The sequence below is a fragment of the Gottfriedia acidiceleris genome, from assembly GCF_002128425.1.
Lineage (GTDB): Bacteria > Bacillota > Bacilli > Bacillales > Bacillaceae_G > Gottfriedia > Gottfriedia acidiceleris.
Genome location: NZ_NESS01000014.1, coordinates 1 through 57,671 on the forward strand (window position 1 = coordinate 1; position 57,671 = coordinate 57,671).

Here is a 57,671-nt window from a genome sequence, read left to right on the forward strand (position 1 = left end):
TGTACTTGCATTTATCCCATTTGGAATTTATATCAGTATGCTCAAACCAAATTGGTCTTTCTTGAAAAAGATTGCAGTAATAGCAGGAGTTAGTTTGTTATTTGAAGTATTGCAATTTATCTTTGCTATAGGAGCTAGCGATATAACTGACCTTTTGGGAAATACATTAGGTGGAATTATTGGAATTGGAGTTTATATTGTATTTTGTAGGCTGTTTAGTACAAAAGCAAATAAAATCCTTAATGTTTTAACTTCAATCGGAGTGATATTCCTTGTTGCATTAGTTTTAGTATTAATTAGTGGTGTTATTAGGTTTAAATAGTAATTGAAGATATCAAAAGCCATCTATTTTAGGGTGGCTTTTTTGCTGCTTGTTCAACTAACGCATGCGTTAGTCATAATGAACGAAACGGCTCCTTTTGCTTAGCGTAGGTTGCACTTGGCAATAATGGGAGTAAATTAAGAGCCTACCCAATCCAAATGTAGAGCTACAAACAAAAAGGAGCCGTTTATATTATGAAGGATAGTCAAAAATTTATTGGTTTAGACGTTTCAAAAGATATTATTTCTGTTGGTATTGCTGAAGAAGGACGTGGAGAACCACGATTCCACGGTAATATTTAAAACACACCTGAAAGCATTCGTAAACTTTTCAAGAAGTTAGGCGATCCAGAAAAGCTACTAGTTTGTTATGAAGCAGGTTCATGCGGGTATTGTATTTACCGTCAGCTTTTATCAATGGATATAGAATGTATTGTAGTTGCACCTACTCTAATTCCAAAAAGAGCTGGTGATCGAGTAAAAACAGATCGTCGTGATGCACTAAGATTAGCTCAACTTCTTCGAGCTGGAGAGCTAACTTCTGTTTGGGTACCTGATGAAAACCATGAAGCTTTAAGAGATTTAATTCGTGCTCGATTTGATACTCGTGAAGATTTACAAAGAGTACGTCAAAGACTTGTTCACTTCTTACTACGTCATGAAATTCGCCCACCTCAAGGTGTTAAAAATTGGACAGTCAAATATCGTACTTGGTTGAATTCACTCACTTTTGAGAAACAATCATTAAGAATTGTTTTCCAAGAATATTTTCATTCTATTTATGAAGTAGAAGAAAGAATGAAGCGTATTGAAACTCAGATTCACGAAGAAGCAATTGGAAGCGAACATGCGCCTGTCATTCAAGCACTTCAGACATTAAGAGGAATAGCTGAGATTACGGCTGTAACACTAGTCGCTGAAGTTGGGCAATTTTCACGTTTCTCAAATCCAGGGCAACTAATGTCTTATGCAGGACTTGTTCCGAAAGAATATTCCAGTGGATCAAATCGTTGGCAAGGTTCTATTACCAAAGTTGGAAATTCACATATCCGACGTTCTTTAGTGGAAGTTTCTTGGTCTTATCGCCATCGTCCATCACTAAAAGGTGAATTAAAAAAGAAACAAATTGGTCAACCACTCGAAGCACAAAAAATTGCCTGGAAAGCTCAACACCGTCTTAATTTAAAAATACAATCGAATCACTGCTAGAGGGAAAACAGGTAAATTCGCAGTAGTCGCAGTCGCTCGAGAATTAATTGGATTTATATGGGCAATTGGTTGTAGTATCGAAGGTACACAATTATCCCAAACAAAAGTTGCTTAAAAGTAAAACCACACCAATCTTTAAATATTAAATTAATAGAGTCTAATAAATATTGAAATCTTGGCTCGGAGGCAAATTCGGTAAGGAGAACCCTCTTGTGCAACTATGCATTAGGTTTAATAACTGAACATGCGCCGTTAGATCGAGGCAGCTCCCGTAACGGATATAATGAAATGTGGTAACCAACCCACGCATATCAGACTGTAAATCACCGTTAAATTATTTGCCTTCGTGCCAAGCTTTTAAGACATTATCTTTTCTTTAAAAACAAAAAAATCTACTATTATAGATTATAGAGTTGTCATTCACAGACTTAGAAAATCTAATTTTTAAATTCTAGGTTGGTAGTCTTAATTTAAGTCTGTCTAAAAAATGAAAAATCCCTAAATTAAAACCTTTTTGGTTTGGTGGTTTGACAGTTTCGTTCATATCAGTTGTATATCAAAGCTGCTTAATTGCAAGTTTTTTATTTGTAAATGACAGAATAGTTATAGGAAGTGTTGTAAATTCTAAAATGTGATAAAGTTAATTTGTTCATTTAATTTAGAATTTACTAATATTAAAAGGAGATAGATTATGCAAAATAAAGGACAATTAGAAGTAATTAACCTACAAAAATTGACACAAGATCAAATGGAATATACAAATTTTATTGTAAGCGAAGTAAATGACCACGCACTAAGAATAGCTGTAATAAATGGTGATTTTCACTGGCATAAACACGAGGATTGCGATGAATTATTTTATGTATTAGAAGGCGAACTTTTTATTGACTTAGAAAACGATGAAACCATTACTTTAAAACCAGGCGAAATCTTTACAATTCCAGCTAACACAATGCATCGAACTCGCTCAAATGTACGTACAGTTAACATTTGTTTTGAAAAGAAAAGTAATGATATAGAAGGTACAAAAACAATAGAATGATATTCAACTAATAGACTTTTTTGTTTTAGTAATTAGATATTTTTACCAACAACATTAAAAAGTATTTATTTAAAATGAGGTGGAATCATTGATTTTAGTGAGTTCTTGTTTAGCTGGGTTAGAGGTAAGATATAACGGTTCCCATAGTTTAGATAATAGGATTCAAAAATTGTTACAAGAAAATAGAGCTATTACTGTATGCCCTGAATTACTTGGAGGTTTTTTAACACCGAGAGAGCCTGCAGAAATAGTAGGTGGTGACGGAGAAGATGTTCTTGATGGGAAAGCAAAAGTAGTCGAGAAATCGGGTAGAGACGTAACAGAACTATACATAAAAGGGGCTTACGATACATTAAGGAAAGCTCAAGAAGTTAATGCAACTATAATTGTTCTTAAGGAGTACAGTCCATCTTGTGGAAGTGCCATGATCTATAATGGTGATTTTAAAGCTAAGAAAGTTGTTGGAAATGGTGTCACAACAGCATTACTTAAAAGAAACGGTTTAAGAGTAATTTCAGAAGAAAAACTTACAGATATTCTTGATGAAATAATATAATGCTTATTCAACTACTATGAAAATAAACTTCTTTAATCTACTATGAAAATAAACTACTTTAATCTCGAAAAAAGGCAATACTAAATTAGACGCAGCTCATTCGTTTTTTTTAAAATTAGAGGAGCGCCTGGGATCATTGGTGTTTATGGACTGATTAATAGATTAGGAGGCTTCTGGTATTGTTACTGTATAACCTAAGTTTTCTAGTCTTCGAACTGAATGGCGAACAATAGATACTTGTCTTTGTTTATCAAAATAATCTTCGCCTAGGTCAACATATATTTCTTTTCGAGTTAGAAGGTAATATGCGATTCTCAACATCGCATGTGCGACCACGATTGCAGCCTTTTTCTTTCCTTTTCGTCCAGCTGTACGCCTATATAGCGCACCTAGATAGTTTTGGGACCCTCTTATTGAATGAGCTGCTTCTGTTAATCCCGATTTTAAATATTTATTTCCTTTTTTAGACTTGCTAGATTTCCTTTTACCTGCACTTTCATTGTGTCCAGGAACTAAGGACGCCCACGAACATAGACGTGGTGCGGAAGAGAATTGTTTTCCAACATCTGTGCCGATTTCAGCTAGGATTTGTTCAGCCGTTCTTTTAGCGATTCCAGGAATTGAATCGAGTCGCTCTATATCATCTTGATAAGAGCTTGTTCGCTGAGCTACTTCCTGATCTAACATTTCAATTTGTTCAGTTAGGAAGTCAATATGCTTTAAAATCGTTTTTAACATTAAGCGTTGGTGTGGATGTATATGACCTTGAAGTGCCATTTTAAGCTCTTCTTTTTTCTTCTTCAATGTACCACGAGCGAAGTTTGCTAGTTTTTCAGGATCATCTTCACCCTCTGCAATTGCACGAAGCATGTCTGTTGATGAAACACCGTCAATTTCAGATACAACGGACCCTAGTTTAATGTTGGCTCCTTCTAAAACCTTTTGAATCCGATTAAATAGTCTGCGCGTTCTTCGATAATACTACGGCGATAACGTACAAGTTCTCGCAACTCTCGTTGATTTCGATCTGGAATGAAACTTGCTTTAAGGAGTCCATGGCGCAGAAGTAGGGCAATCCATTCCGCATCTTTAACATCGGTTTTACGACCAGGTAGTGCTTTCATATGTTGTGCATTCACTACTAAAAACTCAATTCCTTCAGATTCTAGTAAGTTAACAATCGGTTTCCAATAAACACTAGTACTTTCCATTGCTACATGAGTCAAAAAAGCCTGTATCTTATAATTCAAATCTAAGATACAGACTATACTTATAGGTAACTAATTGTACTTATACATATTTTTATCGGAGCTTTTTTTCACGAAGATCCCAAAAATTAACTGAATGAGACCAATGAGAAATATTAATGGATACAATACCCACATCAACATCGCTGCCCAGCCATTTCCTTCGATAATAGCGTACGTTATTCCAATGGCAAATGACAAAAATGGCCCAATGGCAACTATATTCGCGATACCCCAAATGATGTATTTTCGTTTTCTAGACTGCCCTTTAGTAAAAATGTGAGCAAGAGCTGCGCCAATTAAGGCTATCAAAATTGCAATAAAAATGGCCAATCAAGTCACTCCTCACTTAGGTAAACCAACATAATTTTGATAGCAATATGATAATGCTATATTGTGTAGTCTAGTTAGTAGACTGATCCTGCGGAATTTTATCAATTAAACTAGTATATGAATCTTGAATTCTTTTTGTTATTTCTCCACGTTTGCCTAAACCGATAGAATAGGATTTTTCATGAATTAAAACTGAAGTTACAGGTAGAATGTCAGAAACCGATGCTGTTGTAAAAGCTTCATCTGCGTTTAAAAGTTCATCAATTGAGAATGGAATTTCTTTTACTTCGAGTCTCTCTTTTTTTGCAATTTCAAGTACGACTTTTCGGGTAATGCCATTTAGAATTAAGTGGTTGGCAGGATGAGTGTATAGTGTAGAGTTTTTTACGATAAAGACATTAGTTGCTGAACCTTCCGTAATGATTCCATCTCTATGCAAAATTGCTTCTTTTGCACCTTTAGCATAAGCCTCATTTTTTACTAAAACACTTCCTAATAAATTTAAACTTTTTATATCACAGCGAAGCCATCTAATATCATTCGTTACATATGCAGTAATCCCTTTTTCCATTTGCTGTAATGGTCTATGATCTTCTCTTACTGTATAAGCAATCAGCTGAGGCTTTAAATTAGATTCTTCTTGGTAAATATGATTTCGGTTCATTACACCTCTACTAATCTGGATATAAACATATCCGTTATCATAATCGCAAGTATTCATTAAATAAACTAAATCACTTTCAAGTTTTTTGAGATGCATTTTAAAAGGTATTAATATTTTTTCACAGCTTTCCTTCAAGCGAATTAAATGTGCATCGAGTTCAAAATAAGACTTATTGAAAAAACGAATGACCTCATAAACGCCATCTCCAAATTGATAACCTCGATCTAAAATATTTACATTTGCAGATTTTAAATCGACAATACGGTTGTTTAAAAGAACTTTTGTTTTCATATGATCCCCACTCCTTGTTATAAGTTTAAGTTTGTCTGACAAAAGTTTTCGGATAGTCTGTAAGTTAAACTTAAGACCTTTGTATACACACTGTTAATTATGATACATTCAATATATCACAAGTTTATTAAATATTTTGTAAAAAGGAGAGAGACAATGAAATTATTAATTTTAGGTGCTAGCGGACTAGTTGGGAAGGCTTTAATAAAAGAATTTTCTCCCGATTATGACGTTTATGGAACATTTAATCAATCAAAATTAGAGTTGAAAAATGATCATCAATTACAATGGGATATTAATGATTCAGAGAAAATTTTGACTTGGATTGATCGTATTTCCCCAGATGTGATTGTTTCTTGTTTACGTGGTGATTTTAATGTTCAATTTGAGGCTCATTCTAGGATTATAGAAAAAATAAAATCTACTTCGACGAAATTCCTATTTTGTTCAACAACAAATGTTTTTGATGGAGAAGTATCAAAGCATCACGCTGAGAACGATCTTCCTGTTGCCGAATCAGATTATGGACAATTTAAAATAAAATGTGAAGAATTAATTAAAAATGAGATTGGTGAAAATGCGATTGTATTAAGATTACCAATGGTTTGGGGAAAACAATCACCAAGACTAAATGAAATAAAGGATAAAATAGAAAAGGGTCAAGAAATTGATGCGTATGATAATATTTTTTTAAATCATGCAATTGATACAGGTATTGCTAAGCAAGTAAGACAAATTGTTGAAAATGATTTAAAAGGAACTTTTCATCTTGCAACAACTGATATCGACTCGCAATACTCATTTATTTTTAAGCTTGTAAAAAGAATATCAAATGAAGGGAAAGTCAAATCGCTCACTTTAGAAAACTTTGATGAATATCATTTTGGATTATTGACTAATCGCTTAGATCTGACACCTAATTTTTATTATGATAACGATGAAGTAATTGATCAATTACTTCATTAAATTCTCAAATAATATCGAAATCCACTAGTGATTAAATATTCTTAATATTTTGATTGTATAGCTGAAATTTGTAACATATACTAATTTTAGTATGAACATACTTTTAAAATACTGGTGGTGAATGGTATGGAGGAACTAAGAGTAAAGCCTTGGGTGAGTCAGTATCCAGAGCAAATACCAACTACATTAGATGAAAATTTTGATTTATTACCAACTTATTTAAAGCAGACAGCTTCAAAATATCCAGCCAAGAAAGCGCTTAATTTCCTTGGGAAATCGATGACCTTTAATGAAATTTATATTCAGTCTTTAAGATTTGCCAATTTTTTAAGGAATTTAGGAATTAAGAAAGGTGATCGAGTTGCAATTATGCTTCCTAATTGCCCTCAAGCAGTGATTGCCTATTATGGGATTCTTTTTGCAGAAGCAATTATCGTTCAAACAAATCCGCTTTACACTGAACGTGAGCTTGAATATCAAATGAATGATAGTGGTGCAACAGCTATTATTTGTTTAGATTTATTGATTAATAGAGTGTACAAAGTAAAAGAATCTACTAATCTTCAACATATTTTTGTTACTGCGATTAAGGACTATTTACCATTTTTTAAAAGGTTGTTATATCCTTATTCAAAACAGCCAAAGGCACCGGAGATTCCTAAAGATCATTCGATTCATCAATTTAGTTTTATTATGCAAATATCTGCACCAATCGAACAGGATCTCTCAAGTAGCAGTGTAGAAGATGTAGCGATACTTCAGTATACTGGAGGAACTACTGGTTTTCCTAAAGGTGTAATGCTTACACATAAAAATTTAGCATCAAATACGTTAATGGCAGAAAAATGGTTATATAAAAGTAAAAAGGGTCAAGAAAAGATTTTAACAGTATTACCATTTTTTCATGTATATGGAATGACGACATGTATGAATTTATCAATCATGTGTGCGTATGAAATGATTATCGTTCCGAGATTTGATGCAACTCAAATGCTTGAGGCCATAAATAAATATCGGCCTACATTGTTTCCAGGTGCACCAACAATGTATATTGCATTATTAAATCATCCTGATTTAAAAAATAAAGATATCTCAAGTATTCATGCTTGCTTAAGTGGTTCGGCAGCATTGCCTGTAGAGGTACAAGAGCAATTTGAAAAGGTGACAGGTGGAAAATTAGTAGAGGGATATGGTTTATCAGAAGCTTCTCCAGTTACACATAGTAATTTCCTTTGGGATAAGCGAATAACTGGCAGCATTGGTGTTCCTTGGCCAAGTACTGATGCTAAAATAGTTTCTCTAGAGACTGGAGAAGAATTACCTTATCGTGAAATCGGTGAATTAATCGTTTCAGGACCACAAGTAATGAAGGGGTATTGGAATCGTCCGGAGGAAACTTTAGCCACATTAAAAGACGGATGGTTATATACAGGTGATTTAGGCTATATGGATGAAGAAGGCTTCTTTTATATTGTTGACCGTAAGAAAGATATGATCAATGCAGGAGGATTTAACGTTTACCCTAGAGATATTGAGGAAGTATTATATGAACACGAAGCAATTAAAGAAGCAGTTATAGTTGGTATTCCTGATGCATATCGCGGAGAAACAGTTAAAGCTTACATTGTATTAAAAGAAGGAAAATCTGTGACTGAAGCTGAACTTGATGATTTTTGTCGGAAATATTTAGCAGCATATAAAGTTCCGAGATTTTATGAATTTAGGAATGAATTACCAAAGACAATGATCGGTAAAATATTAAGAAGAACATTACTTGAAGAAGAAAAACAAAAGAATACAAAACCTGAGGATACTGATGAAAATTTAATATAATAATATATGGGGGATGATGACATAAGCATCCCCTTTTAGTTTACGAACTGATATTAAATACTAATTCGAAAATAAACCTGATAAAATTTAATGAAACTACAAAGATTAAAAAGAATTTTAAAAGCTTTTTTAAAGAAACTTTATACATAAAAATAATATTAGGGACAATTGACAATTTTCTGATAAGTTTGTATTATAAGAATATGAATGATTATTCATTCACTGTAAGAAGGGGTAAATAAAAATGAAAAGAGATAAACCAAAATATAAACAAATAATTGATGCTGCAGTCGTTGTAATCGCTGAAAATGGTTACCATCAGGCGCAAGTTTCTAAAATTGCAAAACAGGCTGGTGTAGCTGACGGAACAATCTATTTGTATTTTAAAAATAAAGAATCCATCTTAATTTCATTGTTTGAAGAGAAGATGGGAAATTTTACTGAAAAAATTCGTGAAAAAATTGAAGGTAAATCCGACGCGATATCGAAATTATTAATGTTGGTGAAAACTCATTTTTATGAAATGTCTAAAGATTCGCATTTAGCAATCGTTATGCAATTGGAAGTAAGACAAACAAATATTGACCTTAGACTTCGAATAAATGAGGTATTGAAAGAGTATCTACATATCATTGATTCAATTTTAAATGAAGGAATCAATAATGGTTTGTTCGACAAACAATTGGATATTCGTACAGCTAGACAAATGATCTTCGGGACGATTGATGAAGTGATGACCCATTGGGTAATGACAGGTCAAAATCAAGATTTAGAGTCGAAAGCCGATAAAGTTCACCAATTATTAATTAGAGGATGCGGGTACCAAAATTAACGTTCTAGTACATTTGAAAAATAGGGAGGAATAGTTGTGAGTTTAATTCAATGTAAAATATCAGATGGTATTGCATTATTAACAATTCAAAACCCACCAGCAAATGCAATGTCTTCGGTTGTATTTGCTGATTTAGTTAAGCGTTTAGATGAATTAGAAAGTAATGATGATGTAAGCGTTTTAGTTGTTCATGGAGAAGGAAGATTTTTCTCTGCAGGTGCAGACATAAAAGAGTTTCTTTCTTTTAAAAATGCTGAAGATGCAGCAGCAGTTGCTAGAAGAGGCCAACTTGTATTTGACCGTGTTGAAAATTACTCTAAGCCGATTATCGCGGCAATTCACGGAGCAGCGTTAGGTGGCGGTCTTGAATTTGCAATGAGCTGTCATATTCGAGTTGTTGCAGAAAACGCAAAACTTGGTTTACCTGAATTAAACTTAGGAATTATTCCTGGATTTGCTGGGACACAACGATTACCACGTTATGTAGGTAGAGACAAAGCGTTAGTTATGCTTGCGACTTCTGAACCAATTTCTGGTGTTGAAGCTGGTAAAATTGGATTAGCTACAATTGTAGTGCCAGAAGAAACTTTATTAGATGAAGCAAAAGCATTAGCAGCTAAAATTGCTAATAAAAGTATGCAATCAATTCAATATATTCTACAACTTCTATCTTCTACTAGAACGACTTCATATCATGAAGCGGTGGAAGAAGAGTCAAAATTATTTGGAGAAATTTTTACAACTGAAAATGCAAAAGAGGGTATTTCGGCATTTTTAGAAAAAAGAAAACCAGTGTTTAATAAATAAGTAGTTTAATATTTTAAAAAAATAGATGTAGTTAAATTTCCTGGGAGGGTATAACAATGAACATTTATGTACTATTAAAAAGAACATTTGACACTGAAGAGAAAATTACAATTTCAAATGGTGCAATCCAAGAGGATGGTGCTGAATTTATTATAAATCCATACGATGAGTATGCAGTTGAAGAAGCGATTCAAATTCGTGATACTCACGGTGGCGAAGTAACTGTAATAACGATTGGTAACGAAGATAGTGAAAAAGAACTTCGTACAGCACTAGCTATGGGTGCTGATAAGGCTGTATTAATTAACGTTGAAGATGACGTTACAAATGCTGACCAATATACAACTTCTAAACTTATTGCTAAATATTTAGAAGATAAAGATCCTTCAATTATTTTAGCAGGTAATGTTGCAATTGATGGAGGTACTGGTCAAGTAGGTCCACGCGTTGCTGAATTACTAAATATTCCTTACGTGACAACAATTACAAAAATTGACATTAATGGTACTACAGCTACAATCGAACGTGATGTAGAAGGTGATACAGAAATCATCGAAACATCTTTACCATTATTAATCACTGCTCAACAAGGCTTAAATGAACCAAGATACCCATCTTTACCAGGTATTATGAAAGCTAAGAAAAAGCCTTTAGATGAGTTAGAATTAGATGATCTAGATTTAGAAGAAGATGAAGTGCAAGCAAAAACTAAAACAATTGAAATTTACCTTCCTGCGAAGAAAGAAGCGGGCAAAGTTTTAGCTGGTGAATTAAAAGATCAAGTAAAAGAATTAGTTTCGTTACTACGTTCTGAAGCAAAAGTAATCTAATTTTATTGAATATTAGGACAGAATAATAGATTAATAGCGTAATAGAAAATTTTGGAGGGAAATAACATGTCACGTAAAGTATTAGTATTAGGCGAAGTTCGTGAAGGATCATTACGAAATGTTTCATTTGAGGCAGTAAGTACGGCTAAAACAGTTGCTGAGGGCGGAGAAGTAGTTGCTGTATTAGTAGGTAAATCAGTTAGTTCATTAGCTACTGAAATGATTCAATACGGTGCAGACCGTGCAATCGTTGTTGAAGATGAAAAATTAGCAACATATACTTCAGATGGATATTCTCAAGCACTTTTAGCAGTTATTGACCAAGAAAAACCAGAAGGTCTAGTATTCGGTCATACAGCTTTAGGGAAAGATTTATCTCCGAAACTTGCTGCGCGTATGCAAAGTGGTCTAATTTCAGATGTTACAGCAATCGAAGTAGCTGGTGGAAATATCGTATTCATTCGTCCTATTTACTCAGGTAAAGCATTCGAGAAAAAAGTTATGGTAGACCCATTTATTTTTGCGACAATCCGTCCAAATAATATCGCTCCTTTAGAAAAAGATGCTACTCGTACTGGTGATGTAGCAACTATTTCAGTTGAAATTAAAGACTTACGCTCAATCGTAAAAGATGTTGTGCGTAAAGCGAGTGAAGGGGTAGACCTTTCAGAAGCGAAAGTTATCGTTGCTGGTGGCCGTGGAGTTAAGAGTGAAGAAGGCTTTAATCCATTAAAAGAATTAGCTACAGTATTAGGTGCTGCTGTAGGTGCATCTCGTGGTGCATGTGATGCTAACTATTGTGACTACTCTTTACAAATTGGTCAAACTGGTAAAGTTGTAACACCTGATTTATATATTGCATGTGGTATTTCAGGAGCGATTCAACATTTAGCTGGTATGTCAAACTCTAAAGTAATCGTTGCAATTAACAAAGATCCAGAAGCTAATATCTTCAAAGTAGCTGACTATGGAATCGTTGGTGATTTATTCGAAGTATTACCTTTATTAACAGAAGAATTTAAAGCTGTATTAGTTAATTCTTAATTTAGAAGCGATAAAAAATAGCCCACAGGAGTATCTTGTGGGTTTTTTAGTGTTTTTTCATGAGCTTGTCCAAATGACTTAATTTATACAAAAAAAAGAAGGTTTCAAAAGTACTTTAACTTTTGTGGCACCTCCTTTTATAGTTCTTTAATTATTTTATGAGCCATTGTCATTACATCCTAACAATGACTGATCCACCGCCACTTGTTACAACTTGATTTTGTTTTTGTTCAAGTTGTCTAAGTAATTCATTATTTGCTTCGATTGCTTTCACAAGATTTGTAATTTGATTTTCAAGATTCATGAACATCTGCATGATCGATTGATGATCAGTTTGGACATGACCCTGTACACCGTTTCTTATAGGATGATGTGGATGAGAATTCCAAAATGGATGATGCATACTTTTACCTCCAATTTCTAGACCAATGTACTATATAGTACGTCTATTTTATTGTAAGAGTTCGCCTATTTTAGTTGGTTCAGGAATTATTACGAACTAATATATAGGAAAGGAGTATGCTGATCTCCACTACAGGTGCAAATCTTTTAAAAACCCACAAAAAAAAGTAATCCTTCTATAGGATTACTTAATAATCTATGATATAGCTTTGTTTAGTTTGTTTTTTTCAGATAATAATTCGTGGCGCTTTTCAATTTTGCTTTCAATTTTCTCGATTTCTTCTTTGTTACGTAATAAAGATTGTTTATTCTCAATAACTAATTGATTAAACGATTTACGTAAAGCTTTTCTCATAAATGCCACTCCTATCGTGTTAAATTTTTTGAATATTATTATTATATTCAACAATATATTAACATAAAAATCTGACATTAATTCGAGTAAGATTTTACGAATTTGTGACAAAAGTAGTGAATTGAATAGTTACTCATGGACTAGATCAATAATCTTGCTGTCCCCGGTAGCGAGACAATCAGTAATTTAACATTTAAATTTGATAATATTATGAATAAATCTTTTCGAAAACTTCTACTTCAATTCCATCCGCGTTCGTTTTATTTTCAATATATTTAAATCCTTGAGATTTCCAAAAAGATCTTGCTTGTTGGTTATTAATTAGAACACCTAATCGTAAACCGTGAATATTTCTTTTAGTAAGTAGCTCTTCAAATAAAACAAATGCGTTTGTTCCAAATCCATAGCCATGGTAATCATTATGAATCATTAATAGACCTAGCCATGGGAAACCATCTTTAGGATTTAATGCTAAAAAATCAATTAATCCTATATAGGTATCATCTAATTTAATAAAATAAGTTTCCGTTTCGTGTGAGGATACAAAATATTCCTTCATTAGTTCTTCTCTTGTACGAGTTAAACGACCATTCTCCATTAAATTGTAATTTTGATTCGAATTTGTAATTTCTTCAATCACTTCTATTAATTCAGGTGTAATGCTTTCGAATGTTATCATTTTTTTAGCCCTTTCATTGGTATATCAGTAATTTGTTTGGAAATAGTAAGTTTGAGCAAATAAATAGAAAATGCTAATTCTCATATGGTATACTTTCTTTAAAATTATAACAAATTATGTCAATCTACATATTTTACTTATGTAGTGAGGCGATAGGAGGAAATATAAATGGCAATTGTTAATGCAACAAACGCAACGTTCGCAGAGGAAACAAAAGAAGGTGTAGTATTAGTTGATTTTTGGGCAACTTGGTGTGGTCCTTGTAAAATGATTGCTCCAGTATTAGAAGAATTAGCTTCTGAATATGGAGAAAAAGTTAAAATTGTTAAAGTTGATGTTGATGAAAACCAAGAAACAGCAGCTAAATTTGAAGTTATGAGCATTCCATCATTATTCGTTCTTAAAGACGGCGAAGTAGTTGAAAAAACTTTAGGTTTCAAACCTAAAGAAGCTTTAGAAGAATTAATTACTCCACATATTGGTTAATAATAATTTGTAAGAAATGCACTCATAATATGAGTGCATTTCTTTTTTTTGTTTTTTAACGATTAAAAGAGTTCGTGAAACAAAATTTATAAAACCAACACCTTAAGCTGATGTAAAGGTTTTCATTAAAAATAACTTTTTTCTTAGTTCAAAAAATGTTAAAAATTTCTAATGTAAATAGGATTGACTATTTTTCTGTCACGTTTTATATTTAATAAGCATTAATATTTAACACGCATTAAATATTTACTTGGATTAATTGTTAAAGGAGGTTAATTTTCTTGGGAAAAAAAAATGAGTACATTGAACGGATCCAGATTTCACTTCATAGTGCTATTCATAAGATGCAACCAAAAGTGACAGATAGTATGAATAGTCATGGTGTAACAGCTACTCAATTTTTTGTTTTAATGTACTTAAAAAAAAATGAAAGCTGTAAAATATCTGAAATCGCAGAAATGATGGGTGTAAAACCAAGTGCGGTATCATTTATGATTGATCGACTTGAGCATAATAACTTTGTTTATAGAGAACATGATAAAAAAGACCGTCGGGTTGTAAATATACTGTTAACTGAGGAAGGCATTAAAAAATTAAATGCAGTAATAAAAGATCGAAAAGAAATTTTTGAAAGCTTCTTATATACTCTTACTGACGAAGAGCTTATACAATTTGCAAATATTGCTGAAAAGCTTGCAAATGCTGCAGCTGATTTATAGAAATTTTTACAAGATACTTTTTTGTATTAGTAATTATAAAAAGAAAAAAGATATGGAAGAGAAGGGAGAAATATATTTTGAGTAAAAGTGCAAATACAGTTATTCAAAAAGAAGGTAATCGTAAACTATTGCTAATAGGACTGATTATAGCAATGTTCTTCTCAGCATTAGATGGTACTATTGTTGGTACTGCAATGCCTAAAATTGTTGGGGATCTTGGCGGCTTAAGTATGATGACTTGGCTTACAACAGCATACTTATTAACTTCAACTACTGTTGTTCCAATCGCCGGTAAATTAGCTGACCTTTTAGGTCGTAGAAGTGTATATATTGCTGGTTTAGTTATATTTATGGCAGCATCTGCATTATGTGGTATCGCTCATAATATGACAGAATTAATTATCTATCGTGGTATTCAAGGTATCGGTGGCGGTGTCATGATGCCGATGGCTATGATTGTAATTGGGGATATGTTTACTGGTAAAGAACGTGCGAAATTCCAAGGGGTTTTCGGTGGTATTTACGGTTTAGCTTCAGTAATCGGACCACAAATTGGTGGATGGATTGTTGACTCATTAAACTGGAAATGGGTATTCTACATTAACCTTCCTGTAGGTATTATCGCAACTATTTTTATCGCATTAGGTTTAAAAGGAAGAAAAAATACTGGACCAATTAATTTCGATATCGCTGGTATGGTTACTATGATTGTTGGTGTAGTAAGCTTACTCCTTGCTTTAAGTTTAGGTGGAGTTGAATATGATTGGAATTCTTGGCAAATCATTGGTTTATTTGCTTTAGCAGTGGTGGGAATCGTTAGCTTCGTAATCGTTGAAAATAAAGCTGAAGAGCCAATTCTACCAATGCATTTATTCAAAAATAGAACTTTCGTTACATTAAATTTAATTGGGTTCTTTATGACAATTGCGATGTTTGGCGCAATTATGTTTGTACCGTTCTTCATGCAAGGTATTGTTGGTGTAAGTGCAACAGAATCTGGTACAATCATGACTCCAATGATGATTACAATGATCATTGCAAGTATTATCGGTGGTCAGCTTGTGTTCAAAGTAGGTATTAAACCTCAAATTATTACAGGGATGTTCGTAATCGCATTAGGCTTATTCTTCTTAACAACTTTAGATATGGATTCAAGTAAAACAATTGCAACGATCTATATGGGAGTAATGGGGCTTGGTATTGGTTTAGTAATGCCGACAATTACATTAGCTCTTCAAGAAGTATTTGATAAGAAAGAATTAGGGATTGTTACATCTTCTAGCCAATTCTTCCGTTCAATCGGAGGTACATTTGGTGCAACTGTTTTAGGTGCGGTAATGAATGGTAAATCAGGAACACTTCTAAATCATGATTTAGTTCCATTCTTAAATAAATTACCAGCACAAGCTGCACCATTAGTAGACAAATTTAAAGACATGATTAATACAACTCCTCAATCTGTATTTACAATGTTATTTAATGAAGATGCTAAGAAGTTAATTCCTAAACCGATTTTAGAAGGAATGTTACCAATCATTAAAACATCTTTAATGGATTCTTTACACCAAGTATTCTTTGTTGGATTAGGATTCATTCTTGTAGGTGCTGTTGTAACATTATTCCTAAAGCCAATTAAATTAACAAATAGAAAAGCTGGGGATAATGAAGGAAAAGAGCAAGAACAAGTGGAAGTAGAAACTGCTACTTCATAATTTCTCAAGCCAAAATAAAAGAACCATCTAGATTTTATCTGGATGGTCTTATTTTTTATATTAAAGACAAAAAAACCCCTTTTAGTAAAGGGGAAATCATTTCATATTAAATTGCCATAGATACTTTTTCTTTTTTCTTTTTCATTTTGCGTTTATTACTAAACAAAATCCAAGATAAAGCTAATCCTGTTCCTGTAAGTATAAATAGACCGATCCCACTAATTAAACCAATTATGCCGGTATGTAAGCTTTTCACTGAAAATGCAGACTGCTCAGGTCTTTTTTCTAAATTTTGAAATGGAGTTTGAGTATTATCTCCACTTTGTCCATTTTGAAGGGTTGTGTTTTGATCGCTGTTTTGATTTTGTTGGTTTCCATTAAATTGTCCACCTGATGGAAACTGACCTTGCATTGAAAATCTTCCTCTTTCTTCGCCACCTTTATTAAAATACAGGATAATTCCTGTAGCTGATTCGATTAGTAGGAAAACCGAAACAATAACACCAATCCAAAAATGAATGACTCTTACTTTTTTCATCTTTACATCTCCTTTTCTTCTTTTAGTGAAATTAAAGTTACAATAGAAAGCTTAATTTTTACTTAATAACATTAAAGTATTTTCAGTTTTTAAATGTGGGGATTATAATATTAAGTGTACAATTGCACGAAAGAGGTGAGAGGGAATGGACAATCACTTAAAAGAAAAATTAGCGCTTTTACCGGATCAGCCTGGTTGCTATTTAATGAAAGATATTCAAGGGACTATTATTTACGTGGGAAAAGCTAAAGTGTTAAAAAACAGAGTTAGGTCTTATTTTACGGGATCCCATGATGGTAAGACATATCGATTAGTTCAAGAGATAACAGATTTTGAATATATTGTTACTTCTTCAAATATGGAAGCATTAATTCTTGAGATGAATTTAATTAAGAAATATGATCCGAAATATAACATCATGTTAAAGGATGATAAATCATACCCCTTTATTAAAATAACTGCTGAAAAACATCCGCGTCTATTGATTACGCGAAATGTAAAGAAAGATAAGGGTAAATATTTTGGACCTTTTCCTAATGCTACTGCCGCTAATGAAACAAAAAAATTATTAGATCGTTTATATCCATTACGAAAATGTTCTTCATTACCAGATAAAGTTTGTTTATATTATCATATTGGTCAGTGTCTTGCGCCTTGCGTAAAAGAAGTAACTGACGATCAAAATCAAGAAATAGTTAATGAAATTGTCCGTTTTCTAAACGGTGGGGAAGACCAAATACGAAAAGAGTTAGAAGCAAAAATGCTTGCTGCATCTGAACAATTAGATTTCGAGCGCGCGAAAGAGTATCGAGACCAAATTGTATCAATTGAAGCGACTATGGAAAAGCAGAAAATGATGAGTAGTGATTTAGTTGATCGAGATGTATTTGGTTATGCGGTTGATAAGGGATGGATGTGTGTTCAAGTATTCTTTGTTCGAAGAGGAAAATTAATTGAGCGAGATGTTTCATATTTTCCGATTTACGATGAAGCAGAGGAAGAATTCCTATCATTTATTGGGCAATTTTATGCAAAACCCCATAATATAAAACCAAAAGAAATTTTTGTACCAGATAAAGTTGATACTGAAATTTTAAAAGATTTACTAAAAATTCCTGTATTCCAACCAAAAAGAGGTCAAAAAAAGGAACTTGTTGTATTAGCAAATAAAAATGCCAAAATTGGACTTGGTGAAAAATTTAAATTAATCGAGCGAGATGAAGAAAGAACAGTTAAAGCAATAGAAAAACTAGGGGATATTTTAAATATTGAAATTCCGTATCGAATTGAAGCATTTGATAATTCAAATATTCAAGGAACAAATCCTGTTTCAGCTATGGTTGTCTTTATAGACGGAAAGCCTTCAAAAAAAGATTACCGCAAATATAAAATTAAAACTGTAGTTGGACCTGATGATTATGATTCAATGCGTGAGGTAGTACGGAGAAGATATTCAAGAGCATTAAAAGAGAATTTACCCTTACCAAACTTAATAATTGTGGATGGCGGGAAAGGACATCTAGCTGCAGTCGAAGATGTACTTCAAAATGAGTTAGGTTTATTTATCCCAACAGCGGGACTTGTAAAAGATGAAAAACACCGCACATCAGAGTTATTAATCGGACAACCTCCTCAAATTGTCCAACTAGGTAGACAAAGCCAGGAATTTTTTTTATTACAAAGGATTCAAGACGAGGTACACAGATTTGCTATAGAATTCTATCGTCAGCTTCATAGTAAATCAATGGTTCAATCTGCTTTAGATGGCATAGCAGGTGTAGGTGGTACAAGAAAGAAAGCCCTGCTTAAACATTTTGGATCAGTCAAAAAAATAAAAGAGGCATCAATTGATGAGTTAGTAGCAGCTAAAATGCCAAAAAATGTGGCAGAAGAAATTTATCAGCATTTCCATAAAGAGTGACAAACTTACAAAAGATTTATCTTGACACTATTTTCAAAATAATTTATATTTTAGTTAAAATTAAATGATTTTCTCTCGTAATAGAGGTGCAAAACTTAGGAGTATGCTGTCATAGACGTGTGGCGTTGTGATGGACAGTTGAAAGGAAGTTTTGCCGAAATAAAATGAATCCACAATTCATTTTGTTGGGACTGCATTTAAGAAATGTAGTACTGTCGCATAATAATTATGCGGGGAGCTATTGAAGAGATGTTGATGATTTGTCTATTTTATTTTATTTGTAAATTAGGCGCGTGAACATTGCTTCACGCGCTTTTTTGTATTCTTTTTTAAGTAAACAAGTGAGGATGAGAAAAATGGGAATTATTGTTCAGAAATTCGGTGGTACTTCAGTAGGCTCAATTGAACGAATTCAGCATGTTGCTGAAACAGTAACCAAATCATATAAACAAGGGAACCAAGTAGTTACAGTTGTATCTGCGATGGGCCATCATACAGACGAACTAGTTAGTTTAGCAGCTCAAATTAGTCCACAAAACAGTAAACGTGAATTAGATATGTTACTTACTACAGGGGAACAAGTTTCTATTTCCTTACTTGCAATGGCAATCCAAGCAAAAGGTTTTAAAGCTATTTCTCTAACAGGTTGGCAAGCTGGAATTCAAACTGAATCTGTCCATGGAAATGCGCGTATAGAAACAATTCATACTGAAAGAATTCAACAATTACTTGATGAAGGATATATCGTTATTGTTGCAGGTTTTCAAGGTTTAAGTGACAACAATGAAATTACGACATTAGGTCGTGGTGGTTCAGATACAACAGCAGTAGCATTAGCTGCAAGCTTAAATGCAGAACGCTGTGATATATATACGGACGTATTAGGAGTTTATACTACGGATCCAAGAGTTGAACCAAGTGCATCTAAATTAAGCCATGTCTCTTATGATGAAATGTTAGAGCTTGCAGCTTTAGGAGCAGCAGTTTTGCATCCAAGAGCAGTCGAATTCGCAAAAAATTATAATTTAGTTATTCAAGTTCGCTCAAGTCAACATGATGAAATCGGTACATTTATTGGGGAGGAAAAACAAATGGAACAACAATCAGTCGTAAGAGGAATCGCATTCGAATCTAATGTAACAAGGATGACTTTAAATGGTTTAAATAACCATGTAGATTTATTACCTAAGATCTTTACTTTACTAGCAAGTGAAGGTATTGATGTTGATATTATTATCCAAAGCGTAACATCAGATAACTTAGTAAATCTGTCATTCTCAATCAAATCTGAAAATATGATGGAAGCAATTACAGTTCTAGAATCAAAGAAAGAATATTTAGGTTACCGTTCATTTGATTTTGAAAGTGAACTTGCTAAAGTTTCAATTGTAGGTAGCGGAATGGTTTCTAATCCAGGTGTAGCTGCAAAAATGTTTAAATTTTTAGCTGAAAGTGAAATTCCTGTAAAAATGGTAAGTACTTCTGAAATTAAAGTTTCAACAGTGGTACCAAAATCAAAATTACAAGAAGCAGTTCATGCTCTTCATAAAGGATATGAATTAGATCGTATTAATGAGGAAGTAGTAGTAGAAAACTAAATATTAATAAACCCTTTTAGCATACAAATTCTTATATATAGGCTTTAATCTATTGATTTTTTCAATATTCATCACGTTCAGATTTACAAAGCCGTATAGTATAGAGATGGAGCATAAAAGGGTTTTTTTATTCGTTAAGAGAATAAGTTATATAAATATTCTGTAAATTTAATATGAGTAAGGCGAACGGCTAAATGGTAAATAAAAGAAGGAGGTATTAATAATGAGGCATAGTTTACTTTCGTACGGATATGGAGAAATTGTGCTACAGTTCGTTCTATTATTACTCGCCATTTTGTTTTTTGTTTTTATTTGTTTATTCTTATTAAATTCTGTAATTAAAGGAGTTAAAAGAAATAAGAATTTTGAAGGAATTAGAAGGCAGGATCAAAGTAAGGATAGGAAAGAGAAGGGGTAAGGAATTATTTGTAAAAACTCAGTTAATAAAATTATGTATCTGTATTTGAACTCATATATAAATATATTAATGAAAATCATTAAATGAAAAACCACAAGGACCTATATTCCTTGTGGTTATTTTCAATTTATCTTTTTGTAATTGGATCCTTTAAATCCCATTTGACTAGGAACTTTACTTTATCGCCTCTTTTACTTTGCTCTTCATACGTTTCAGCTATAACATCGATTTGCTGTTGAATTTGCATTGCTAGAAATCCAGCTTCTAATTGGTAAGATACGTTCTTTTTTTGTTGATTTCTGTATGTAATTAATTCAGAAGATAATGTTAAATGAACTTCCTGCTTCTTTTCTTCTTCAACAGTAAGATTACCCCAACCAGCTTGATCAAAAAATTCTATAATTTCTTCAAAGGTTGCTAAAGGATATTTTCTGGCAATCATTTTACCCGCCCAATATAAAATATCATTTTGTTCTTTTCCTAATAAATCATTCAATAAATCATTACGTATTAGCTCATAGCCAAAACCAGATATATTTCCCGGAATATTTAAATTTTCAATGCCGTTCGTCATGGTCGGATAACTCTCCCTTTCCTAAAAAACATGTTTTTATTATATACAATATTTAATAGTAAAAACAATAATTCGACACTTGTAGATTACAAGAGCTACCAATCTAAATGAGAAGTTTTTTCAGTAAAGAAAAATGTACGCGTTTTCTTGACCTCCTATATTATCAGGAGTAAAATGGGTTGTAGATAAATGTCATAAAAATTTCGACTTTTTATGCGTATTACTTATTTATTCTATTTTTTTAGAATAATAGAAGGATTACATTTTCATGTGCACAAACTAAAGGGGGCAGGGGTTTACATGAGCAACAAGAATGGAAGGGAGTTTTTCTTTAGAAAACTTCATTCATTGCTAGGAGTTATTCCGGTTGGAATCTTTTTAACACAGCACTTAGTTGTCAATCATTTTGCGACAAATGGAGCGACATCGTTCAACAAAGCTGCTGAATTTATGGCGAATTTACCATTCCGCTATTTTTTAGAGGTTTTTGTCATTTTCTTACCAATTTTATACCATGCAATTTACGGACTATACATTGCGTTCACAGGAACAAGCAATGTTAAAAATTATGGATACTTACGTAACTGGTTATATTTATTCCAACGTATTTCTGGCGTAATTACGTTAATTTTTATTACTTGGCACGTATGGCAGACACGTATTGCTGCTCAATTGGGAGCAACTGTTGATTATAATATGATGGCTGATATTTTCCAATCGAAATTTATGTTAGTTTTCTATATAGTAGGTGTTATTTCAACAATTTTCCACTTTGCTAATGGATTATGGTCATTCTTCGTATCATGGGGAATTACTGTAACACCTAGATCACAACGTATTTCAACATATGTTACATTAGGTGTTTTCGTTGTATTATCATTCGTTGGATTAACTGCTATCTTTGCATTCATTGATCCAACACTAGCGTACAAGTAAGGAGAGAGAATCATGAGTGGGAAAATAATTATCGTTGGTGGCGGATTAGCTGGTCTTATGGCAACTATTAAAGCCGCTGAAGCTGGCACAAAAGTAGATTTATTTTCATTAGTTCCCGTAAAACGATCACATTCAGTATGTGCTCAAGGTGGAATTAATGGTGCGGTTAATACAAAAGGTGAAGGTGACTCTCCTTGGGAGCACTTTGATGATACGATTTATGGTGGAGATTTCTTAGCAAACCAACCACCAGTAAAGGCAATGGCAGAAGCAGCACCTGGCATCATTCATATGATGGACCGAATGGGTGTAATGTTCAACCGTACGCCTGAAGGACTATTAGACTTCCGTCGTTTCGGTGGTACGCAACATCACCGTACAGCATTTGCTGGTGCTACGACTGGACAACAATTATTATATGCATTAGATGAGCAAGTTCGTCGTTACGAATCTGAAGGTCTTGTTCAAAAATATGAAGGCTGGGAATTTTTAAGAGTTGTTGTTGATGATGAAGGGGTATGTCGTGGTATTGTTGGACAAAACTTAACATCAATGGAAATCGTAAGCTTCCCTGCGGATGCAGTAATTATGGCATCTGGTGGCCCTGGAATTATCTTTGGTAAAACTACAAATTCAATTATCAACACTGGTTCAGCTGCTGCAGCTGTATATCGTCAAGGTGCTGTTTATTCAAATGGTGAATTTATTCAAATCCATCCAACTGCAATTCCTGGAGATGATAAAAACCGTTTAATGAGTGAAAGTGCTCGTGGTGAAGGTGGACGAGTTTGGACGTATAAAGATGGTAAACCATGGTATTTCTTAGAAGAGAAATATCCTGCTTATGGAAACCTTGTACCAAGGGACATTGCTACACGTGAGATTTTCTCTGTATGTGTTGACCATAAACTTGGTATCAATGGTGAAAACATGGTTTATTTAGATCTTTCACATAAAGATCCACATGAACTTGATGTGAAACTTGGTGGAATCATCGAGATTTATGAAAAATTCACAGGTGATGATCCGAAAAAAGTTCCAATGAAGATTTTTCCTGCAGTTCACTACTCAATGGGTGGATTATGGGTTGATTATGACCAAATGACTACAATTCCTGGTTTATTTGCAGCTGGTGAGTGTGATTACTCAATGCACGGAGCTAACCGTTTAGGAGCTAACTCATTACTTTCTGCTATTTATGGTGGAATGGTTGCTGGACCAAATGCAGTAAGATACGTAAATGGTTTAGCTAAATCTTCAGATGATGTTTCAACTACAGTATTTGAATCAAATGCTAATGAAGAAAAAGAAAAAATGAATCGCATCTATAAAATGGACGGTAAAGAAAATGCATACCTTCTTCATAAAGAGCTTGGAGAGTGGATGACAGACAACGTTACTGTAGTACGATTCAATGATCGCTTATTAAAAACTGATGAAAAAATTCAAGAACTTTATGAGCGCTATCAAAACATTAATATTAATGATACAGCTAAATGGAGTAACCAAGGTGCTTCATTTACTCGTCAACTTGAAAACATGCTTCACTTATCGCGTGTTATCACATTAGGTGCATATAACCGTAATGAAAGCCGTGGAGCTCACTATAAACCTGAATTCCCAGACCGTAATGATGAGGAATTCTTAAAAACTACAATGGCTAAATTTGATGAAACATCAAATTCACCATTATTCTATTATGAAGATGTTGATACTTCATTAATTCAACCAAGAAAACGAGATTATTCTAAGAAGAAGGAGGACAAAGCAAATGCATAATGGAACAATGACTGCTGAAAAGACAATTACCGTAATTGTTAAACGTCAAGATTCACCAAATACTGCGCCATATGAAGAAACATTTACTGTCCCTTATCGTCCGAATATGAACGTAATCTCGGCGTTAATGGAAATTCGTAAAAATCCAGTTAATTCAAATGGAAAAGAAACGACTGCAATTTCTTGGGACATGAACTGTCTTGAAGAAGTTTGTGGAGCATGTTCTATGGTTATCAACGGTAAACCAAGACAATCATGTTCTGCGCTTATCGATAAATTGGAACAACCAATTCGTCTTGAGCCAATGAGCACATTCCCTGTAGTACGTGACTTACAAGTTGATCGTAGCCGTATGTTCGATTCTTTAAAACGCGTTAAAGCATGGATTCCAATTGATGGAACGCATGACTTAGGTCCTGGACCAAGAATGCCTGAAAGAAAACGTCAATGGGCTTATGAATTATCAAAATGTATGACTTGTGGTGTATGTTTAGAAGCTTGTCCAAACGTTAATAGTAAATCGAACTTTATTGGGCCTGCACCGCTTTCACAAGTACGTTTATTTAATGCTCATCCAACTGGAGAAATGAATAAGGAAGAACGTCTACATGCAATTATGGGAGACGGTGGATTATCAAACTGTGGTAACTCACAAAACTGTGTACAATCTTGTCCAAAAGGTATTCCTTTAACAACTTCTATTGCAGCGTTAAACCGTGCAACTACAATCCAATCTTTCAAAGACTTCTTTGGAAGCGACGAAATTTAATAGACATAAAAGCATGTTCTTTAGGGACATGCTTTTATTTTTTTTTTTTTTTTTTGACAAATTTCTATAAACTTTAAATAAATATCTTCTAATAAACTCCACTCTTAAATCATATCAATAGTAAAGGCAGCAAAGGGAGGTATCATACCCCATTCATTGCTTTCGAACGGAGGTTGACTTGAATGCAACAGTTTGAAGTGACATTTGAGACGAAATGCTATGAAAAAGATTGGGAAATTCTTTTAAAGACAGATCGGATAGAGAAAATGATTGAGTTTAATCTCTATCGATTTAAAGAAAAAATTTTATATATTAATAACGTACAAAATGTAAGGGAAGTCAGTCGTCATGCAGACAAACTTGTCGCAAGAGATGTTTTATCTTCATATGTAATAGTTGATGATTATTCAAATGAAGCTCTTAATTATTTTGAGGTTAATAAAGATAGCTTCAAAGGTGGTTATTACTATTCAATCTCAGAACTTGTTAGTATTTATCTTTGTAATACAGAGTATTTACTACACTTTTCAAGTGATTCTATTTTAGAAAAGCCTTTTAATTGGATTGATTTATCAATACTTAAACTTCAAGATGATGAAAAAATCAAAGTAGCAAATCCAGTATGGAATGGAAATGTATTTGAAGCAAAACAAGAGTCGATGGATGAAGATGAAAACTTTTATATCGGATATGGTTTTTCTGATCAATGCTACTTAATTAAGACAAATGATTTTAAAAATAAGATATATAATGAAAAAAATCCTATATCAGAAAGATACCCAATATATGGGGGAGAGCTTTTTGAAAAACGTGTAGATGCTTGGATGCGTAATAACAATCTTAAAAGAATCACATTCAAACATGGGAATTATATTCATCAAAATTATTGAAATTGAATTTTGTAATATAATGACTTAATAGGGTTAAGGTAAGAAAGGGAGAGCAGTAGATAGAAATATTAAACAAATCTCTTATAACGCCTTTACTATTCCACATCCCTTATTTCCTTCATCCTGCCACCCTTAAAAACTGAATGAATATTCATTCTTCTAAGGAATTAATGATATAATATTAGATAGTAAGGGGGCAAATTCGATGGGGAAAATGAATTATGTAGCAAATTTACAGGAATGGCAATCTGAGTTTTCATTTAAGATTACAATTAAAGTTCGATTTAGTGAAACAGATATGTTTGGACATATGAATAATACAGTTCCTTTCGTTTATTTTGAAGAAGCACGTATTGAGTATTTAAAATATTTAGGGCTTATGCAAGAATGGACGGCAAATCATAGTGAATTAATTCCAGTTGTCGCTGATTTACAATGCGATTTCCTACGACAAGTATTTTTTAATGAAATAATTGATGTGTACGTAAAAATTGCAAAAATAGGAAATTCATCAATCGATTTACACTATATGGGAATTAATGCTAATAGTGAAATTTGCTTTACTGGGCGAAATTCTTTAGTAAATATAAATCGTCATACAGGGCGTAGTGAGCAATGGAAATATGAATGGAAAGAAAAATTACTAAATGAAATTAAGAATACTGTAGTAAGTGTTTAAAACAAGTAATATTGTCACATACTGAATAAAGATTGAATAGAATGATAAAACAATTAAATTAATCTTAAGATGAGTACTTGAAGAATTGAATGACATTCTATATAATACTTTTATAAGAATAAGGAAAAGCAAAGATCAAGGACACGAGCGTTCAAGACGATAGTAAGAGAGGAATTCATTTGGTGCGAGAATTCTCTATACGTTGAATGACTTACCACCTTGTAGCTATAGTGGGGAACGTATTTTTTTTTACAAGTAACTACTATCGGTGTAGACCGTTAAAACGTTGAGATTTTGTATACTTATTTTTGTGTACAGTAAATTAGGGTGGAACCACGAGCACATTCGTCCCTACGAGTGTGCTCTTTTTTTATTGTCAAAATTAATTTGAAAAAGGAGTGAACTTAAATGATTTCAATTAAATTACCAGATGGATCAATTCGCGAGGTGGAACAAAATACAACAGTTGAAGATTTCGCGGGTTCAATCTCCATTAGCTTAAAGAAAAAAGCGCTTGGTGGAAAAATTAATGGAAAATTAGTTGATTTAAATACACCTATTACTGAAGATTGTGAAGTTCAAATAATTACTCAAGATGATCAAGACGGCTTAGAAATGATGCGTCATAGTTCAGCGCATATTTTAGCTCAAGCAGTAAAACGCTTATATAAAGGTGAAAAAGCTGCATTTGGTGTTGGACCAGTAACAGCAGATGGATTCTATTATGATATAGATCTTCCAGTTTCAATTAAAGTAGAAGACCTACCGAAAATTGAAAAAGAAATGGAAAAAATTATTAAAGAAAATTTACCGATTACTCGTTCAGAGGTTAGTCGTGAAGAGGCAATTAAATTTTTCACTGAGTTAGACGATGAGTTTAAATTAGAATTAATTCGTGATTTACCAGAAGATGCAGTTATTTCAATGTATACTCAAGGTGAATTTGTAGACCTTTGCCGTGGACCGCATGTTCCTACAACTGGCCGTGTAAAAGCGATTAAATTATTATCAGTTGCTGGTGCATATTGGAGAGGCGATGCTAATAATAAAATGCTTCAACGAGTTTATGGTACTGCTTTCCCAAGCAAGAAAGAATTAGAAGAGCATTTATACTTATTAGAAGAAGCTAAAAAACGTGATCACCGTAAATTAGGTAAAGAGCTTGAATTATTCATGTTCTCAGAAGAAGCACCTGGTATGCCATTCTTCTTACCAAAAGGTACAATTATCCGTAATGAATTAGAACAATATGAGCGCGGATTACAAACTTCAAAAGATTATAAAGAAGTTCGTACACCGTTTATTATGAACCAAAGGTTATGGGAGCAATCAGGTCACTGGCATCACTATCATGAAAATATGTACTTTACTGAGGTTGATGAAACAAAATTTGCATTGAAACCGATGAACTGTCCTGGTCATATGTTAGTTTATAAAAATAAATTACATTCATATCGTGATCTACCAGTTCGTATGTGTGAAAATGGTCAAGTTCACCGTCATGAATATTCTGGTGCTTTAAACGGTATGATGCGTGTTCGGACTTTTACTCAAGATGATGCACATATCTTCTGTCGTCCAGACCAAATTGAAGGCGAAATTATTGAAGTAATTAACTTAATTAAAGAAATATACGGCGTATTCGGATTCACTTACAAAGTAGAATTATCAACTCGTCCAGAAGATTCAATGGGATCAGAAGAGTTATGGAACTCAGCAGAGCAAGCTTTAGAGAATGTTCTAAAATCTGAGAACTTAGACTTTAAATTAAACCCTGGCGATGGTGCATTCTATGGTCCGAAAATCGATTTCCATATTCAAGATGCATTAAAACGTAGTTGGCAATGTGCTACAATTCAATTAGATTTCCAAATGCCAGAGAAATTTGATTTAACTTATGTTAATGAGGATAACCAAAAAGAACGTCCAGTTGTTATCCACCGTGCAATTTATGGTTCAATTGACCGTTTCTTAGGAATCTTAACTGAACATTTTGCTGGAGCATTCCCATTATGGTTAGCACCAGTTCAAGTAGCAGTTTTACCAATTTCAAGTGTTCACAATGATTATGCACAAAAACTTGCTGATCAATTAAAAGCTGCAGGAATCCGTGTTGAAGCTGATTTACGTGGTGAAAAAATTGGATATAAAATCCGTGAGGCACAACTTCAAAAATTACCTTATATGTTAGTAGTTGGTGATCAAGAGGTTGAAAATAATACTGTAGCTATTCGTAAACGTGGCGAAGGTGACATTGGTACTCAACCATTCGAGAGCTTCTTAGAAATGATCAAACAACAAAAATTAGAAAAAGTTCTATTTTAATTTTAAAGATCCTCTATTTTTATAATAGAGGATTTTTTTATTTGACCGATATAATTATAAATGACTGTTTTCCATTAGAACTGTAATCAACTTTATTTTCTGGGAAATATGACGAAATATGGAAAAACATAGTTCGTAAACATTTTTTTAATAGGATTAATCTTAAAAATATCGAACTTATATGAAGGATGTCTTTTAAGTTATTTAGTCTTAATAAAATACATAGTTATGTTAAGAGGTGATGCAGTTGGATAATCAGAATCAAGATCTTCAAAAAAAGGTAGAAAAGCTTGAAGAAGAAGTCAGAGAAATGAAGAAACAAATTGAATTTCTCTTAATTACGAAGCAAACTTCAGATGAGATAAAACAAAAAAGTGAAACTAAAGTAAATAATTCTAAACCACAAAAAACAGTTAGTAGACAGGTTAAAGTAACAGTTGAAAATGAAAAAGTTGACTATGAAGCGCTTATTTTCCAAAAGTGGTTACCTAGATTTTTTATATTTATTTTCATTCTTGGAGTAATGTGGGGATTTAAAGCAGCTTCAGATTATGGGGTATTAAACAAGTATGCAAAAGTAGGAATTGGATTTGTTATAGCCATTGCTTTACTCTGGTACGGTAATCGTCAAATGAAAGCTAAACGATCAACTCTAGGCCAAACGTTAATTGGTGGCGTTTTACCAGTTTTATTTTTAACTACATTTGCCATGCATCACTTATATCGCATGGTTGGTTCAACCATTGCATTTTCCCTTTTAATTGTTTGGGTATGTATTGGTTATTATTCAATGAATAGATACAAATCAGAGGTTATTGGATTAATTAGTATAATAGGAGCCGTTTTTGTACCATACCTAGTTAAAAGTGATTCGCCAAACTATTTATTTTTCTCAATTTATGAAACAGTGATTTACTTATGCTTTATGTTTTATGCAACATTTAGGAAATATAAATTCATTTATCTTTCGTCTGTAATATTATTGCATTTATCTTATTTAATTGTTGCTTTGATTAATTTTAATACGAATGGAATTGAATATTTCGCACTAAGTATTATCGTGCAACATATTAGTTTGCTAGTTATATTGATAAAATCTAAGTTTGTTATTAAAAAGCAAGTATTAATTCTTCACACCAGTTTTATTTTCACAATAGGTTGGATCTTTAGTGCATTTGAAGATCAGACTAGAACAATGATTTTAATCCTTTTATGTGTGGGCTATTTATTCCTGACTTTTTATTATAAAAAGAAATCTGATTTTTTCTTTGGATTCTCGACTAATTTTATATTAGCCTTTTCATTCCTATGTTTGGACAGTGTTTCAGAAAACTTACTATGTACTGTATTAATCATTCAAGCAGTATCCACTTATTTATTTTATTTAAGATATCGAGATTTACTAAAATTAATTATAGCGGCCCTTACATTCATTCCTGTAGGAATATCGATTTTATCAGTTGGAATAGGTTCTTTTTGGTCTTTTGAAACGATGAATTGGTTTATATTAATTGTAGCCCTTATTGCGATTGCAATTTTGGCTTATAAAAATGAAGAAGAAAAGCAATTTATTTTATTAAGCAGTTCATTATTAATTACAGTTATATTGATTGCTTTTATAACACAAATTGTTCAAATAATTGCGGTAGATCAGTCAGACAATATGATTCGCTTATTAATTAATTTAAGTTGGATCTTGCTTTCAATTTTAGCAATGATTCTTGGTAATATTAAAAAGTTTAAAGTGTGGACATATACTGGGATAGGGTTATTATTACTGACACTAGGAAAACTTGTATTAATAGATTTACCGAATATTACATTGATGGTTAGAGCCGGTTTATTTATACTGCTTGGCTTGATTGGATTAGTAATTTCTAGAATATTTTTTAAAGGAAGCAGCAGTCAAAAAAATAAATAAAATTTAGTATACAGGAGTTTGTTAATGCTAATCACTGAAACTAAAAACTTAATATTAATGACTTTTACAGCAGAAGCGATGGTTTCTGTTTTAAGTGGAAGTAAAGAGTTAGAATTTGAAAATCAGTTTTATAGATTCGCTAATGGGTGGCCAATTTTCGTATATAAAAATCTTTTCCCTTATAAAATCTCTCGTTTTCAAACGCATCCATCTGAAGAAAAATATGAAGGGATTATTATTCATAAAAAGGATCGATTAATTATTGGGGACATGGGATTTAAAGGTGGTCCTGATGAAAATGGCATTATGGAAATAGGATATAGTATTGCACCTAGTTATCAAGGTAAAGGATATGCAACTGAAATGGGTAGGGCTTTTTGTAATTGGGGATTGCAGAAAGAAAATGTTACAAGAATTACTGCAATTTGTTCCATTTATAATCATGCCTCTATTAGAGTGTTAGAGAAAATTGGAATGGTAAAAGAAAAAGAAGAAATTGAAAAATATTATTGGACGTTAACTAAAAAATAAAATAGTGATTTTATTTAATAGAATAATCAATTTTTATAGAAGAAGGTGGGCTTATTCTTACAACAAGAAATGCATCTATCATCTTTATGGTCATAACTAAACGTGAATTTGGTCGATTCTTTTTATACGATCTTATGATCAGCAGCTTAGTATATGGCTCACTAAAAAAATATTACTCAAGTGATCTAATCGCAATTTTTGGTAGTTTTACAATACCGACAATTTTAAAAAACGTGGCCATGTTATTAGAAGGAAATAAAAAGGATGCTCATAATTGAGCATCCATTTCATTGTGATGTAATATATTGTAGTCAATATTGAAAAATACAACCTTACCTGATTTTCGATGAAAAAATAGTATTTACTATTGATCTATCTGTTTTCTTTTTGATAAATAAGTGATTTATGCTGATTTATAACTTGCAAAAATTGAACATGATTAATGTCATTATTATTAAAATACTTTTTTGAGGATCAATATTTGTAAAGATGTGTAAGTCGTCGATTATATATCACTTACAATTAGATTAATAAAGGGCCATTCATTAGTTTAATAGAATATTCTATTGTCTTTAAAATTATTCTTTTTTATTAAGAAGTTGATTGGAACGAAAGGGTGCCAGGCTCCTATGGGATTAGCGGAAAGGCTAAAGACCCCACAGGCAAGGCCGAGGAGGCTAAAGAATCCCGCCCCATGGAAAGCGAGCACACTGAAGTGGAAATCAATATCACACAACTTACTTATCAGTGTTTTTTCAACAGCATGAAAAGGATGCTCATAATTGAGCATCCTTTTGAAATATTAGCCTTGATATACAGGACTTTTTGGTTCAGTATCTAAACTCATTGCTGGACCGAAGAATTCATAATGAATTTGTGTATCTTTAATTCCTAACTCTTTTAAGTTTGTTATAATCGCTTTTAAAAACGGTACTGGACCACAAACGTAATAATCTGCATTGTCTGATTTAATATTGTTATTTAACCATTCTACATCAATATATCCTTGCCTTTTAAAGTTGTTATTTTGAAGATCTTCCTCTGAAGGATTCTCGTATACAAATGATAAATTGTAATTTGTTAATTGCTCTTTTAATTGGTTTAGTTCATTTTCAAACGCTTGTAATTTACCGTTTCTTGAAGCACTTATGAAGTTGACTTTACGGTCTGGTTGATTGCTTGCAATTGACTTAGCCATACTGATTAACGGTGTAATTCCAACACCACCACTTAAGAAAACAACATCTGAATCAACTTCAGTATTTAAAGTAAATTCACCTGCAGGAGCGGTAATTTCCAATGTATCACCAATATTTACTTGATTGTGCAGGTAGTTTGAAAATTTACCTAGAGGTTGATTTTCTTCAGCTTCTCTTTTTACTGAAATTCTAAAGTGATTTTTACCAGGTGCGTCAGATAAACTATATTGTCTGTTTGATAAATATTCTTCACCAGGAATTTGTGAACGAACAGTAATATATTGACCTGGTAGGAAAGTAGGGACTGAAGAACCATCTTTAGGAACTAGGTAGAATGATGTTATTACATCGCTTTCTTTAATTTTTTCAATGACTTTAAACTCTTTAAATTCAGACCATCCGCCTTCTTGGGAAGAAGCTTCCTCATACATTTCTTTTTCAATATCGATAAATACTTGAGCAATAACTCCATATGCTTCCGCCCAAGCGCCTAGTATTTCATCAGTCGCAGCATCACCAAGAACTTCTTTAATTGCGCCTAGTAAATGTTGCCCTACGATTGGATAGTGCTCTGCTTTAACTTGAAGACTGCGGTGCTTTTGCGCAATTTGTTTTACAACAGGAATAATTGTTGCTAGTTTATCAATGTTCTGTGCTGCGGCTAAAACAGTATTTGCAAGAGCCATTTGTTGTCTACCTTTTTGTTGATTTGTATGATTAAATACATTTAATAATTCAGGATGATTAGTAAATAAATTTTTATAGAATACTGAAGTGATCTCAGTACCCTTTACTTCTAAGACTGGAACTGTTGACTTAATAATATCAATTGTTTTTTGAGATAGCATGAAAAATCCCCCTAATCATGTTTTAAAGTAGTATTATAAATACATCTTTATATTAGACCTGGAATTCATTTAAAGCAATATACAAAATACTTCTTTTGTGGATTTTTTCGTAAAAATACATAAAAGTTTAAAAAATGTTCACAATTATGCTATGATTAATCTTAAATAAAACAGTGAGGACAAGTTATGCGTTTAACAAATTATTCGGATTACTCTCTTCGTGTACTAATATTTCTATCCTCTGAGCCACGTGAAAAATTAGTTAATATTAAGGACATCGCGGAAGCTTATGGTATTTCTAAAAATCACTTAATGAAAATCATTTATAATTTAGGGAAGATGGGCTATATCGAAACGGTTCGTGGCAGAAATGGTGGAATCCGTTTAGCTAAATTGCCATCAGAAATAAATATTGGTGAAATAATTCGTAAAACTGAAGAAGACTTTAATATTGTAGAATGTTTTGAACACGGCAATACTTGTGTGATTACACCTGTTTGCTCTTTAAAACATGTATTTAATAAAGCGTTAGATCAATTTTTACAAGTATTAGATCAATATACATTAGATGATATTGTAAAGAACAATGCCATGCTTAAAGATTACCTTTCCATTAATACAAAGGAATAATATGACATTGAAGAGCGCTCTCAATTAAAAAAACACAAAAACCAACAAAGGCTGACTTTGTTGGTTTTCTTAATTTATTAAAGTCTACAGACTTTTATAGTTTAATATATTTTACGTTTTCCATCGGTTCTTGAAATAAAGATGAAGCTATTTTACTAAAAATTGTTGGATCTCCAGTTGTAAAAAATTCATGTGAAGTAATTTCAGAGTTAGATAACATATTTTGTTGGTCTAGTATTGCACTTACTTCTAAAGCTGTTTCATCACCAGAGCTGATAAGTTGAATCGATGGACCCATCACTCTTTGGATAATTGGTGTCAATAATGGATAATGAGTACAACCAAGTATTAAAGTATCAATATTTGAATCAATAAGTGGTGTAAGAGTGTGTTTAACAATCTCAAATATTTCAGGTTTATTGTAGTCCCCATTTTCAACAATTCCAGCAAATTCTGGACATGCTAAACCTTCAACTATAACTTTGTCATTAATCCGCTTTAGTGCAGAATGATATGCTTTACTAGTAATAGTAGCATTCGTTCCTATGACACCGATTTGATCATTTTGTGTTAATTTTATTGCTGCTCTGGCACCTGGGTGGACAACACCAATGACTGGAATTTGAAGTTTTTCTCGCATTTCAGTTAAAACTACTGATGTTGCTGTATTACAGGCAATGACTAACATTTTTATATCTTTCTCCATTAAAAAATTAGTCATTTCCCAAGTGAATTCTCTGATTTCCATATATGGTCGTGATCCGTAGGGACATCTTGCAGTATCTCCTAAGTATAAAATATCCTCTTTAGGTAATTGTCTTATAATTTGTTTGGCAACTGTTAAGCCCCCAACACCTGAGTCAATGACTCCGATTGGTTTATTCAATAAATCCCCTCATTTTACTCTTAATTTGATGATGTAGTATATTCTTTATTCATTTAAGATTTTACTATAAGAAAAGATATTTTTGTTTATCAATATCTTTTTAAAAATGTTAAAATTTCATAGTTTTATTGCGCCTATTAACAGAGTATTAAAACAATTAAACACAGGTTAAATATAATTCGTAAATTCAATCATTATCTGTTATATTAATGATGAAAAGTTTATATGAGAAAAAATGTGGAGGAGCCAGTGTTGCTGGCTGAGATAGCGTCCTTAAGACGTTGACTCTTAGAACCTGATCTGGGTGATGCCAGCGTAGGGAACAGTATCTCTTTTTAGATATGTTTTTTACAGCGCATTTACGTCCGGGTTAGTATCCGGACGTTTTCTTTTTGTATAAACAAAAAACAAAAGGAGATATAGATAATGAAAAGATTAGTAGTTTTTTTAGTGGCTATTTGTTTAATGTTAACCGGATGTGGTCAAAACAAAACAGCCAATACTAAAAAGGAAAAGAAATTAAAAAAGGTGACTGTCGTACTAGACTGGACGCCAAATACAAATCATACGGGGCTTTTTGTTGCTAAAGAAAAAGGTTACTTTAAGGAACAAGGACTTGATGTAGATATAATCAGCCCGGGAGAAACAGGGGCAGATCAATTGGTGGCATCTGGTAAAGCCGATTTTGGAGTTTCTTATCAAGAGTCAATTACACAAGCAAGAGTTCAAAATGTACCGATTGTTTCAATTGCAGCAATTATTCAACATAATACTTCTGGGTTTGCGTCGCCAGTGAAAAAAGAAATTAAGTCTCCAAAAGACTTCGTTGGTAAAACATATGGTGGTTGGGGTTCACCAGTTGAAAAAGCAATTTTAAAATCACTTATGTCAGAAGAAAATGCTAATGTTAATAAGTTAAATATCGTAAATATGGGTGATGCTGATTTCTTTACAGCGGTAAAAAGAGATATCGATTTTGCTTGGATTTATCAAGGATGGACAGGTATTGAAGCAGAACTTCGTGGAGAAAAATTAAACATGATTTATTTAACTGATTATAGTAAAAAGCTAGATTACTATACTCCAGTTTTAGCTACGAACGAAAAAATGATTAGTAAAAATCCTAAAGTTGTAAAAGCGTTTGTGGCTGCAGCATCAAAAGGATATAATTTTGCAATTGATAACCCAAAAGAAGCTGCATCGATTTTACTAAAAGATAATCCGGATTTAGATAAAAAATTAGTAGAAAAAAGCCAAGAATGGTTAGCCTCTAAATATAAAGATGATGCAGACCGTTGGGGTGAGCAAAAGTTATCAGTATGGAAAAATTATGCTGACTTTTTAGCTGAAAATAAATTGTTAGAAGGAAATTTTAAACCAAAAGAAGCATTTACAAATGATTTCTTACCAGCGAAATAAGGGGGAGTAAAAATGCAAACTACTTTAATGAGTGTACAAATTATACCAAAAACAAAAAATATTGAAGATGTTATCCCAGCAGTTGATGAAGCAATTAAAATTATTGATGAATCAGGTGTAAAATATCAAGTTCAACCATTGGAAACAACTATGGAAGGTGACTTGAATCAATTGTTAATGGTTGTTCAAAAAATGAATGAAAGAATGATTGAAATAGGTTGCCATAATGTTATAACTCAAATGAAAATACTTTATCAACCACAAGGTATTACAATGGATGTGTTAACGGAGAAGTATCGTTAATGAAACTAAAAAATATGAAAGGATGGCAACCTATTGTTGTCATCCTGCTTTTTTTAATCTGTTGGCAGCTAAGTATTAAAATTTGGAAAATCGAATCTTGGTTATTGCCAGGACCGATCTCAATCTTTAAAGAAGGAATGAAATCATCTGATTCACTACTTCCTCATATTTCTACTACAATTCAATTAACGATTATTGGGTTGTTAATTGGTAGTTTATTAGGATTTTTAATAGCATTTCTATTACATTTAATTCCGGGTGTTAGGGAAGCTTTTTACCCATTATTAATTCTTTCGCAAAATGTACCAATTATCGTATTAGCACCGCTTTTAATTATTTGGTTTGGATTTGGTGTATTACCTAAATTAATTATTATTTCTCTTGTTTGTTTTTTCCCTGTTACAGTATCGGCGTTGGATGGATTCCGACAAACACCAAGTGAACTAATAAATTATATGAAAATGGCAGGAGCATCCAAATCACAAATTTTTTGGAAAGTTGAGTTACCGTTTTCTCTACCTTCTATTTTTTCTGGCTTAAAGATTTCGGCAACTTATAGTGTTATGGGAGCAGTTATATCTGAATGGCTAGGAGCGAAATCAGGAATTGGAGTATATATGACTCTTGCTTCATCTTCATTTAGAACAGATCGAGTATTTGTTTCAATATTTATCATTATGTTTTTAAGTATGCTTTTCTTCTTCCTTATCGTCATAATTGAACGTTTTACTGTTAAATGGAAAGTTAAAGGGGAGAAACGGAAATGACATTACAAGTGGAACAATTATCAAAGAGTTATAGTGGTCAACAAGTATTAGATAATATATCCCTTTATGTAAACGAGGGGGAATTTGTATCGATTTTAGGTCCATCTGGTAGTGGGAAAAGTACGTTGTTTCATCTAATAGGTGGTTTACTAAAACCTGATTCTGGAGAAATAAAGTTAAATGGGTCGGTAATAAATGGAGAACTAGGTCATATTAGTTTTATGCCACAAGATAACTCATTGTTACCTTGGAGAACAGTATTAAAAAATATTGCTTTGTCACAAGAATTAAAACATAAGCCTGATGAAAAATTGGCAAGAGACTGGCTTAAAAGAACTGGATTAGAAAACTATGAGAATGCTTACCCACATGAATTATCTGGTGGTATGAAACAAAGAGTTTCATTTTTAAGGTCATTACTTGCCCCTCAGTCATTTATGTGTATGGATGAGCCTTTTTCAGCTTTAGATGAGTTTACTAGACTTGAAATGCAACAATGGCTTTTATCAATTTGGGAGAAACAACGACGTTCAATTTTATTAGTTACGCACAATATTGATGAAGCGTTATTAATGTCTGATCGAATCTATATATTTTCTGACAAACCAGCCAAAATCAAAGAAGAAATTATTGTGCCGTTTCCAAGACCACGAAAAAAAGAATTATTATTAAGTGACGAATTTACGGAATATAAAAGAAAAATCTATTTGGCTTTAGAGAAGGAGTAATACGATGAAAATGATAGATGCTCATATTCATTTAGATTCTTATGATACTAGTCAAAGAGAAGAAATATTATCTAAAATGGAAAGAGACGAAATCACGGCAGTCATTTCGGTTTCGATGGATTTAAAATCTAGTAAGAAAAATTTAGAGTTAAAAAAACAAAATAAAAGTGTATATCCTGCATTCGGATTTCATCCTGAACAACAAATCCCTTCTGATGAAGAGGTTGATAAGTTAATTGAATGGATTAAGATCCATCAGCATGAAATGGTTGCAATTGGGGAAGTTGGATTACCATATTATAAGAATTTGGAAGAACAAATTGATTACGTACCTTATACTCTATTACTAGAAAAGTTTATCTCTCTTGCAAAAGAGTTAAATAAACCAATCGTATTACATGCAGTTTATGAGGACGCCGAAACCGTATGTAATTTATTAGAAAAATATTTTATTAAAAAAGCTCATTTTCATTGGTTTAAAGGAGACGATTATACAATTAAACGGATGATAAAAAATGAGTATTTTATCTCAATTACACCAGATGTATTATATGAAAATGAGATTCAAGACTTAGTAAGAAAGTATCCTTTAGAATTAATGATGGTAGAAACAGATGGACCTTGGCCATTTGAAGGGCCATTTGAAAATGAGTGGACACATCCTAAATTTATGCATCAATCGGTTACAAAGATCGCTGAGTTAAAAGATATAGATTTATCAAGTGCATATAAAATTTTATATGAAAATACTAAGAAGTTTTATAGTATTTAAAATAAGAAAATCGTTTTCTAACAGGAAACGATTTTTTGTTTTATAAGATGGCAAAAAGAGTTAAAAATAAAATCCCCCTATAGCAGAGCTTCTATCCTAATATACAGATAGGCTTTTTTATCTACTATAAGTAGGATATGAATTAAAGCTTTAAATTTAGACAATCAGATTGTTTGCAAGCAAGAAAATCGTGAAATGTGAATCACTAAGTTTTAATGAAAATACCAAAACCGGCATATCGATTAGAATGCCGGCAGTATGTTGGTTTGTAGAAATCTACAAAATAACTACAGTTCAAGCTCTCCCATACGAAGAAGCTCAATAACTGCTTGTGATCGCCCCTTAACCCCAAGCTTCTGCATTGCATTTGAAATATGATTTCTCACAGTTTTTTCACTTATAAAAAGTTCTTCAGCAATTTCTCTTGTAGTCTTATCTTGAACAAGAAGCTCGAATACTTCTTTTTCACGCTTTGTGAGTGTGTGCTTTGTTTGATAGTCTCTATCCTTCAACTGTGCTAACCCTCCTTGCTTGACCGAGCTGTTCTTCGGATGGGTATTCATTTAGTCTTTTTATCATATGAACGATAGGTCTTTTAGGTGAATATTTCCAGTAAATTTAGAGCTAGATTTAAATTATTTATTTTTTTCTATTTAGCTTGTTCTAAAAAATGTACAGGCTCGTATAAATAGTAAAAAAGCGTGGGGGGAGTATGGTGATGAAAAAAAGATTATTAGTAACAGCGGCAGCAGTATGTGGAATCGCAACAATGAGTGGATGTAGTTTACTTCCAACGAAATCTTCAACTGACATTGATCCACCTAAAACTGTAGTTTATAAAAGTGATCAACCTTCAAAAGAAGTTCAAGCAAAGAAGGAGGAAACGGTAAAAAGGGAATTATATTTAATTGACCGTAACGGTTATGTTGTACCGCAAACATTCCAATTACCAAAGTCTACAAGCTTGGCTAAACAAGCATTAGAGTATTTAGTAAAAGATGGTCCTGTTACAGATGAATTACCGAATGGTTTTCAAGCAGTTTTACCTCCGAATACTGAAGTTTTAGGTGTTCAAACTCAAAAGGATGGTACGATTATTGCTGATTTTTCACCGGAATTTAAGCAATACCGTGCTGAAGATGAGTTAAAAGTATTTCAAGCAGTTACTTGGACTTTAACTCAATTTGATAATGTGACAAAGGTAAAAATACGAGTAAACGGAAAAGAGCTTGCATCGATGCCAGTAAATAAGGCTCAGATTGGTGATGGGTTAACAAGAGATGATGGAATTAACTTTGATAAAGGTGACATTGTAGATATTATGAACTCTAGACCAGTTACGCTATATTATGTTTCTCAAGGTGAAATGGGAGACACTTATTATGTACCTGTAACGACAAGGATTTCAAATGCTGAAACAGATTCGTATTCAGCAATTGTAAACGAACTTGTAAAAGGTCCATCTGAATATTCAAATTTAGTTTCCGATTTTGGAACAGATACGAAACTAGTTAGTCAACCTGTTTTCAAAGGTGGTAAGTTAGTACTTAATTTTAACGATGGTATCTATGGTAATATTGCAAAAAATATGATCAATAATGATGTATTACAGCCACTTGTTCTTTCTTTAACAGAGCAAAAAGGTGTTAAGTCCATTGAGATTCAAATCAATGGTAAGTTAACTGCGTTAGACCAACAAGGCAAGCCTTTAAGCCAACCTGTTTCTAGACCTAAGGATGTAAATACGAAAAAATTGTAAGCCGGTCGTTAGGAAAAGATTTAAACTATTTGCCTTTTAAAAAAATTCTTTAAAATATGAACCTTGTACAAAAATTGTGATGATTTTTGTGCAAGGTTTTAATTTTATCTTTAATTTACACTTAATAAGTAGAAATGAAATCGCATTTTTGTCTATACTAGTATTTGGAAGATTTTGTAGGAGGAACAAACATGACAAGAACAGATGGAAGATTAAATAATGAACTTAGACCGATAGAGATTATTACGCACTATACAAAACATGCAGAAGGTTCTGTGCTTATTAGTATTGGTGATACGAAGGTAATTTGTAATGCAACAGTTGAGGACCGTGTGCCACCATTTTTGAGAAATAGTGGAAAAGGTTGGATTTCAGCTGAATATTCTATGCTACCTAGAGCTACTCAAGAGCGTACAATTCGTGAATCATCTAAAGGAAAAGTTACTGGTCGTACAATGGAAATTCAACGTTTAATTGGAAGAGCGTTAAGAGCAGTAGTTGATTTAGAAGCACTTGGTGAAAAGACGATTTGGATCGATTGTGATGTAATTCAAGCAGATGGAGGAACAAGAACGACTTCAATTACTGGTGCATTTGTTGCGATGATGCTTGCATTTGATAAATTAGTTAAAATGGATAAATTGAAATCGTATCCTGTAAAAGATTACTTAGCAGCAACTTCAGTTGGAATTTTAGATGAAATTGGACCAGTATTAGATTTATATTATGTAGAAGATTCAGCTGCAAATGTTGATATGAATATTATTATGACTGGAAAAGGTCAGTTTGTTGAACTTCAAGGGACTGGTGAAGAAGCAACTTTTTCAAGAGAAGAATTAAACGAGTTATTATCTTTAGGTGAAATGGGAATTAAATCTCTTATTGAAAAACAAAAAGAAGTGTTATTACAAGAAGGTATTAAATTTCAATAATCATTTCGAGGAGAGACTTTAAAGATGGAAACAATTATTATTGCGACAAATAATCAAGGGAAAGTGAAGGATTTTGAAGCGCTTTTTAACCCGATGGGATTTCAAATTAAATCTTTAAAAGACTTTCCTGAAATTCAAGAAGTTGAAGAAACAGGAACTACATTTGAAGAAAATGCGATTTTAAAAGCTGAGTTTTTAGCTAGTGAGCTAAATACGCCTGTAATTGCAGATGACTCTGGTTTAATAGTGGATGCACTTGAAGGTAGACCAGGAGTTTATTCTGCTAGGTATGCTGGATTACATAAAAGTGACGAAGATAATTTACAAAAAGTATTAAGTGAGCTAGAAGGCGTTTTTCCAGGCAAAAGAACTGCGCGATTTTATTGTGCATTAGCTTTAGCAGTTCCAGGTAAAGAAACGATAACTGTTCATGGTACGGTTGAAGGGTATATTGCAAATGAAAAAAGAGGAACAAACGGTTTTGGTTACGATCCAATATTCTTTTTACCAGAATTAGATAAAACAATGGCTGAATTAACAACAGATGAAAAAGGTGGCTTAAGTCATCGCGCAAATGCAATTAAATCATTAATGAATGTTATAAATAAAGAAGATAAAGATTCTTTATTCAGAGGATCAAATAAATGAAAGTACTAATTGTAAGTGATAGCCATGGATTGACAAAACCATTGCAAGAAATCGCCGACCGATATCGTGACAGTGTAGACTTAATGATACACTGTGGAGATTCGGAATTAGAAGTTAATGCTAAGGAACTAAGAGACTATAATGTTGTAAGAGGGAATTGTGATTTCAGGGGAGAATTCCCTGAAGAATTTATTCACCGTGGGAATGAATATACAATCTTAGCAACACATGGTCATTTACACGGAATAAAACAGTCATTACAAAAGCTGTATTATCGTTGTAAAGAAGTTGGAGCAACAATTGCTTGTTTCGGTCACTCTCATGTATTAGGTGCAGAATTAATTGATGATGTGCTTTTTATTAATCCTGGCAGCATTTTATTACCGAGAATGCGTAAAGAAAAGACTTATGCTATTCTTGAAACATTTGGTAAGAAGGCCAATGTTACGTTTTATAATACAGATGGAACGGAGCTTATAACTACTTCATTTGAAATTTAATAAATAAATTGGGGTAAGTAGCTAAAATGTATTTGGCTACTTACCTTACTTGAAAATAAAAAAATGTATGTGCTAAAAACTGGAAAACCTTAATAAAATAAGGTAATAATATAGCTTTAAAATTTTTTCCTTTATTTTGGAAAAAAAAGTTTTAAAATAGTGTTGACTTTATTTTGCATAGTGACTATAATAAATTATGTCGACAGGGTGATGTCGCAAAGAAATAAAAAAAGAAATAAAAAATATGCGGGTGTAGTTTAATGGTAAAATAGAAGCCTTCCAAGCTTCGGTCGTGGGTTCGATTCCCATCACCCGCTCCATATGTCCTGGTAGCTCAGCAGGATAGAGCAACGGCCTTCTAAGCCGTCGGTCGGGGGTTCGAATCCCTCTCAGGACGTCCAAAAGACACTTGTTTTACTTAATGTAAAATAAGTGTCTTTTTTTGTATTTTAAGTACTTTTAATTAAAGAGCTTAGAAATAGAACATCATAAAATTTATCATAGATATGTTATTCTAGTATAAATAAAAGAGTGGAGTGATGTAAATGAACGAAAAAGAATTTTGGGGTTTAATATCCAAAATGCATATTGTTGAAGAACCATATGAATGGGTAATAAATCATTTAGCTAAACAATCTGAGGAAGAGATAGCTAGTTTTGAAATTCAGTTTGAAACTTTTTTTTCTAAAGCGTATACCACAAATCTTTTAGGAGCTGCATGGATTATCATGGATGGTTGTTCTGAGGATTCCTTTGTACAATTTAGAGCGTGGTTAATCGGTCAAGGAGAACAAGTTTACAAAAAGACGTTAAACGACCCAGATTATTTAGCTGAATACATCTTTCCTATTTATGAAAAAGAAGGACTTGCACCAGAATTAGAAGATATGTTAGATCTTGCTTTACAAGCATATTCAATCAAGCGTAAAGGCGATGATGATTGGGATGATCAATTGTGGAATGAGTTCAATTCACTAATTGAAAGCAAAGGCTATCATTATCCTGAACAACAATTAACGATCGATTGGAAGTCGAAAGACGAATTAAAAGTTCGATTTCCAAAGCTATGGAAAAGATTTGGCCAGAAACCATTAGGGAACTAGATAGCTAAAAGGAGTAGTTTGAATAAATGGTAGAAAAACTGATTACACCTACTCGTATCTTTAATATTTTAAATAATTTTAATTCATGATACACTTTTTCATAACTAGTTTGTGCAGGAAATAACAAATGTTAGGGGAGAGTAACATGGAAGATAATATTGTCTTTTTTCCTAAACTAAAGGATCGGATCATAAATTTAGGTAAAAAAGCATTAGAAGAAAAAAATTTTAGTAAAGCTTTAATGTTATGTAATCAATTAAAAGAAATGAATGAGCATAATTCACAAACAGAGCTTGCTGCAGTCGCGTGTCTTTTAGAAGGGAATCGGGCTAGAGAAGCTAAGGAAAGATGTGAGGATTTAGTTTTCGGGCCTTTTGAGAGTGATGAAGCAATTGAAGTATACATAAGCATTTTATTTCAATTAAAAGAATACGAAGAGTTACAAAAAATTATAAAAAGACTACTCACTCAAAAACGGATTGATGAAAATCAGATGGATAAGTTTCAGGCGATGCTCTCATTATCAAAGAAAGTAATTTCAGATCGTAAAGACATAAAGGGTGAAGTTCTTGATTTACATAAGATAGTTGAAGATTCTGAGCCGATTGAGAAGCAACTTGAATTAATTAATGAATTAAGGGCAATAGATTGTAAACTAGTTCTCGACCAAATTGAAGAGATATTGAAGAGCTCCAAAGCAAATCCGCTAATTCAAAGTTTCATTTTATTTATTTTACAAGAACAATCAATCGATAAAGATTTTGAACTGAACAAAGTAAATCAAAGAATGATTTGGAATACATCGGTTTCAGTCGATGAACATAAAACTTTTGTAGATGCTATATTAAAAAAATTAAGTGACGTATTAGAAAGTGAAGACCCTTCTGCTTTCGAAATCGCAAAAACACACTTCCAACACTTTATAACAATTTACTTCCCGTTTATCCCAATACCAGCAGAAATAAATATATGGGCAGCCTGTTTCTATTGTATCGTCCAACAATTTTTTGATCGCAGTGTAGATGAAGAGGAACTAAAAGATTTATTTAATGTAGAATATTTTCCAGTAAAAAGTGCAATTGCTTTAGTAAAACGCTTTGAAGATGAAGGATACTTTAACATTAAATGAAATAGTTGGAAAAAACATAGATGATCCAATTGGGTTTCTATGTTTTTTTTGTTAAAAAATGAATAAAAAATAACATATTAAAAAGTAAGCTTGGTTGGAGATGGGTAAAACTCCTTCCTATGGTAGGTGTAAGAAGACCTAGACCTCACAGGAGTAAACGTGACAGTTGGCTCAGAGAAATAAGTTTATTTTTATTAGTGGAAACAAAGAATGATTTCCTTAACAAATTAAAAAATCCTAATATTTTATCCTTATAAAAATAGGAAATATTGAAACAAAAAAGGAATGTGTTATAATAGAGTGGTTGTAACGACTATTTACTTAATTATACATGCATTTTCTCTATTAAAATGGACAGGCATGTATAGTACGAAAATACGTAAACACATATATTTTTTTAGATAATTTTGGAGGGAACTAACAATGACTGCTAAATGGGAAAAATTAGAAGCTAACGTTGGTCTATTAACTGTAGAAGTTGAAGCTTCTGAAGTAGATAAAGGTTTAGATGCAGCTTTCAAAAAAGTTGTAAAAACTATCAATGTACCGGGATTCCGTAAAGGTAAATTACCTCGCCCAATTTTCGAACAAAAATTTGGTATTGAAGCACTTTACAATGATGCTTTAGATGTAATTTTACCAGAAGCTTACAGCAAAGCTGTTGAAGAAGTTGGTATTGAGCCAGTTGACCGTCCAGAAGTTGACGTTGAGCAAATGGAAAAAGGTAAAACTTTAATCTTCAAAGCAAAAGTTACTGTAAAACCTGAAGTAAAATTAGGTGAGTATAAAGGCTTAGAAGTTGAAGAAATGGATGCAACTGTAACTGATGAAGACGTACAAGCTGAATTAACTAAATTACAAGAGCGTCAAGCTGAGTTAGTAGTTAAAGAAGATGGTACTGTTGAAAACGGTAATACAGCTGTAATTGATTTCGAAGGTTTCGTTGATGGCGTAGCTTTCGAAGGTGGAAAAGGTGAAAACTATCCACTAGAAATCGGTTCAGGTTCTTTCATTCCAGGATTTGAAGAAGCTTTAATTGGCGCTAAATCTGGTGTAGAAACTGATGTTAATGTAACATTCCCAGAAGAATACCACAGTGCTGAATTAGCAGGGAAAGCTGCTACTTTCAAAGTAACTGTTCATGAAATTAAAGCGAAAGAACTTCCTGAGTTAAACGACGAGTTTGCTAAAGACGTAAATGACGAAGTAGAAACTTTAGAAGATCTTAAAGCTAAAATCAAAAATGACTTAGTTGAGTCTAAAAAAACACAAGCTGAAGGTAGCTTACGTGATGCTTTAGTTCAAAAAGCAGCTGAAAATGCTGAGGTCGAAATCCCAGACGTAATGTTCGAAAGCCAAGTTGACCGTATGGTTAAAGACTTTGAACAACGTATTGCTCAGCAAGGATTAAACTTAGAACTTTACTACCAATTCACTGGTACTAAAGAAGAGGATCTTCGTGCTCAAATGCGTCAAGATGCTGAAGCTCGTGTAAGAATCGATTTAACAATCGATGCGATCATCGAAGCTGAAAAAATCGAAGCAACTGAAGAAGAAATGAACGAAGAATTAACTCGTTTATCTGAAATGTACAACATTCCTTCTGAGCAATTAGTAACTATGCTAGGTGGAACTGACGCTGTACGTGACGATATTCAAATCCGTAAAGCTGTTGAGTTATTAGTAGATAGCAGAAAAAAATAAGCGTTAAATAAACATATATTGAAAAGACAAGGCGCGAGATTTTTCGTGCCTTGTTTTTAAATAATGAAATATTTGGTAAAGAGAACTGTTTCCTTTAAAATACACATATACATATGTTAGAATCTGTTATACAGATTTTAAAAAATTATTGTGGCTATACTAAAAATAATTCTTTAAAAGAAGGATTATCTACTTTAGATTAGAATATATATATTCTAAAAATTTAAACAATTTTAGAGTAGTAATTAATTGCTTTGTATATTTTGTGTGCTATCATATAGCTACAAGATACATATTTTTTTGGATTACATACATATTGAGTGTTTTTAGAAATTTTTAGAGGGAGTGAACATATGTTCAAATTTAATGAAGAAAAAGGACAGCTAAAATGTTCGTTCTGTGGGAAGTCACAGTCTCAGGTTAGAAAATTAGTTGCAGGACCTGGTGTATATATTTGTGACGAGTGTATTGAGCTTTGTACTGAAATTGTTCAAGAAGAACTTGCAAAAGAAGAGGAAGTAGAGTTTAAAGACGTTCCGAAACCGAAAGAAATTTGCGAAATTCTTGATGAATACGTTATTGGTCAGGACAATGCGAAAAAAGCCTTATCTGTTGCTGTATATAATCACTACAAACGAATTAATTCAAATAGCAAAATTGATGAGGTTGAGCTATCAAAAAGTAATATTGCAATGATTGGGCCAACTGGTAGTGGTAAAACATTATTGGCTCAAACTTTAGCAAGAATTTTAAATGTACCATTTGCAATTGCAGATGCAACTTCATTAACAGAAGCTGGATATGTTGGGGAAGATGTTGAAAACATTCTTTTAAAATTAATCCAAGCAGCTGATTATGATGTAGAACGCGCTGAAAAAGGTATTATTTATATCGATGAAATTGATAAAGTTGCACGTAAGTCTGAAAACCCTTCTATTACACGTGACGTGTCGGGTGAAGGTGTTCAGCAAGCACTTTTAAAAATTCTTGAAGGAACCGTTGCAAGCGTACCTCCTCAAGGTGGTCGTAAGCATCCACATCAAGAATTCATTCAAATTGATACGACAAATATTTTATTTATTTGTGGTGGAGCATTTGATGGCATCGAACAAATTATCAAACGTCGTTTAGGTAAAAAGGTAATTGGTTTCAGTGGTGATTCTGAAAAGAGCGATTTAAACTCAAAAGAAATCTTAAACCATGTATTACCAGAAGACCTATTACGCTTTGGTTTAATTCCAGAGTTCATCGGTCGTTTACCAGTTTTAGCTAATTTAGAGCAACTTGATGAAGCATCATTAGTTGAAATTTTAACTAAACCAAAAAATGCTTTAATTAAGCAATATCAAAAATTACTAGAACTTGATCAAGTTGAACTTGAGTTTGAGGATAACGCACTTACTGAAATTGCTAAAAAAGCAATTGAGCGTAAAACTGGAGCTCGTGGATTACGTTCGATCATTGAAGGGCTTATGTTAGATATCATGTTTGAATTACCTTCTCGAGAAGATATTCAAAAATGTATTATCTCAGCAGAAACTGTTAAAACTGGAGCAGCTCCTAAGCTTGTCTTAGAAGATGGAACAGAGTTAGAGTTAAAGAATAAAGAAAAGAAAAATAAATTAGCTTAAGTTAAAAAACCAAATGCATTTGCATTTGGTTTTTTTATTTTGTTTTTTTAAGTCAGCTTCCCTTTCCCTATGTCCTGTACGCCCTAGATACTGCTCTTTAATTTTAAAAATTTGGTTTATCCTTCCATTTCAAGGGCGATACTAAAAGTAATTTCTACTTCAGTGGAGGGGTAAAGAATGAGTTTAACAACAATTATATTATTAGCTCAATTAGCATTAGGTACAATCGTTGCTTTGTATTTTATTCATTTATTAAAGGGTCAACGAACAACAAAAGTTTCGATTGACAGAGAATCAAAAAAAGAAATGGAGCAGTTACGTAAATTAAAATCAATTTCTTTAACTGTTCCGTTAGCAGAGAGAGTTAGACCGACCACTTTTGATGATATTGTTGGTCAAGAGGATGGAATAAAAGCTTTAAAAGCTTCACTTTGCAGTGCTAATCCTCAGCATGTAATAATCTATGGACCACCTGGTATCGGGAAAACGGCAGCAGCTAGACTTGTATTAGAAGAAGCGAAAAAGAGCCCGAATACTCCTTTTAAACAAGATGCAGTATTTATCGAATTAGACGCTACAACTGCTAGGTTTGATGAAAGAGGTATCGCGGATCCTTTAATTGGTTCAGTGCACGATCCAATCTATCAAGGTGCAGGTGCGATGGGGCAAGCAGGCGTTCCTCAACCTAAAAAAGGGGCGGTAACCGACGCGCATGGAGGAATTTTATTTATTGATGAAATTGGGGAGCTTCATCCAATTCAAATGAATAAAATGCTGAAAGTACTTGAAGACCGTAAAGTTAAATTTGAAAGTGCTTACTACCAAGAAGAAAATCCTTCAATACCAGCACATATTCATGAAATTTTTAAACACGGATTACCAGCAGATTTCAGATTAGTCGGTGCAACAACAAGATCTCCTGAAGATATACCACCTGCAATTCGTTCACGTTGTTTAGAAATATTTTTTAGAGAATTAGAACAGGATGAAATTCAAGCAGTAGCTAAAAATTCTGCTGAAAAAATTGAATTAAGCATATCTGAAAAAGCTTTGGAATTAGTAGGTACATATGCAAAAAATGGTCGGGAAGCGATTAACTTAATTCAGTTAGCTGGAGGTATGGTTTTAACTTCTGGTCGAAAAGAATTAATAGAAGATGATATTGGGTGGGTTGTTTCCGTAAGTAGATTATCACCAAGACTAGTAAACAAGATTCCAGAAGCTCCAACTGTAGGATTGGTAAACGGCTTGGCAGTTTATGGAGCTAATATTGGCGCTCTATTACCGATTGAAGTAATTGCTATGAATGCTAAGGAAATCGGTAAAGGTTCAATTACAATAACTGGAATTGCTGAAGAAGAAAGCTTAGGTAATCAAGCTAAATCTATTCGTAGAAAAAGTATGGCGAAAGGATCCTTAGAAAATGTAACGACAATCTTACGAAAAATTGGTGTACCAATCGATGATTTTACGATTCACATTAATTTTCCAAGTGGCGCATTAATTGATGGACCATCTGCAGGGATTGCCATGGTTGTAGGGATTTTTTCAGCTGTAAATAATGTTCCAGTTTTAAATACAATCGCTTTAACTGGTGAAATGAGCATACAAGGTGATGTGAAGCCTGTAGGCGGTGTTCCAGAAAAAGTTAAGGCGGCTATTAAAGCAGGGGCAACCAAAATTATTATACCGAAAGAGAATGATCAAGCTTCATTACATCAAAATAAAGATGTAGAAATATTAGCAGTAGATCGTATTGAAAAAGTTCTTCATGAAGTCTTTAAAGATAACTGGAAATTTGAATTACCAGAACTACCAACTCAAACAAAAACAGATTTCCAACAATTAACATTGTTTGAGGAGAATCAATCGCAATCTATGTAGATAAAAATAAGTGTTCGAATCATTTCATTTTGAATAAATAAAGAATACAAACTATTTTTGGATTCTATTTTTCAATGAAGTGAACGAACACTTTTTATTTTGTAGTAATAATCATATATGCTTTAATCTTATTACAAGTCTTACTTCGTATTTCTAGTTAAAATCAAGATAATCGCTAAAAACGTTAAATTATGCTATGTTCTAGGCAATTAGTGCTTGATTATGTCTCTTCTTTATTTCTTTTAATGCATATCATTGTAAATGATATATATGTTAAGGTAAAATAACTAGATAGAATGAAAAACATGGAGGTGTAACGTAATGAATGTTACAAAAGAAAAAGTTGTACCCCTCCTACCTTTAAGAGGAATTAGTGTATTTCCTGCCACTATTGCACATCTAGATGTAGGAAGAACGAAATCGATAAAAGCTATACAAGAAGCTGATGAATTAGATCATTTAATTTTTGTTGTTACTCAAATAGATGCAGATACTGAAAATCCAAAGATAGACGAATTGTACCAATTTGGAACTTTAGCTAAATTAACACAAAAAATTACACTTCCAAATGGCACTGTTCGTATTACTGTCGAAGGGTTACACAGAGGAAAAATCAAATCAATTATTGATCAAAATGATTTCTTAACTGCAAAGGTAGAAGAATATCCAGATGTAGAAGACGAATCTAAAGAGCTTCGTGCTTTAATGAGAACTTTATTGCAGCACTTTAAACAATATAGTAAATTATCAAAGCGAATTTTGCCAGAGACAATTGCTTCAATTGTTAAGCAAGACCGTCCAGGTAAACTTGCAGATGCAATGATCGATTCAATTCCATTAAGGGAAGAAGAAAAACAAAAAATTTTAGCAACTATCGATGTTACTGAAAGAATACATATTATCTTGAATTTCCTTCAAGATGAAAAAGAATTATTAAAGCTTGAGGAAAAAATTGGCCTACAAGTTAAGAAAAATATTGATAAAACTCAAAAAGAATATTTCTTAAGAGAGCAACTAAAGGTTATTCAACGTGAACTAGGTGATCGTGAAGGTAAAACCGAAGAGGTTGATAAGTTTTTAACAAAAATTGAAGAGGCAAATATGCCTGAAGAAACAAAGGAAGTAGTATTAAAAGAATTAGCTAGATATGAGAAGCTACCACCTAATGCTGCAGAAGCGGGTGTAGTTCGTACATATTTAGATTGGATGGTAGCTCTACCGTGGTCTAAGCAAACAGAGGATACACTGGATATACATCGTTCCGAAAAGATACTGAATAATGAACATGAAGGTCTTGAAAAAGTAAAAGAAAGAATATTAGAATATCTAGCTGTTCAACAGCTTACGAATTCATTACGTGGTCCAATTTTATGTTTAGCTGGTCCTCCTGGAGTTGGTAAAACATCTTTAGCGAAATCAATCGCAAACGCATTGTCTAGAAACTTTGTACGTGTTTCTCTAGGTGGTGTAAGAGATGAATCAGAGATAAGAGGACATAGAAGAACATACATCGGAGCTATGCCAGGTCGAATTATCCAAGGTATGAAGAAAGCAGGAACAAATAACCCTGTATTCTTACTTGATGAAATTGATAAAATGTCGAGCGATTTTAGAGGAGATCCAGCATCAGCAATGTTAGAAGTATTGGACCCAGAACAAAATAATACTTTTAGTGATCATTACATCGAAGAGCCATTTGATTTATCTCAAGTTTTATTTGTTGCCACTGCAAATGATTTATCAACAATTCCAGGTCCATTACGTGATCGAATGGAGATTATTACTTTATCTGGATATACTGAACTTGAAAAAGTTAATATAGCTAAAAAACATTTATTCCCTAAAAAGTTAGCAGAGCATGGCTTAAATAAATCTACTGTACAAATTCGTGAAAGTGCACTCTCTGCAATTATTCGTCATTATACACGTGAAGCAGGAGTAAGATCATTAGAACGAGTTCTAGCGAAATTATGTAGAAAAGCTGCTAAATTGATTGTTTCAAACGAAAGACAAAAAATAATATTTACCGATAAAAATATTGAAGAATTTTTAGGTAAGAAAACATTCTCTTATGGTCAAATGGAAAGTGAAGACCAGATTGGTGTAGCTACAGGTTTAGCATATACTGCATTTGGTGGAGACACACTTTCTATTGAAGTATCACTATATCCTGGAAAGGGTAAGCTAACTTTAACTGGTAAGCTAGGGGATGTAATGAAGGAGTCAGCACAAGCTGCGTTTAGCTATATTCGCTCAAAGGCAGAAGAACTGAATATTGACCAAAACTTCCATGAGAAATATGATATTCATATTCATGTCCCAGAAGGTGCGGTTCCAAAAGATGGTCCTTCAGCAGGTATAACGATGGCAACAGCATTGATTTCGGCATTAACAAATAAACCAATCCGTAAAGAGGTTGGAATGACTGGTGAAATCACATTACGTGGTCGCGTATTACCAATTGGTGGATTAAAAGAAAAAATGCTTAGTGCGCATCGTGCAGGTTTAACGACTGTGATCATACCAAAAGAAAACGAAAAAGATTTAGAAGATGTACCACCAATGGTGAAAGAAGGTTTAACTGTTATACCTGTTTCCCATTTAGATGAAGTGCTTGCGCATGCAATAGTAGGAGTGAAAAAATGAAAGTAACAACAGCGGATATTGTCATTAGTGCAGTCCGACCAAATCAATATCCAGATACACAATTTCCTGAAATCGCTTTGGCAGGTCGTTCAAATGTTGGGAAATCTTCATTTATAAATAAAATGTTAAATCGTAAGGCATTAGCCAGAACATCATCAAAACCTGGAAAAACTCAAACATTAAATTTCTTTCTAATTAATGAACAGCTTTTCTACGTTGACGTTCCAGGTTATGGTTATGCTAAAGTTTCTAAAAAGGAACGAGAAGCATGGGGTAAAATGATTGAAACATATATTACAACTCGTGAGCAATTAAGAGCTGTTATATTATTAGTTGATCTACGTCATTCACCAACTGAAGATGATGTAATGATGTATGATTTCTTAAAGCATTACTCAATCCCAGTCATTATCGTAGCAACAAAAGCAGATAAAATCCCTAAAGGAAAATGGGATAAACATGCAAAAGTAGTTCGTGAAAAGTTACAGATTGAAGAAGGAGATGAATTAATTTTATTCTCATCTGAAACTGGTATGGGTAAAGAAAAAGCATGGTCAGTAATTGATCGTATGTGTAAATAAAAAATGCTGGTGGCTAAAAGGCCACCAGCATTTTTTTATAAAGCTTTTTTTATCTTTTTTAATAAATTTTCTTCACAATAAATGTATAAGCGGTCAGAAGAATTTAATCTATAATCTCTTAGCTTTGGAATATTTAACTGTTCATTTATTGCTAACAAAGTTGCTCCTTTTTCAAATAATTGTAAATAGGCATCTTCGTAAGTTTTCCATTCTTTATTAGGTTCTATTACATGGATATTGCTTCCGTCAAACTTTGTATTTAAAAAATGCCTAAATATTGTTGAAGTTCCAGGATGCAATGTTGTCTTAGCGATTAGTCGTGAAACAGATTCATATGATAATACAAAATCATCTACATTTACATGCTTAAAATTAACGATATGACTTTCTTTCGATATCTCGACAATTGTATGAATAGGTTTTTTATTCGTAGTTGATAGTGATTCGACTGCAGAAGCGATTAAAAGAGTTTTCCCATCTTTTAATACACTGTCTTCAATTGTAGAATCTGCAAATATACATACCCGTTTTGCCTTAAATATATTGGCCTTTAGTAACGTACTTTCGATTGAAGGGTCTCCTTGAATAAAATGAACTTGAGGATGCTCGTAAGGTGATGTTTCTAGATTTTCAATTAATACAATTTTTGCATTTGGTGAAGAATCGAATAGTTCCTCAATAGCATCTCTTGTTTTTTTAGACCAACCAATGTAAATAAAGTGATCATGATCCTTATACATAATTCTTCCCTCCAACTTTAAACGATGATATTTAGAAAAGGAATCAACAGTTTTAGATACTAGTAAGCCTATAATACCGACTCCGAAAATAAATAAAAACATTCCTAAGCATTTTCCTGCAATTGTTTTTGGAAAGAAATCTCCATAGCCTACGGTCGTCAAAGTAGTCATTGTCCACCACAAACCATCGAATAAAGTTGGAAAGGTTTGTGGTTCTAAAATATGTATAGTAATTGAACCAAAAGAAACAATTAAAATAGATAGAATTAAAATTGAAACATAATTAAAAGATACAAACTTTTTCCATATTGCAAGGAAGTATAACAAAGATGTTCCTCCTTTTAAAACTGCTAGTTTATGTATAAAAAAGTATGTTTATTTTTTAGAAAATAGAAGATATAATCCGATAACAGCAATCAATATTGGCCAATATTGCTGGAAATACGAGACTTGTGATTGGAGCGAACTAAGCATTGTTGCAAGCTTTTCATTAAAAAGGAAAAATAAAGACATAATAAATAATAGTAAACCAGGTAATAGATCACCTTTTCCTTTTCGAGATTGTAGTAACATTCCAATTGAAATGATGAGTGTAAGAACGGACCAGTGGTTTGGCCAATTTTGAAAATGTTCAATGGCATAAAAATGAATTCCAAATCCAAGAACTACAATTCCCGGAAATACATAGTGAGTTTCTCTTCCTTTAAAAGCTTGAACAAGAAGTGCAATACCTGTAATCAAGATTGGAGTCGTCCAAAATGTAAAAATGTGTAAAGCTGGGACTTGCCATTTTGAAATAAGATAATAAATCCCAAAGCCAATTAATAGAATTCCAATAAATAATCGATTTTTTTTCATAGCAACTCCTGTTTAACATTATTTGTAATCACTTTTATTTTAAAATTATTGTATAATAAAATTTGTGTACATTTAATAGTATAAATCGGATTAAAAATTCTACAAAATATTACATTTATGATAGCATATTGATGTAGAACATAGATATGATATTTTGCTAAGTAAAGATAGATATAAAACAAAAGCTTGAACAAAGTTTTTAGGGGGGCTTTAGGGCATGCACATCATTACAATAGGGATTAATTATAAAACTGCCCCAGTTGAAGTGCGAGAAAGGGTAGCGTTTGCTCCAAATGAACTACAGGATGCAATGAACACATTAAAAAATGAAAAAAGCATCTTGGAAAACATTATCGTTTCTACTTGTAATCGTACGGAGATTTATGCAGTTGTCGATCAGGTTCATACAGGTCAATATTATATGAAACGTTTTCTATTACAACGATTTGACTTAAAAGATGAGGAATTATCACCATATTTAATCATTAGAACAGGAAATGATGCAATCAACCATTTATTCACTGTAGCTAGTGGATTAGATTCAATGGTTATTGGTGAGACTCAAATTCTTGGACAAGTAAAAGATAGTTATTTACTTGCTCAAGAGAATAATGTAATTGGTACGATTTTTAATCAATTATTTAAACAAGCAATTACATTTGCAAAAAAAGTTCACTCAGAAACTGGAATCGGTGAAAATGCCGTATCAGTAAGTTATGCTGCTGTAGAGCTATCAAAAAAGATTTTTAGCAATTTAAAAGGATGCAATGTACTAATCGTTGGAGCAGGAAAAATGAGTAACTTAGCTTTACAAAACTTGTATTCTCAAGGTGTAGGGAAAGTTACGGTTATTAACCGAACTGTTGAAAATGCTGTTAGACTTGCAGACCAATTTAATGGAATCGGAAAAGGACTAGAATCACTAGAAAATTCTTTAAAAGAAGCAGATATCGTTATTAGTTCAACTGGATCAAAAGAATACGTAATTACGGAAAAAATGATTCGTAGAATTGAAAAATCAAGAAAAGGTAATCCATTATTCCTAGTTGATATAGCTGTTCCAAGAGATATTGAACCATCAATTCATCATATTGATAGTGCATTCTTATATGATATTGATGATCTTCAAGGAATTGTTGCAGAAAATTTAGCAGAACGTGAACGAGAGGCAGTAAAAATTAAGAAGGCTATATCAGAAGAAATTGATAATTTTCAATCTTGGTTATCAATGCTAGGTGTTGTTCCAGTAATCTCTGCATTACGTGAAAAGGCGTTAGATATTCAAGCAGATACAATGAGTAGTCTAGAGAGAAAACTTCCTCATTTATCTGAAAGAGATTTAAAAATTATTCAAAAGCACACAAAAAGTATCGTAAATCAACTTTTACGAGATCCAATTATGAAAGCGAAAGAAATGGGTACTTCTAAACACTCAGAAGCACAAATTGCCCTTTTTAAAGAAATATTTAGTCTAGATGAAATTTTACTTGAATCTAAAGATGAAAAACACATGCAAACTAACCAAGAAAAAGAGATTATTTCTTTAAAACAAAACTTAGGTTTTTTATGAGGTTTAGTTAGTGGCGCTTTTGGAAAGTAGTTTTATCTATCATTTATTAATCTTATTGTTTGCATGGAGTATCGTTTTTTCTTTTATAGATTTTATAGATACAAATAGGATGGCAAGTCGAGTGGCATTTTATTTGCTAGCAATTGTTTGGGTGTTCTCTTCTGTTTTAATGATTTACACCATTAGCCAATACAGTTTATATTCCTTTATTACTTCAAGAGAAGGGCTATATATATATGTTTGGATCATAATATCATTATCAATGGTTATTAATTGGGTAGTAAAACTAGAGTACTTAGTTTTCTTTACAAATGTTGTTTCATTTTTAGTTTTTTCATTATCAATTTTAATTCCGAAGGCGGGTAAAACAGCTACATTAGTCGATCAGTTAAAGTCGGAGTTATTATATATCCATATTGGACTTGCTTTCTTAGCATACGGTGCTTTTACCCTGTCCTTTATTTTTTCAGTTATGTACATTTTTCAATATGTTCTATTAAAAAAGAAGAAATGGTCTACACATTTAAAGAAATTAGGTAGTTTAGGTAAATTGGAAAAAATGTTTATTACATTTAACTTATTTGGCGTTCCACTTATGTTAACTTCCCTTATTTTAGGTGTTATTTGGGCTAGTATTCGATTACATACATTTGTTTGGTATGATATGAAAGTAATAGGCTCATTTTTCGTTTTAATTATGTATAGTACGTTTATGTATTTAAAGGTAAGCAACCGTTTCTATGGCAAATCTCTTTGCATATTTAACATCTGTTGCTTCTTAGTTTTGTTCGGAAATTATGTTGTTTCAAATCTATATTCAAAGTTTCATTTATGGAGTACGTAAGGAGATATAACGATGCGTAAAATTATAGTTGGTACAAGAAGAAGTAAACTAGCATTAACACAAACGAAATGGTTTGTAGAGAAACTAAAAGAAGTAGCACCCGATTATGAATTTGAGTTAAAGGAAATCGTTACAAAAGGTGATGTAATACTTGATGTAACTCTTTCAAAGGTTGGGGGAAAAGGTTTATTCGTTAAAGAAATTGAACATGCAATGCTAACGAATGAAATTGACTTAGCTGTACATAGTATGAAGGATATGCCGGCTATTTTACCTGAAGGTTTGATGATTGGATGTACGCCAAAACGTGTTGATCCTAGAGATGCACTTCTTTCAAATAGTGGTAAAGGATTAATGGGACTTGAAGAAGGATCAGTTGTCGG

Annotated in this window: 58 protein-coding genes, 2 tRNA genes and 2 riboswitches (1 of these 62 running past the window's edge); of the genes, 46 read left to right on the forward strand and 14 right to left on the reverse strand. The window is 32.7% G+C overall.

Annotation, left to right across the window (positions count from 1 at the left end):
* The 4 genes from B6K90_RS19075 to B6K90_RS19090 form a co-directional block, all read left to right on the forward strand.
* Window positions 1-322 (forward strand): VanZ family protein (locus tag B6K90_RS19075; RefSeq protein WP_174567638.1); only part of this gene is annotated, 322 nt, incomplete at its 5' end.
* A 317-nt stretch (window positions 323-639) separates the two neighbouring features.
* Complete coding sequence (locus B6K90_RS19080; protein ID WP_235821855.1) at window positions 640-1,530, forward strand: IS110 family RNA-guided transposase; 891 nt, start codon at window positions 640-642, stop codon at window positions 1,528-1,530.
* 691 nt (window positions 1,531-2,221) lie between these two features.
* The gene (locus B6K90_RS19085; RefSeq protein ID WP_088014358.1) at window positions 2,222-2,572 is read left to right on the forward strand and encodes a cupin domain-containing protein; all 351 of its coding nucleotides are present in this window, start codon (window positions 2,222-2,224) and stop codon (window positions 2,570-2,572) included.
* An 88-nt stretch (window positions 2,573-2,660) separates the two neighbouring features.
* Window positions 2,661-3,128 carry a DUF523 domain-containing protein gene (locus B6K90_RS19090; RefSeq protein WP_088014359.1) on the forward strand — a complete coding sequence of 156 codons (468 nt, stop codon included), beginning with the start codon at window positions 2,661-2,663 and terminating at the stop codon, window positions 3,126-3,128.
* Window positions 3,129-3,290: 162 nt separating this feature from the next.
* Here B6K90_RS19090 and B6K90_RS19095 read toward each other — a convergent pair whose 3' ends face one another.
* The 4 genes from B6K90_RS19095 to dat all read right to left on the reverse strand — a co-directional run bounded on the left by B6K90_RS19095 (window position 3,291) and on the right by dat (window position 5,663).
* On the reverse strand, window positions 3,291-3,998 hold the full coding sequence (locus B6K90_RS19095; RefSeq protein WP_235821851.1) for a transposase: 708 nt from the start codon (window positions 3,996-3,998) through the stop codon (window positions 3,291-3,293).
* A 62-nt stretch (window positions 3,999-4,060) separates the two neighbouring features.
* Window positions 4,061-4,354: an IS110 family transposase gene (locus B6K90_RS24250; protein WP_235821852.1), complete on the reverse strand. Its 294-nt coding sequence runs from the start codon at window positions 4,352-4,354 to the stop codon at window positions 4,061-4,063.
* A gap of 54 nt (window positions 4,355-4,408) precedes the next feature.
* On the reverse strand, window positions 4,409-4,708 hold the full coding sequence (locus B6K90_RS19100; protein ID WP_088014360.1) for an ABC-2 transporter permease: 300 nt from the start codon (window positions 4,706-4,708) through the stop codon (window positions 4,409-4,411).
* Between the two features lie 70 nt (window positions 4,709-4,778).
* A complete protein-coding gene (gene dat, locus B6K90_RS19105) occupies window positions 4,779-5,663 on the reverse strand; it encodes a D-amino-acid transaminase (RefSeq protein WP_088014361.1) in 885 nt (294 codons plus the stop codon).
* Between the two features lie 156 nt (window positions 5,664-5,819).
* Between dat and B6K90_RS19110 the strand changes: the two genes are divergently transcribed.
* The 6 genes from B6K90_RS19110 to B6K90_RS19135 all read left to right on the forward strand — a co-directional run bounded on the left by B6K90_RS19110 (window position 5,820) and on the right by B6K90_RS19135 (window position 11,975).
* Window positions 5,820-6,629 carry a sugar nucleotide-binding protein gene (locus tag B6K90_RS19110; protein ID WP_167555433.1) on the forward strand — a complete coding sequence of 270 codons (810 nt, stop codon included), beginning with the start codon at window positions 5,820-5,822 and terminating at the stop codon, window positions 6,627-6,629.
* 126 nt (window positions 6,630-6,755) lie between these two features.
* Entirely contained in the window at window positions 6,756-8,462 is a 1,707-nt protein-coding gene (locus B6K90_RS19115; RefSeq protein ID WP_088014363.1) for an AMP-binding protein, read from the forward strand.
* Window positions 8,463-8,706: 244 nt separating this feature from the next.
* Window positions 8,707-9,294 (forward strand): TetR/AcrR family transcriptional regulator, encoded by a 588-nt coding sequence (locus B6K90_RS19120; RefSeq protein ID WP_088014364.1) that lies wholly within the window; start codon window positions 8,707-8,709, stop codon window positions 9,292-9,294.
* 36 nt (window positions 9,295-9,330) lie between these two features.
* Entirely contained in the window at window positions 9,331-10,101 is a 771-nt protein-coding gene (locus B6K90_RS19125; protein ID WP_170927403.1) for an enoyl-CoA hydratase, read from the forward strand.
* 56 nt (window positions 10,102-10,157) lie between these two features.
* Window positions 10,158-10,931, forward strand: coding sequence for an electron transfer flavoprotein subunit beta/FixA family protein (locus tag B6K90_RS19130; RefSeq protein ID WP_088014365.1), 774 nt, complete (start codon window positions 10,158-10,160; stop codon window positions 10,929-10,931).
* Between the two features lie 66 nt (window positions 10,932-10,997).
* Entirely contained in the window at window positions 10,998-11,975 is a 978-nt protein-coding gene (locus B6K90_RS19135; protein WP_088014366.1) for an electron transfer flavoprotein subunit alpha/FixB family protein, read from the forward strand.
* 172 nt (window positions 11,976-12,147) lie between these two features.
* On the opposite strand, the gene B6K90_RS19140 is transcribed toward B6K90_RS19135, so the two are convergent.
* From B6K90_RS19140 to B6K90_RS19150, 3 genes are all read right to left on the reverse strand, one after another.
* Window positions 12,148-12,378 (reverse strand): hypothetical protein, encoded by a 231-nt coding sequence (locus B6K90_RS19140; protein ID WP_088014367.1) that lies wholly within the window; start codon window positions 12,376-12,378, stop codon window positions 12,148-12,150.
* 195 nt (window positions 12,379-12,573) lie between these two features.
* Window positions 12,574-12,732, reverse strand: coding sequence for an FbpB family small basic protein (locus B6K90_RS19145; protein ID WP_088014368.1), 159 nt, complete (start codon window positions 12,730-12,732; stop codon window positions 12,574-12,576).
* 208 nt (window positions 12,733-12,940) lie between these two features.
* A complete protein-coding gene (locus B6K90_RS19150; protein WP_088014369.1) occupies window positions 12,941-13,411 on the reverse strand; it encodes a GNAT family N-acetyltransferase in 471 nt (156 codons plus the stop codon).
* 168 nt (window positions 13,412-13,579) lie between these two features.
* Here B6K90_RS19150 and trxA point away from each other — a divergent pair, with 168 nt between their 5' ends.
* The 3 genes from trxA (at window position 13,580) to B6K90_RS19165 (ending at window position 16,328) form a co-directional block, all read left to right on the forward strand.
* Window positions 13,580-13,897 carry a thioredoxin gene (gene trxA / locus B6K90_RS19155; RefSeq protein WP_056472391.1) on the forward strand — a complete coding sequence of 106 codons (318 nt, stop codon included), beginning with the start codon at window positions 13,580-13,582 and terminating at the stop codon, window positions 13,895-13,897.
* A 281-nt stretch (window positions 13,898-14,178) separates the two neighbouring features.
* Complete coding sequence (locus B6K90_RS19160; RefSeq protein WP_088014370.1) at window positions 14,179-14,616, forward strand: MarR family winged helix-turn-helix transcriptional regulator; 438 nt, start codon at window positions 14,179-14,181, stop codon at window positions 14,614-14,616.
* Between the two features lie 101 nt (window positions 14,617-14,717).
* On the forward strand, window positions 14,718-16,328 hold the full coding sequence (locus tag B6K90_RS19165) for an MDR family MFS transporter (protein ID WP_268875907.1): 1,611 nt from the start codon (window positions 14,718-14,720) through the stop codon (window positions 16,326-16,328).
* 106 nt (window positions 16,329-16,434) lie between these two features.
* On the opposite strand, the gene B6K90_RS19170 is transcribed toward B6K90_RS19165, so the two are convergent.
* The gene (locus B6K90_RS19170) at window positions 16,435-16,866 is read right to left on the reverse strand and encodes a PepSY domain-containing protein (protein ID WP_088014371.1); all 432 of its coding nucleotides are present in this window, start codon (window positions 16,864-16,866) and stop codon (window positions 16,435-16,437) included.
* A gap of 145 nt (window positions 16,867-17,011) precedes the next feature.
* Between B6K90_RS19170 and uvrC the strand changes: the two genes are divergently transcribed.
* The 3 genes from uvrC (at window position 17,012) to B6K90_RS19185 (ending at window position 20,803) form a co-directional block, all read left to right on the forward strand.
* Window positions 17,012-18,787 (forward strand): excinuclease ABC subunit UvrC, encoded by a 1,776-nt coding sequence (uvrC, locus tag B6K90_RS19175; RefSeq protein ID WP_088014372.1) that lies wholly within the window; start codon window positions 17,012-17,014, stop codon window positions 18,785-18,787.
* Between the two features lie 73 nt (window positions 18,788-18,860).
* Window positions 18,861-19,036: riboswitch (Lysine riboswitch) on the forward strand.
* A gap of 107 nt (window positions 19,037-19,143) precedes the next feature.
* Window positions 19,144-20,385, forward strand: coding sequence for an aspartate kinase (locus tag B6K90_RS19180; protein ID WP_088014373.1), 1,242 nt, complete (start codon window positions 19,144-19,146; stop codon window positions 20,383-20,385).
* A 223-nt stretch (window positions 20,386-20,608) separates the two neighbouring features.
* A complete protein-coding gene (locus B6K90_RS19185; RefSeq protein ID WP_088014374.1) occupies window positions 20,609-20,803 on the forward strand; it encodes a G protein-coupled receptor family protein in 195 nt (64 codons plus the stop codon).
* Window positions 20,804-20,930: 127 nt separating this feature from the next.
* On the opposite strand, the gene B6K90_RS19190 is transcribed toward B6K90_RS19185, so the two are convergent.
* On the reverse strand, window positions 20,931-21,377 hold the full coding sequence (locus tag B6K90_RS19190; protein WP_088014375.1) for a YslB family protein: 447 nt from the start codon (window positions 21,375-21,377) through the stop codon (window positions 20,931-20,933).
* Window positions 21,378-21,677: 300 nt separating this feature from the next.
* Between B6K90_RS19190 and B6K90_RS19195 the strand changes: the two genes are divergently transcribed.
* The 8 genes from B6K90_RS19195 (at window position 21,678) to B6K90_RS19230 (ending at window position 31,207) form a co-directional block, all read left to right on the forward strand.
* A complete protein-coding gene (locus tag B6K90_RS19195; RefSeq protein WP_088014376.1) occupies window positions 21,678-22,313 on the forward strand; it encodes a succinate dehydrogenase cytochrome b558 subunit in 636 nt (211 codons plus the stop codon).
* Between the two features lie 9 nt (window positions 22,314-22,322).
* Window positions 22,323-24,092 (forward strand): succinate dehydrogenase flavoprotein subunit, encoded by a 1,770-nt coding sequence (gene sdhA, locus B6K90_RS19200; protein ID WP_088014377.1) that lies wholly within the window; start codon window positions 22,323-22,325, stop codon window positions 24,090-24,092.
* 7 nt (window positions 24,093-24,099) lie between these two features.
* A complete protein-coding gene (sdhB, locus tag B6K90_RS19205) occupies window positions 24,100-24,861 on the forward strand; it encodes a succinate dehydrogenase iron-sulfur subunit (RefSeq protein WP_056473098.1) in 762 nt (253 codons plus the stop codon).
* A 182-nt stretch (window positions 24,862-25,043) separates the two neighbouring features.
* Window positions 25,044-25,751 (forward strand): hypothetical protein, encoded by a 708-nt coding sequence (locus B6K90_RS19210; protein WP_088014378.1) that lies wholly within the window; start codon window positions 25,044-25,046, stop codon window positions 25,749-25,751.
* 205 nt (window positions 25,752-25,956) lie between these two features.
* Window positions 25,957-26,430: an acyl-CoA thioesterase gene (locus B6K90_RS19215; protein ID WP_088014379.1), complete on the forward strand. Its 474-nt coding sequence runs from the start codon at window positions 25,957-25,959 to the stop codon at window positions 26,428-26,430.
* A 408-nt stretch (window positions 26,431-26,838) separates the two neighbouring features.
* On the forward strand, window positions 26,839-28,755 hold the full coding sequence (thrS, locus tag B6K90_RS19220; protein ID WP_088014380.1) for a threonine--tRNA ligase: 1,917 nt from the start codon (window positions 26,839-26,841) through the stop codon (window positions 28,753-28,755).
* 247 nt (window positions 28,756-29,002) lie between these two features.
* Window positions 29,003-30,676 carry a DUF2339 domain-containing protein gene (locus tag B6K90_RS19225; protein WP_167555434.1) on the forward strand — a complete coding sequence of 558 codons (1,674 nt, stop codon included), beginning with the start codon at window positions 29,003-29,005 and terminating at the stop codon, window positions 30,674-30,676.
* Between the two features lie 24 nt (window positions 30,677-30,700).
* Window positions 30,701-31,207: a GNAT family N-acetyltransferase gene (locus tag B6K90_RS19230; RefSeq protein ID WP_088014382.1), complete on the forward strand. Its 507-nt coding sequence runs from the start codon at window positions 30,701-30,703 to the stop codon at window positions 31,205-31,207.
* Between the two features lie 802 nt (window positions 31,208-32,009).
* Here B6K90_RS19230 and hmpA read toward each other — a convergent pair.
* Complete coding sequence (hmpA, locus tag B6K90_RS19235; RefSeq protein ID WP_088014383.1) at window positions 32,010-33,254, reverse strand: NO-inducible flavohemoprotein; 1,245 nt, start codon at window positions 33,252-33,254, stop codon at window positions 32,010-32,012.
* 186 nt (window positions 33,255-33,440) lie between these two features.
* Here hmpA and B6K90_RS19240 point away from each other — a divergent pair, with 186 nt between their 5' ends.
* A complete protein-coding gene (locus tag B6K90_RS19240) occupies window positions 33,441-33,884 on the forward strand; it encodes an RrF2 family transcriptional regulator (protein WP_088014384.1) in 444 nt (147 codons plus the stop codon).
* 94 nt (window positions 33,885-33,978) lie between these two features.
* Here B6K90_RS19240 and racE read toward each other — a convergent pair whose 3' ends face one another.
* Window positions 33,979-34,770 carry a glutamate racemase gene (gene racE, locus B6K90_RS19245; protein WP_088014385.1) on the reverse strand — a complete coding sequence of 264 codons (792 nt, stop codon included), beginning with the start codon at window positions 34,768-34,770 and terminating at the stop codon, window positions 33,979-33,981.
* 229 nt (window positions 34,771-34,999) lie between these two features.
* A riboswitch (TPP riboswitch) is annotated at window positions 35,000-35,109 on the forward strand.
* Window positions 35,110-35,196: 87 nt separating this feature from the next.
* Between racE and B6K90_RS19250 the strand changes: the two genes are divergently transcribed.
* Genes B6K90_RS19250 through B6K90_RS19270 form a run of 5 tightly spaced genes read left to right on the forward strand, consistent with a single transcriptional unit; the run spans window position 35,197 to window position 38,759 of the window.
* Window positions 35,197-36,189 carry an ABC transporter substrate-binding protein gene (locus B6K90_RS19250; RefSeq protein WP_088014386.1) on the forward strand — a complete coding sequence of 331 codons (993 nt, stop codon included), beginning with the start codon at window positions 35,197-35,199 and terminating at the stop codon, window positions 36,187-36,189.
* Window positions 36,190-36,201: 12 nt separating this feature from the next.
* Window positions 36,202-36,492 carry a thiamine-binding protein gene (locus B6K90_RS19255; protein WP_088014387.1) on the forward strand — a complete coding sequence of 97 codons (291 nt, stop codon included), beginning with the start codon at window positions 36,202-36,204 and terminating at the stop codon, window positions 36,490-36,492.
* Window positions 36,492-37,259, forward strand: a complete 768-nt coding sequence (locus B6K90_RS19260; protein ID WP_088014388.1) for an ABC transporter permease — start codon at window positions 36,492-36,494, stop codon at window positions 37,257-37,259. The genes B6K90_RS19255 and B6K90_RS19260 overlap by 1 nt, the downstream gene beginning before the upstream one ends.
* The gene (locus tag B6K90_RS19265; protein WP_088014389.1) at window positions 37,256-37,987 is read left to right on the forward strand and encodes an ABC transporter ATP-binding protein; all 732 of its coding nucleotides are present in this window, start codon (window positions 37,256-37,258) and stop codon (window positions 37,985-37,987) included. Before B6K90_RS19260 ends, B6K90_RS19265 begins: the two co-directional genes overlap by 4 nt.
* Window positions 37,988-37,991: 4 nt before the next feature.
* Window positions 37,992-38,759: a TatD family hydrolase gene (locus B6K90_RS19270; RefSeq protein WP_235821853.1), complete on the forward strand. Its 768-nt coding sequence runs from the start codon at window positions 37,992-37,994 to the stop codon at window positions 38,757-38,759.
* 287 nt (window positions 38,760-39,046) lie between these two features.
* Here the strand turns inward: B6K90_RS19270 and B6K90_RS19275 are convergent, their stop codons facing one another.
* Complete coding sequence (locus B6K90_RS19275) at window positions 39,047-39,271, reverse strand: helix-turn-helix domain-containing protein (RefSeq protein WP_056472461.1); 225 nt, start codon at window positions 39,269-39,271, stop codon at window positions 39,047-39,049.
* A gap of 200 nt (window positions 39,272-39,471) precedes the next feature.
* On the opposite strand from B6K90_RS19275, the gene B6K90_RS19280 reads away from it, so the two are divergent.
* From B6K90_RS19280 to yihA, 13 genes are all read left to right on the forward strand, one after another.
* On the forward strand, window positions 39,472-40,518 hold the full coding sequence (locus B6K90_RS19280; protein ID WP_088014390.1) for a GerMN domain-containing protein: 1,047 nt from the start codon (window positions 39,472-39,474) through the stop codon (window positions 40,516-40,518).
* 191 nt (window positions 40,519-40,709) lie between these two features.
* A complete protein-coding gene (gene rph / locus B6K90_RS19285) occupies window positions 40,710-41,450 on the forward strand; it encodes a ribonuclease PH (protein ID WP_088014391.1) in 741 nt (246 codons plus the stop codon).
* A 24-nt stretch (window positions 41,451-41,474) separates the two neighbouring features.
* Window positions 41,475-42,098 (forward strand): XTP/dITP diphosphatase, encoded by a 624-nt coding sequence (locus tag B6K90_RS19290; protein ID WP_088014392.1) that lies wholly within the window; start codon window positions 41,475-41,477, stop codon window positions 42,096-42,098.
* Window positions 42,095-42,598: a YfcE family phosphodiesterase gene (locus B6K90_RS19295; RefSeq protein ID WP_088014393.1), complete on the forward strand. Its 504-nt coding sequence runs from the start codon at window positions 42,095-42,097 to the stop codon at window positions 42,596-42,598. Before B6K90_RS19290 ends, B6K90_RS19295 begins: the two co-directional genes overlap by 4 nt.
* 246 nt (window positions 42,599-42,844) lie before the next feature.
* Window positions 42,845-42,918 (forward strand) — tRNA-Gly (locus B6K90_RS19300).
* A gap of 3 nt (window positions 42,919-42,921) precedes the next feature.
* Window positions 42,922-42,995, forward strand: a tRNA-Arg gene (locus B6K90_RS19305).
* Between the two features lie 148 nt (window positions 42,996-43,143).
* The gene (locus B6K90_RS19310) at window positions 43,144-43,701 is read left to right on the forward strand and encodes a DUF4240 domain-containing protein (protein WP_088014394.1); all 558 of its coding nucleotides are present in this window, start codon (window positions 43,144-43,146) and stop codon (window positions 43,699-43,701) included.
* A 145-nt stretch (window positions 43,702-43,846) separates the two neighbouring features.
* On the forward strand, window positions 43,847-44,830 hold the full coding sequence (locus B6K90_RS19315; RefSeq protein WP_088014395.1) for a hypothetical protein: 984 nt from the start codon (window positions 43,847-43,849) through the stop codon (window positions 44,828-44,830).
* Between the two features lie 423 nt (window positions 44,831-45,253).
* Complete coding sequence (gene tig / locus B6K90_RS19320) at window positions 45,254-46,534, forward strand: trigger factor (protein WP_088014396.1); 1,281 nt, start codon at window positions 45,254-45,256, stop codon at window positions 46,532-46,534.
* Window positions 46,535-46,887: 353 nt separating this feature from the next.
* Window positions 46,888-48,165, forward strand: coding sequence for an ATP-dependent protease ATP-binding subunit ClpX (gene clpX, locus B6K90_RS19325; RefSeq protein ID WP_088014397.1), 1,278 nt, complete (start codon window positions 46,888-46,890; stop codon window positions 48,163-48,165).
* A 177-nt stretch (window positions 48,166-48,342) separates the two neighbouring features.
* Window positions 48,343-50,049 (forward strand): ATP-dependent protease LonB, encoded by a 1,707-nt coding sequence (lonB, locus tag B6K90_RS19330; protein WP_088014398.1) that lies wholly within the window; start codon window positions 48,343-48,345, stop codon window positions 50,047-50,049.
* 321 nt (window positions 50,050-50,370) lie between these two features.
* A complete protein-coding gene (gene lon, locus B6K90_RS19335; protein ID WP_088014399.1) occupies window positions 50,371-52,695 on the forward strand; it encodes an endopeptidase La in 2,325 nt (774 codons plus the stop codon).
* Window positions 52,692-53,276: a ribosome biogenesis GTP-binding protein YihA/YsxC gene (gene yihA / locus B6K90_RS19340; protein ID WP_088014400.1), complete on the forward strand. Its 585-nt coding sequence runs from the start codon at window positions 52,692-52,694 to the stop codon at window positions 53,274-53,276. The genes lon and yihA overlap by 4 nt, the downstream gene beginning before the upstream one ends.
* Window positions 53,277-53,311: 35 nt before the next feature.
* Here yihA and B6K90_RS19345 read toward each other — a convergent pair whose 3' ends face one another.
* Window positions 53,312-54,343 carry a potassium channel family protein gene (locus B6K90_RS19345; protein WP_235821854.1) on the reverse strand — a complete coding sequence of 344 codons (1,032 nt, stop codon included), beginning with the start codon at window positions 54,341-54,343 and terminating at the stop codon, window positions 53,312-53,314.
* 48 nt (window positions 54,344-54,391) lie between these two features.
* Window positions 54,392-54,874, reverse strand: a complete 483-nt coding sequence (locus B6K90_RS19350; RefSeq protein ID WP_088014401.1) for a LiaF transmembrane domain-containing protein — start codon at window positions 54,872-54,874, stop codon at window positions 54,392-54,394.
* 217 nt (window positions 54,875-55,091) lie between these two features.
* Between B6K90_RS19350 and hemA the strand changes: the two genes are divergently transcribed.
* The 3 genes in view from hemA to hemC are tightly spaced (at most 12 nt apart) and all read left to right on the forward strand, a layout consistent with a single transcriptional unit that may run on beyond the window.
* Window positions 55,092-56,444: a glutamyl-tRNA reductase gene (gene hemA / locus B6K90_RS19355; protein WP_088014402.1), complete on the forward strand. Its 1,353-nt coding sequence runs from the start codon at window positions 55,092-55,094 to the stop codon at window positions 56,442-56,444.
* Between the two features lie 10 nt (window positions 56,445-56,454).
* The gene (gene ccsA, locus B6K90_RS19360; protein ID WP_088014403.1) at window positions 56,455-57,288 is read left to right on the forward strand and encodes a cytochrome c biogenesis protein CcsA; all 834 of its coding nucleotides are present in this window, start codon (window positions 56,455-56,457) and stop codon (window positions 57,286-57,288) included.
* 12 nt (window positions 57,289-57,300) lie between these two features.
* Window positions 57,301-57,671, forward strand: the 5' portion of a protein-coding gene (gene hemC, locus B6K90_RS19365; RefSeq protein ID WP_088014404.1) for a hydroxymethylbilane synthase. The gene runs 562 nt beyond the window's last position; the window shows 371 of its 933 coding nt (coding positions 1-371); the start codon lies at window positions 57,301-57,303; its stop codon lies off the right edge, out of view.

Excerpts from the sequence above, each read along its gene's own strand:
- B6K90_RS19120 (WP_088014364.1), top strand. The coding sequence starts at position 8,707 with ATGAAAAGAGATAAACCAAAATATAAACAAATAATTGATGCTGCAGTC.
- B6K90_RS19135 (WP_088014366.1), top strand. The coding sequence starts at position 10,998 with ATGTCACGTAAAGTATTAGTATTAGGCGAAGTTCGTGAAGGATCATTA.
- B6K90_RS19295 (WP_088014393.1), top strand. The coding sequence starts at position 42,095 with ATGAAAGTACTAATTGTAAGTGATAGCCATGGATTGACAAAACCATTG.
- B6K90_RS19110 (WP_167555433.1), top strand. The coding sequence starts at position 5,820 with ATGAAATTATTAATTTTAGGTGCTAGCGGACTAGTTGGGAAGGCTTTA.
- B6K90_RS19270 (WP_235821853.1), top strand. The coding sequence starts at position 37,992 with ATGAAAATGATAGATGCTCATATTCATTTAGATTCTTATGATACTAGT.
- B6K90_RS19250 (WP_088014386.1), top strand. The coding sequence starts at position 35,197 with ATGAAAAGATTAGTAGTTTTTTTAGTGGCTATTTGTTTAATGTTAACC.
- B6K90_RS19180 (WP_088014373.1), top strand. The coding sequence starts at position 19,144 with ATGGGAATTATTGTTCAGAAATTCGGTGGTACTTCAGTAGGCTCAATT.
- lon (WP_088014399.1), top strand. The coding sequence starts at position 50,371 with ATGAATGTTACAAAAGAAAAAGTTGTACCCCTCCTACCTTTAAGAGGA.
- dat (WP_088014361.1), bottom strand. The coding sequence starts at position 5,663 with ATGAAAACAAAAGTTCTTTTAAACAACCGTATTGTCGATTTAAAATCT.
- lonB (WP_088014398.1), top strand. The coding sequence starts at position 48,343 with ATGAGTTTAACAACAATTATATTATTAGCTCAATTAGCATTAGGTACA.
- B6K90_RS19265 (WP_088014389.1), top strand. The coding sequence starts at position 37,256 with ATGACATTACAAGTGGAACAATTATCAAAGAGTTATAGTGGTCAACAA.
- hmpA (WP_088014383.1), bottom strand. The coding sequence starts at position 33,254 with ATGCTATCTCAAAAAACAATTGATATTATTAAGTCAACAGTTCCAGTC.
- B6K90_RS19240 (WP_088014384.1), top strand. The coding sequence starts at position 33,441 with ATGCGTTTAACAAATTATTCGGATTACTCTCTTCGTGTACTAATATTT.
- tig (WP_088014396.1), top strand. The coding sequence starts at position 45,254 with ATGACTGCTAAATGGGAAAAATTAGAAGCTAACGTTGGTCTATTAACT.
- B6K90_RS19095 (WP_235821851.1), bottom strand. The coding sequence starts at position 3,998 with ATGCTTCGTGCAATTGCAGAGGGTGAAGATGATCCTGAAAAACTAGCA.
- B6K90_RS19150 (WP_088014369.1), bottom strand. The coding sequence starts at position 13,411 with ATGATAACATTCGAAAGCATTACACCTGAATTAATAGAAGTGATTGAA.
- B6K90_RS19260 (WP_088014388.1), top strand. The coding sequence starts at position 36,492 with ATGAAACTAAAAAATATGAAAGGATGGCAACCTATTGTTGTCATCCTG.
- clpX (WP_088014397.1), top strand. The coding sequence starts at position 46,888 with ATGTTCAAATTTAATGAAGAAAAAGGACAGCTAAAATGTTCGTTCTGT.
- B6K90_RS19215 (WP_088014379.1), top strand. The coding sequence starts at position 25,957 with ATGGGGAAAATGAATTATGTAGCAAATTTACAGGAATGGCAATCTGAG.
- B6K90_RS19085 (WP_088014358.1), top strand. The coding sequence starts at position 2,222 with ATGCAAAATAAAGGACAATTAGAAGTAATTAACCTACAAAAATTGACA.
- thrS (WP_088014380.1), top strand. The coding sequence starts at position 26,839 with ATGATTTCAATTAAATTACCAGATGGATCAATTCGCGAGGTGGAACAA.
- sdhB (WP_056473098.1), top strand. The coding sequence starts at position 24,100 with ATGACTGCTGAAAAGACAATTACCGTAATTGTTAAACGTCAAGATTCA.
- B6K90_RS19255 (WP_088014387.1), top strand. The coding sequence starts at position 36,202 with ATGCAAACTACTTTAATGAGTGTACAAATTATACCAAAAACAAAAAAT.
- B6K90_RS19140 (WP_088014367.1), bottom strand. The coding sequence starts at position 12,378 with ATGCATCATCCATTTTGGAATTCTCATCCACATCATCCTATAAGAAAC.
- rph (WP_088014391.1), top strand. The coding sequence starts at position 40,710 with ATGACAAGAACAGATGGAAGATTAAATAATGAACTTAGACCGATAGAG.
- B6K90_RS19115 (WP_088014363.1), top strand. The coding sequence starts at position 6,756 with ATGGAGGAACTAAGAGTAAAGCCTTGGGTGAGTCAGTATCCAGAGCAA.
- B6K90_RS19230 (WP_088014382.1), top strand. The coding sequence starts at position 30,701 with ATGCTAATCACTGAAACTAAAAACTTAATATTAATGACTTTTACAGCA.
- B6K90_RS19280 (WP_088014390.1), top strand. The coding sequence starts at position 39,472 with ATGGTGATGAAAAAAAGATTATTAGTAACAGCGGCAGCAGTATGTGGA.
- B6K90_RS19185 (WP_088014374.1), top strand. The coding sequence starts at position 20,609 with ATGAGGCATAGTTTACTTTCGTACGGATATGGAGAAATTGTGCTACAG.
- B6K90_RS19310 (WP_088014394.1), top strand. The coding sequence starts at position 43,144 with ATGAACGAAAAAGAATTTTGGGGTTTAATATCCAAAATGCATATTGTT.
- B6K90_RS19145 (WP_088014368.1), bottom strand. The coding sequence starts at position 12,732 with ATGAGAAAAGCTTTACGTAAATCGTTTAATCAATTAGTTATTGAGAAT.
- B6K90_RS19170 (WP_088014371.1), bottom strand. The coding sequence starts at position 16,866 with ATGAAAAAAGTAAGAGTCATTCATTTTTGGATTGGTGTTATTGTTTCG.
- B6K90_RS19210 (WP_088014378.1), top strand. The coding sequence starts at position 25,044 with ATGCAACAGTTTGAAGTGACATTTGAGACGAAATGCTATGAAAAAGAT.
- B6K90_RS19130 (WP_088014365.1), top strand. The coding sequence starts at position 10,158 with ATGAACATTTATGTACTATTAAAAAGAACATTTGACACTGAAGAGAAA.
- B6K90_RS19195 (WP_088014376.1), top strand. The coding sequence starts at position 21,678 with ATGAGCAACAAGAATGGAAGGGAGTTTTTCTTTAGAAAACTTCATTCA.
- B6K90_RS19315 (WP_088014395.1), top strand. The coding sequence starts at position 43,847 with ATGGAAGATAATATTGTCTTTTTTCCTAAACTAAAGGATCGGATCATA.
- B6K90_RS19290 (WP_088014392.1), top strand. The coding sequence starts at position 41,475 with ATGGAAACAATTATTATTGCGACAAATAATCAAGGGAAAGTGAAGGAT.
- uvrC (WP_088014372.1), top strand. The coding sequence starts at position 17,012 with ATGGACAATCACTTAAAAGAAAAATTAGCGCTTTTACCGGATCAGCCT.
- trxA (WP_056472391.1), top strand. The coding sequence starts at position 13,580 with ATGGCAATTGTTAATGCAACAAACGCAACGTTCGCAGAGGAAACAAAA.
- yihA (WP_088014400.1), top strand. The coding sequence starts at position 52,692 with ATGAAAGTAACAACAGCGGATATTGTCATTAGTGCAGTCCGACCAAAT.
- hemA (WP_088014402.1), top strand. The coding sequence starts at position 55,092 with ATGCACATCATTACAATAGGGATTAATTATAAAACTGCCCCAGTTGAA.
- B6K90_RS19190 (WP_088014375.1), bottom strand. The coding sequence starts at position 21,377 with ATGACGAACGGCATTGAAAATTTAAATATTCCGGGAAATATATCTGGT.
- B6K90_RS19350 (WP_088014401.1), bottom strand. The coding sequence starts at position 54,874 with ATGAAAAAAAATCGATTATTTATTGGAATTCTATTAATTGGCTTTGGG.